This window comes from Pseudaeromonas sp. HNCC25DJ182 (genome assembly GCF_055413365.1).
Map to the genome: position 1 here is coordinate 1 of NZ_JBVAYG010000021.1, position 57,671 is coordinate 57,671.

Consider the following 57,671-nt stretch of genomic DNA (forward strand, 5'->3'; position numbering starts at 1 on the left):
TCCCCCCGTATTGTCGCTGACCCTGGATGCCAATATCACCGCCGATGACATCCTCAATGCTGCCGAGGCCAAGTTGCCAGTGGCGGTCACTGGGGTGGTCAGCGGTGAGTTCCGTGTGGGCGATGTGGTCACCCTGACGGTGAACGACAAGCCGTTTACTGGCTCCGTGGCCGCTGATGGAACCTTCAGCATCAACGTGCCGGGTGCCGACCTGGCTGCCGATAGTAATCGCACCATTGATGGCAGCGTGGCCAGCACCGATGCAGCCGGCAATAGCACCACCGCCACCGACAGCGAAGGCTATCAGGTTAATCATGCGCCGACCTCAACCGATGACACGATTTTTATCGATGAGGATCTGGGAAATACCACCGCTCGTTATACCTTGACACTCGCTGATTTCGGCTCTTTCCATGATCAGGATGGCGATAGTCTACAGGCGATTAGCATTAACTCTTTACCCGGCAATGGTACCTTTTATCTGAACGGTGTGGCGATTACATCAGCTATGGTATCGGCTGCTGGAGGTGTATCGGTGAGCGCGGCCGATATTAGTGCTGGTAAGTTGACATTTGACCCGACTAATAATACCGATGCGGATAGTTCATTTAATTTCCACGTTAGCGATGGTTCCAACTGGAGTACGCAATCTTATGTCACCGCGATCACTATCACGGCGGTCGCGGATACGCCGACACTTCTAGTTTCATCTTCGTCATCAACAACTGGGAATACGCTAGCCCCAGGTGCAAGCCAGTATGGAAATGGTTTGACGCTGAGTTATTACGACAATGTTTCTGGATTGGATAGGAGCAATGCAACCTCGACTGCTAAAGTTGAAGCTGTGCTTGAGGCAACAACTCCGACCTCTCAGAGAGTTTCCACAAATTTGGGAACCCAATTGAATGTGCCAGAAGATGATGCTTACAGTGCCCGAGGTCTGATCTATTTGGAGTCGGGTCATACCTACACCTTCACCGGGTATCATGACGACACACTGCGTCTCGAGATTGGCGGCACGGCTATTATCAATGTGGGCTATAACAGTTGGGGTAATTACGCCGCTAGCTATATCCCTCAAGTCAGTGGTTATTACTCTTTCGAGATGTTTGCCTATAACGGTGATAATGTTGGCGCTATTTCGGTGAAGGTAGCCGTAGATTCTGGTGTGGCAAAAGACCTCTCAACCAGCAATATTCCTATTTATACTGATATCGGTCAGGTCGATGCCATAGGTTTGCAGCATGGTTCATTGACCTCGGTTGGCGATGGTGGCTATTACGCTTCTACCTATAATCACGGTATGGTGGGTACGACCATTCATCTGGCCTCGATCACCGCAACGACACCGGATACCGATGGTTCTGAAACACTGGCTCTGGTGATTAAATCGCTGCCTGAGGGTAGCGTCTTGTCCGATGGTACCCATACATTTGTGGCCACGGCGACTAATACCCAAGTCGATATCTCGCGCTGGAACACGAGTCTGTTGACCTTCGACCCTCCCTTTGGTTTCACGGGAATTATCAATCTGGTGGTGAACGCAACCACGACCGAGTCCTCCAATTCTTCCCATGCGTCAACAGAAACGAATCTGACGATCACCGTTGATGCAGATTCTATCCAGACGCTGGATGCGTCTTACACTTCGGTTGCGACTACGGCGCTTGGCTTGAGTGGCGAATATTATGGCTACAACGATAGTAAAAATCCGGGTAATGGGTATCTGAAGCAAACTGCGGATGGTTCTGTGGGTAATCTGGATAACAATGCGGATGTAAACAACGTCATCAATAGCCGTACCGGGATTACCGTAGGCGCGGTCGACCCGGTGGCTGCTGTTGGTTCAACGATGGATGCCAAGTTTGTTGCGACTACCTTCAATTACGGCAATGTTTTGAGTGGCAATCTGGGATATATCTCCAGTACTCAAAGCGATTTCACTAGCGTGACCACGGGCAATCTACGGACTTTCCTGAACAACAATGGTAGTGGTCAGGATGGGACATCCCTAAAGTCTACCGTCAGCTATGGTAATACCACGGATGCGATTATCCGGATCCTTGGTTCCGTATACTTTAACGAGGGATCTTACCAGTTCAAGGTAACGGCCGACGATGGCTATACCGTCTATGTCGATGGTGTGTCTGTTGTGAGCTATGACGGCAACGTGGCTACAACGGCCACAACGGGCGCTAGTGTGGCCTTGAGTGAGGGGCTGCATCAGGTCGAGATTGTGTACTGGGATCAGGGTGTAGCTGCGAACTTCAGCATGTCCTACAAGGAGTCAGCCGATAGCGGTTGGTCTGGTTTCAACAGTACTAATTTGTTGATGCTGCAAGAAGGTTACACCCTGAGCGACTTGCAGGATGTGGTGCAAGCCAGCGATGGTAGCTGGATGATTCGGACCGGTGAATCGGTAATAGGAACCACAGGCCAGGATTTGATCACCGGCAGTGAGGGCAAGGACATCATCCATGGTGACACTGGCAATGACGTATTGAGTGGTGAAGACGGGGCCGACAAACTGTATGGCGATCTGGGTAATGACATCCTGGTTGGCGGCTCGGGAAATGACATTCTGACCGGCGGAGATGGCAAGGACACCTTTACCTGGCATAAGGGGGATCAGGGCACAATCCTGACACCTGCCGTCGATCATATTACGGACTTTAATAAATCCAGTGACGTGATTGATATCCGCGATCTGCTGGATCACGATGGCAGCAAGAGCAGCGATGTACTGGAAAATTATCTGTCGATCAGCAAGACCAGCAATGGTTCTGTCTCCATTGATATCCATGATCCAGATGCAAGCAGTGGCTCGGCGTCTAGCAGTTCTGTTTTGCAGAGCATAGTCCTGGATGGTGTGAGCTATTCGGATTTGACGGGTAGCAGCAGTAGTAGTGCCTCCGATGTACTGGACCATCTGCTTTCCAACCACTTGTTGAATATCGATAAATAAGGGTCAATGGAATCCAATATTGGAAGGAGAGGCTTGCCTCTCCTTTTTTATTGCTACTGATTTGTTAAATAATGCCGTATGCAGAGGAGTAGTGCTAAACTATTGTTCTGAAAATGGTTTTAGATAATTTTGTCATTTAGGTAGCAGTCGGCTATCGCTCGTCCCAGGATGGAGTCGCCATGGAGTTCACACAAGACAAGACAGATCAACTTCTGGAGTGTCTGGTCTTCCTATCCAAATATTATGCAGTTCCTACCAGTCGCGAGGCGCTGATCTCCGGGCTGCCTCTCACCGATGGTGCGCTGACGGCATTACTGTTCCCGCGTGCTGCCGAGCGAGCCGGATTTATTGCCAAGACCCAGGATCTGCAACTGGCTGATATTTCGCCATTATTGTTGCCCTGCATTTTGCTACAAAAGGATGGTGGCGCCTGTGTGCTGCTGGAGCTGGATCATCACAAAAGCGAAGCCTGCGTGGTGCTCCCCAGTCTGGGTGTCGCACAGCAAACCATGTCCCAGGAACAGCTGGCAGCCCTGACGACCGGCAAAACCATTCTGCTCAAGAAGCAGTTTCGTTATGACGCCCGTTCACCCAAGGTATTGGAAACCCGGGATGGACACTGGTTTTGGAGTACCTTGCTGGAATCGAGCGCTATCTATAGAGATGTACTGATCGCCTCGATCCTGATCAATTTGTTCGCGATTGCCAGCCCGTTGTTCACCATGAATGTCTACGACAAGATAGTGCCGAATTTGGCATTCGATTCACTCTGGGTTTTGGCGATCGGGGTTTCCATCGTTTTTGTCTTCGATTTTGCCATGCGCCAGCTGCGCAGCTATTTCATTGATGTCGCCGGTAAAAAGTCGGACGTTTTACTATCGGCCAAGATTTTTGCCAAGGTGATGGGCATCCGTATGGAAGCGCGTCCGGCATCGACCGGCGCCTTCGCCAAACATCTGCAGGAATTTGAGTCCATTCGCGAGTTCTTCACCTCGGCGACAGTGTCTGCGCTGATCGATTTGCCGTTTGCCTTCTTCTTTATGTTCATCATCTGGATCTTTGCCGGTCCCATGGTGATAGTGCCGCTGGTGTCGGTACTGATCCTGATTGCATACAGCTTCTATATTCAGGAGCCGCTACGCCGGAGTATCGAAGAGGGTTCCCGCCTCGCATCGCAGAAATACGCCAATCTGATCGAGGGGATTGCGGGTCTGGAAGCGGTCAAGATCTTCGGTGCCGAAAGCAACTTCCAGCATAAATGGGAACAAGCCGTTAGCCATATGTCAACCTGGGGCATAGAGACGCGCCGCATCACCAATCAGGTATCCACCATGGCCAGTTTTGCCCAGCAAATGGCCACCGTAGCGCTGATCGTGTTGGGGGTTTATCTGATCTCGGAAGGCACTATCACCATGGGCGGCATGATTGCCGCTGTGATGCTGTCGAGCCGCGCCATTGCGCCTCTGGTACAACTCTCGGTCCTTTCAACCCGTTACAATCAGGCTAAATCAGCCATGACCTTGATCAGCAAGATCATGGACAGTCCGAGCGAACAAGAGGAGGGGCGTCAGTACATCCAGCATTCGGTGCTGTCAGGTCAAATTGAATTCGAGGGGGTGAATTTCAATTATCCCGATTCGGATCAGGCGTCACTGCGCAATATCAACCTGGTCATTCGGCCCGGGGAAAAAGTGGCGATCATCGGTCGCGTCGGGGCCGGGAAAACCACCCTGGAGAAGTTGCTGCTCGGACTGTATAAGCCGCAAAGCGGTTCTATTCGTCTGGACGGTTATGACTTGGCGCAGATCCATCCTGCCGCATTGCGACGCAACATCGGCTGTGTGCCGCAAGATATCACGTTATTTTTCGGCTCCATTCGCGACAACATTATCGTTGGTCATCCCTTGGTGGATGATATGCGGGTGTTGCGTGCGGCACGCCGGGGGGGGGTCACCCAGTTCACCAACCGGGATCCAAATGGTCTTGAGCGACAAGTGGGTGAGGCTGGCCGCCTGCTCTCGGGTGGACAACGCCAAGCCATTGCTCTGGCCCGCGCTCTGCTGACTGATCCGCCGATCCTGCTGCTGGATGAGCCGACGTCCAACATGGATAACCGTTCGGAAAGTCTGGTGAAAGAGGAACTCTCCCGTTTGGATAAACAAACGACCCTGCTGTTGATCACCCACAGAACCAATATGCTGGATGTAGTGGATCGCTTGGTGGTGCTGGATCAGGGGGCTGTGGTTGCTGATGGACCTCGTGAGGATGTATTGAAAATGCTCAAAGAAGGTAGAGTCCGGGCGCGGGAGGGTGCGGAATGAGTGCTATGAAGCTGCCTGGGCCTGACCAACTGGATTTTGTCGATGATGGGACTGCGGCGGTGCTGCTCAATACCCCGACTCGGGCGCGCATCCTGCTGTGGAGTTGTTTTGTCTTTTTCGTGGTGGCCATCATCTGGGCTGCTTGGGCCGAGCTCGACGAGGTTGCATCCGGCCAGGGCAAGGTGATTCCATCCCGCCAGTTGCAGATCGTTCAGAACCTGGAAGGTGGCATCATCAAGGAGATCTTCGTCAAAGAAGGTCAGGTGGTGCAGCCGGGACAAGAATTGATGCGGATTGATGACACCCGTTTTCGCTCCGATTTTCGGGAGCGGGAACAGGAGTTGGTCAGTTTGAAAGGGGATGTCGCCCGTTTGCGCGCGGCTTTGGCCAGTGTGGTGGTCGCCAATGATCCCAAACTCGGTTGGCGTGAGCAAATCACCATCAAAGAGACGCCAATTGCCTTCCCCGAGGGGTACACCAAGGTGTTTCCGGAATATGCCAGGCGTCTGGAAAACGCCCAGAGTGAGGCGCTGAATAATCTGAACAATCAGTTATCGATCATGGGGCAGCAGATCGAACAGAAAGAGAACGAAATATTCGAAATCAATAACCGGATCCGAACCCTGGGACGCAGCGTGGACTTGGCCAGCCAGGAGTTGAACCTGAATCGCCCCTTGGCCAAAGAAGGCATAGTGCCGAAGGTCGAGCTGATCAAGCTGGAGCGGCAAGTGAATGATATGCGCGGCGAGCTGGAAAATGCGCGTCTGTTATTGCCCAAACAAAATGCCCTGCTGCGCGAGACGATCTTCAAGCGTAACGATGTCGCCTTGAAGTTCCGGGTTGATACGCAAACCGAACTGGAAGAGAAGCAGAACAAACTCTCCCAGCTCAGTGAAGGACAAGTCGGTCTGCAAGATCGGGTGGCCAGAACCAGTGTGTTATCACCGGTCAAAGGCACCATCAAGACCCTGAAGGTCAATACCGTGGGAGGCGTGGTGCAACCCGGTATGGATTTGGTGGAAGTGGTACCCATGGAAGATAACTTGTTGATTGAGGCCCGGGTCTTACCGAAGGATATTGCCTTTTTGCGGCCGGGATTACCCGCAATCGTCAAGGTTACCGCCTATGATTTTGCAATATACGGTGGGCTCAAAGGAACGTTAGAGCATATCAGTGCCGATACCATTCAAGACGAAAAGGGGAATGCCTTCTATCTTGTAAGAGTAAGGACGGAAAAAAGTTATCTGGGTGACATCAGTAAACCCATGCCTATTATCCCCGGCATGATGGCCACTGCGGACATCATTACAGGGAAAAAGAGCGTGCTCGAATACTTGTTGAAACCCATCATCAGGGCAAAACAATCTGCCTTGCGTGAACGATAAAACTGGAGAAAGCCAAGGAGAATCAGCCAATGAAAATCAAGCTACTTGTACTGGTGATAGCCAGTGCTATGGGGGGCGGACAGCTAGCTAATGCCCAGACCCTGGAGGAGTCGGTCTCGCAAGCCTTGCTGACCCATCCGCAAATCAAGGAGGCTTATGACTTGTATCAATCGCGCAAGTATCAGATTGATGAAGCCAAAGCCGGATATTATCCAAAACTGGATGCGAGTGCCGGAATTGGCCCCGAGCGCATCAAGGATGTGGGCAGCACGGAGCGGTCAGATCTGACTCGCAAAGACGCCAGCATCACCTTGTCACAGATGCTGTTTGATGGCTTTGATACCAGCAGCAATGTGGATCGTACCGATGCCGAAGCCAAGGCTCAGAAGTTGAGTCTGCACGCGACCGCCGAGAATACGGCTCTGCGGGTGGCGGAAGTATATCTGAATATGATGCGCCAGCAGGAAATCTTTGATTTATCGAAAGATAATCTTGCCACCCACGAACAGATCCTCTCGGATATCACTAAACGGACTACCTCCGGGGTTGGTTCTTCTGCTGATTTGAGTCAAATTCAGGGACGGGTTGCCCGAGCCTATTCGAATATGGCTGCGGCACAAAACAATCTGGATGATGCCCGAGCCGAGTACCTGCGGGTGGTAAACAGCGAACCGACCGATCTGGTTGAGCCGACGACTGACTCTGTGGTGATGCCAGCCAATCTGGACGAAGCCTTGAAGAAGGCGACCGCCAACAATCCGGTCCTGCTTTCTGCATTGGAAGATATCAATGCGGCCAATTTCCAACATGAAGGTGCTAAGGCAAACTTCTATCCGAAGGTCTCTGTCGAGGCTGGTCAAAGTTGGTATACCGATGCCAACGGCGACGAAGGCAGTAGCGATGAACTCAGTGCCATGTTGCGGGTACGTTATAACCTGTTCAACGGTGGTGCCGACGATGCCAGAAGCAAGTCCACCTCGGCACTCTATTCCCAGGCGAAGGACATTCATCAGAATGCCTACCGTCAGGTAGAAGAGGGAACCCGACTGGCTTGGCAGGCATTGGAGTCACTCAAGAGCCAGAAGACCTATCAGCAACAACATGTGGAATACAGCTATGAGTCCGTCAGGGCCTATAAGCAGCAATTCACCTTGGGACAAAGAACATTACTCGATGTGCTGAACACAGAAAATGAACTGTTTGAAGCGCGTCGTAGTTTGATCGGTACCCAATATGATGAACTGTTTGCGCAGTACCGTATTTTGAATGCCACAGGAACCTTGCTGGATTCTCTGAAAATTCAAAAACCGGCGGAGTGGAACTGATACAAAGGGCGGTTAAGGTGTGCAGATATGGCAGGTGTTTCACCTGCCGTCCTCTGCGGCCCGGGGGCTCGTTGACGGCGTCATTTCGTACCAAGGCTCGCCAGGAGTAGCGTCGAGAAGAATGATGAGTCCACGCATATGGGCAGCACCCGGTATCACACGCTTACTGACAATGGCTTGTCTATTGCCAGGGTTGCTGTTTGCCGTGCCACTGGCACAGGATGACCAATTAGCGGTTAAAACCGTGGCTGACTTTTACGGCTCCCGCGCTGGGAAGCGGATGCAGGGTTGGCGTGAATTGGTGATGAGAGGCAAACAGGAACGTTGGAACGAGCAAAAAAGTCTGGCGGAAGTGAATCGTTATTTTAACCAGCTGACCTTTTTGAATGATGTGGTGTTGTGGGGGCGAGACGACTACTGGGCGGCGCCAATGGAGTTTATTGGTGCGGGTGGTGGTGATTGTGAAGATTACAGTATCGCCAAGTATTTCAGCTTGATTGAGTTGGGTATCCCGGATGAAAAATTGCGGATGGTGTATGTCAAGGCATTAACCTATCAGCAATTTCATATGGTGGTTGCTTATTATCCGACTCCGGCTGCGGTTCCCTTGATCCTCGATAACATTAACGGGGTCATACAACCGGCCACCAAGCGAAAAGATTTAGTTCCGGTTTTTAGCTTCAATGGTTCTCACCTATGGCTAATGAAAGAACGCGGTCAAGGGCAATTGGCGGGTAGCTCTTCACGTTTGGCATTGTGGAATGACCTGCGTAGTCGTTTCAGTCGCGAGCAACTGAAGCGTCCAAAAATAAATCTGGATGATTGAGATATGACCTTATATAGACAACTGATGGCAACCATGCTGGTTCTGTTTGCTGTGCTTTTCGTGGCTGCCTATTGGGTGCAGTTTAATTCCACGCGGGATTATTTAGCCCAGCAGTTGGAGCTTTCCGTCACCAGTACGGCGAACTCGTTAGGGCTGGCTCTGACTCCTTATCTGGAAGCGGGTGATAAGGTGGGAGCTGAATCAGTCATCAATGCCGCGTTTGATGGTGGTTTTTACCGCAAATTCAGGTTGGAGTTACTGGCCAGTCAGAGTGTGATCCAGCGAGAAAATAGTGCCACAGTGGCGGGGGTACCGGAATGGTTTACCTCGCTGGGTTTATTTCGCAGTGTCAAATTCGATTCTATTTTGACCTCCGGTTGGTTACAGCTGGGTAAATTGCAAATTGAAGGTAACCCGGGGCAAGCCTATTACGAACTCTGGCAAGGCATGAGCCGGTTATTGGTCTCGTTTGTCATTACCTTTCTGGTTGTCATCGTCTTGCTCACTCGAGCGTTGCGCTATTTGCTGAAGCCACTGGATCAAATTTGTGATCAGGCGGTCGAGATTGAAAAACATCATTTTGGTCAGGCGATCCCGTTGCCTCGCACTCTGGAATTGCGGCAGGTTGTCCAGTCGATTAATACCCTGGCCAGTAAACTGGCGGTGCAGTTTAAAGAACAAGCCGAAGCCGCCTCGCAAATGCGCGAGCGGGCTTTTCGAGATGCAGTATCCGGATTGGGTAACCGGGCTTATTTCATGGGGCAGGTGAATGCCTGGATTGCGGAATCCGGGCGTGGTGGTGTCATGCTGGTCGCAGTCGATATGCTGGATGATATCTACCGCGACGAGGGTTTTGCCGCTCGTGACAGCATGGTCAAAGCCGTGGCGACCACCTTACAAGATGCGTTGCGGGACTTTGATGGCAGTGCTGTGGCGCGTATTTCTGCTACCGAATATGCGGTGTTGCTGCCGGGGCTGGAAATGCAGGAGCTGGTCGAAGTTGGTGAGTTGATCAATCGTTTCATTGCCGAGTTGGTGGTCAATCCGATGGAGCGTGAACAAGCGATTTCGGTGATTGGTATTGCTCCGCGCGAAGGGAATGATGATCTCTCCATGATGTTGACCAAGGCGGATAACGCCCTGCGCCATGCCCGCAGTGACCGCCGCAGCTCGGTGGTTATTGATAGTCGCGACAAGAGTGATGGCATGGGACGGATTGCCTGGCGTGATCTGCTGGCGGAAGCTCTGCACCATGGCCTGTTCCGCTTCAAGGTTCAGCCGGCCATTTTGCTGGCCAGTCAAAAACCTCACCATGCCGAGCTGTTTACCAGTATTCACCGCGATGGTGAGGATTATTTTGCCGGGCAGTTTATGCCAGCAGTCGAGCAGTTCAAACTGGGGGCTGATTTTGACCGTTATGTGTTGCAACAGGTGGGGAAACAGCTGGAGAAGAATCTGGATCTGAAGTTGGCCATCAACCTGACACTGACCTCGATCTCCTCTGCGCCCTTTGCCAGTTGGCTGGCCGACTACCTGCAGCAGCATCCATTGCTGGCGGGGCGTCTCTATTTCGAGTTGCCTGAGTCGGCGATCTTGCACTCCCGAAGCCAAGTCGAGAACTTGCTCGGCATTGTGCGTCAGCATGGATTCGGCTGGGGCGTCGACCAATATGGCCGCAACTTCCAGTCCCTGGATTATCTGGAAGTCCTGACGCCTGCCTACGTCAAAGTCGATCACGGTTATACCGGCATGGTACTGAAAGAGGAGGGTGATCAAGCCTTCTTGTCGGCGGTATGCCGCGCAGCCCATAACGCCGGCATTGTCACTATTGCCACCCGTGTTGAGAGTCAGGAGCAGGTGCAGGCGTTGTCCAAACTCTTTGTCGATGGTTACCAGGGCTTTATTTCACCGCCCTATCCGCTGTAAAAGCGGTGAGTCGAGACGTGGGGAGCCTTGGGCTCCCCTTTGTTTTGTGGCCTGGCTGGCGTTTTTGCCGATGAGTGCTGTCAGGGAGAGCACATCACCTACACTTGGATCAGTTTGGTCTGCGAGAGGCGATGACATGTCGAGAAGATTTCGCCGTTATTTCAGCTGGTTATTATGGCTTTTGCCCTGTTACAGCCTGGCTCAGGAAGTATCGCTGGCCTACGGCGATCAGGCTTTTCCTCCCTACCAGATGGGGCAAGGACGCTTGGCGGATATTGAACCTGGTCTGGCAATCGATGTCGTTTTACAGACGGCACACATGCTGGGTATCCAGGTCAAGTTGCAGCGAATGCCGGTGAAGCGACTGCTGCATGAGTTGGAGTTAGAGCATCTGGACGGTGCTATTGGCTATTCATTCACCGTGGATCGGGCCGAGTACCTGGCTTACCCTCCGATATCCCAGGAGGGCACCGCTCTTCCCGATCCCTCCTTCCGCCTGTATCGGGTGAGTTACTATTTATTTAGCCGTCCTGATTTTATCCCTCATGGTTTAGGCCATGGTTTAGATGGTTTGACACAATACCGGATCGGCGTGCTGAAAGAGTCCGCCATTGCCGGGATCCTGTTCCAACAAGGTATTCCTTATGAGGCGACCCGGACGGCGGAGCAAAATCTGGAAAAGTTAAAAATGGGACGCCTGGATTTGGTGGTTGGCCCCGGAGAGCCAACGGGACGCTTGCTCCGCAGCCTGGGCTGGCAAAACGAGATCCGCCGTTCCGGCGAGTCCTTGCTGGAACGTGATTATTTTTTGGTGTTTAGCAAAGCGTTTTGCCAGAACAACGCCTCGGTATGCGAGCAGTGGTGGCAATTGATTCGCCAACATCGCGACAGCATAGTGAAACAGCGCATCGACCTCTATCCGTAACTCAACGGCTCAATTCGATACGGTTGAGCTCCGGGTCCAGCAGACAACTCTCGTAATAGCCATCGCCTGTGGTGCGAGGTCCGCTCAGCAGCGTATAACCGTCGGTCACCAGACGCTGGGTCAAGGCATCGACCGCCTCGCAACTGCCCAGCGCAAAGCTGAGGTGTCCCAGACCGATAAATTGCCGCTGTGGCTCATTTTTCAGCTCGGTTACCTCTTGCCACTGCATTAACTCCAGTCGACATCCGCTGCCGAATTCGAGGAAATAGGAGCTAAAGCCCCTGGCATTGGTGTATTTGGTGTTCGCTTGACCGGCAAAGTAGCGCTGATAAAAATCACGCATCCGCTCCAGATCCTGACACCAAATCGCGACATGTTCGATGTACATCTTCTCTCCTTACTGAATTACCAGTGATGCTTATAAAACGGGGCGGGCATCTGTAGCGATTGCCACTGCATCAGCCGCTCCAGCTCTTGCAGTGCCCAGCGTGGCTGGCCCCAACCTTGCTGTTGTTGTAGTAGAAAGCGTTGAAAAAATCCGGCCAGTTGCGTCGCATTTGCTCGATACATGATGAACTCCTTGTTACTCGGGGATGAGCAGCCGATGGTGGGGTGTCGTGCTGCTCTTGCGTTTCGACATCAGCATGGCTTTAATTGGGGAATCTAAAAATTGCTGACTTTATTTAAATAGGGTTCCTCTTTTATGCCGTCCCCGCGTCTGGAGCAGCAGTACCTCAAATTGCGAGCGCACTTTGGTGATCAAGCCGCCGAGACCACCTTACAGGCGTTGGCCGAGTTGTTCGTGTGCACGCGGCGGCATGTGCGCAACCTGCTTGGACAGATGGAGACCGAGGGCTGGATCCAGTGGCACTCGAGTGCGGGACGCGGCCACCGCTCGACCCTGATTTGCCGTTATGGTGTGGAGCAGTTGCGGCAACATCAGGCGGAGAGCCTGCTGGCGCAGGGCTTGGTGGAGCAGGCGGTACGGTTATTGGGGGCAGAGCCGGAGCAGTTGACGCCGCTGTTGCTGCGACAGTTAGGCAACAAGCAACAGCAAGAACGCCAGGTGCTGCGGGTTCCCTATTACCGGCCGATGCCGAATCTGCATCCGGGCTTGCCCTTGCGGCGTTCCGAGGCCCATCTGGTGCGGCAGATCTTCAATGGCCTGACCCGGATAAATGAGGAAAATGGGGAAATCGAGGCCGACCTGGCTCACCACTGGCACTCGAATGACAGTCGGCACTGGCGGTTTTATTTGCGCCCGGCGGTGCGTTTTCATGATGGGCGGTTGTTGCAGGTGGCGGATGTCATCGCTTCCCTGACGCGATTGCAGCAACACCCGCTGTTTGCCCACCTGCAGACGATCCGCGCCCAGGGCGAACGGGTGGTCTGCGTCGAATTGAGTTGTGACGATCCCCGCTTGCCTTGGTTGCTGGCGGATGTGATGGCGATGATTTTGCCTGCCGATCAGCAGCTCCGGGCTGACTTTGCGTCGCGTCCGGTGGGTACAGGCCCCTATCGGGTACAGGAGAATAATCGCTTCCATCTCCATCTGGTGGCATTTGATGACTATTTTGGCTGGCGTGCACTGCTGGATGAAGTGGATATCTGGATGTTGCCCGCGTTGGCTGAGCAGCTGGAGCTTGGCGAACGCCAGGTCTGCGGTCTGGATGTTCACGGGGAATTGCCCAGTGGTGTCACGGCGCCGCAGCCGGATGCGGGCGCTCCTGCGGCGGAGATGGTCCTGGAGCAGGGGGGGTATTTCTTGCTGTGTGATAGCCGCTCGAGTTGTTGGCAAACGGCGCCAGCCCGGCGCTGGATCCAGGCTCAACTCAATCCCTATCCACTGATGAGTCGGGTGCCGTTAGCGATCCGTCGTTATTGGGCACCCGCTGCCAGTCTGTTACCCCAGTGGCTGCATGAGCAAACACCTGGCGAGTCGATGCCGCCCTGGCCGGCATCCGTTGCCACTTCCGAGCGGCGACTGCGGCTGGCTTACTATGAACAGCAACCTGAGTATCGGATGCTGGCCGAGGTGATGCAGCGCATGTTGGCCGCGCAGGGAGTGACGCTGGAGCTTGTGGAATTAGCTTACGCCGATTGGCAGCAAGGAGAGGTGGACGTGGATCTCTGGCTGGGCTCGGTGAACTTTGCCGCGCCCAGTCTCTGGAGTGTCGGGACTTGGCTATTGGGCAACCCGCTGCTGCGCCGCTCCATCAGTGGTGGCGACATAGCGTTATTACAGCACTGGCATCAGGCTTGGCGCTGCGAGCAACTCGATAGCGAACACTTGATGGCCGAGGTGATCGGGGCCGGTTGGTTGCAACCACTGTTTCACCACTGGTTGCGGTTGCAGGGACCGGCCCAGGCGCGAGGAATTCGGCTGAATAATCTGGGGTGGTTTGATTTCAAATCCGCCTGGTTGGCACCGGATGCCAACCAGGGGTAACGCATGCTGGAGAGAAGCTGGTTATTCCAGCAGGCTGCGCAGCATCCAGGCCGTTTTTTCGTGTAACTGGATACGTTGGGTCAGCAGGTCGGCGGTGGCTTCATCGTGGGCCTGCTCAACCAGGGGGTAAAGCGAGCGGGCCGTACGCACCACGGCCTCCTGCCCTTCGACCAGCTGGCTGATCATCTCGATGGCCTTGGGCACACCTTCACTCTCCTCAATCGAGCTCAATGCCATGAATTCCCGATAGGTACCCGGAGCCTGGACTCCCAGCGCCCGAATGCGCTCGGCAATGGCGTCGACGGCCAACGCTAACTCGTTGTACTGGGTCTCAAACATCAGGTGCAGGGTCTGGAACATGGGACCGGTAACGTTCCAGTGGAAGTAGTGAGTCTTCAGATAGAGGGTGTAGGTGTCGGCCAGCAGGGCGGATAGTCCTTGTGCAATCGCGTGCCGATCGTCTTCGCGGATCCCGATATTGATGGTTTGGATGCTCATGATGGTTTCCTCATCGTCTATGGCCAGAAGTGGTCGATGCGGTCACTGTAGCGGGATCCGGGACCGGAATAAAATCGCTAATACCACTTTAATTAATAGGTCTTAACGATTGATCATGGCATGAAATTCCCCTGCGATAGGCAGGGGAACTGGTGAGCCTGCTCTTCTGACGTTTGACCTTAATCTTCCGGCTGGTAAGGAAAGCGGTAATGGCCATAACGGATGATGAAGACACTGATGGCCAGCACCAGTGCGGTTCCTGCCACGCCGAACAGCCGCCAGGTATCCATCTCCTTCATGTCCAGGATCAGATAGCGGGCCAGGGCGACAATCGCGATATAGATGGGGATGCGGATCGGCAGTTTACCCATTTTCAGATACATGGCGACCATCGCCAGCACTTCCAGATAGATAAACAGCAGCAGCAAGTCCGCCAGGGTCACCGTCATCACCAGGGCCATGGTGTAGATCTGGTGGCTAATGGCGATTAGGGTCGCACAGGCAACGACAATGAGGCCGAGTAATTGTCCCCACTCCAGTATTTTGTGGGCCCACTTCTGCATCAGTTCCATGTTTCTATTTCCACCATCATGTTGATGACTTGTTAAATCTGGCGCTAGGGTATCCTGAAAATGTGATGCGCATCAAGAATTCCTGCGGTTAAGGTGACGATTCAGACGTCGTAGCTGCCGAAGCAACCGACGCAGTGTCGGGATCTCCTCTGCCTGAGCTGCGGGATGGGCATATCGGCCATGCAGATAGGCGGTGGTGATCCGCTCGAGTGTTCTGGCTGCCGGGTGGCCCTGTTGCAACAGGCGATCCCGGTAGGCGCTGGGCGTTTCTGCCGGTAGGCGCGGCGAACCACTGCGTGCCAGATACTGGCAGGCTTGTTGGTACAAACCCAGCAGTGGATCCGGCGGCGTTTTTCGCCGGTAGAGCCAACCCAGCGCGATGGCAATTGCCAGCGCCAGCAAGGTACCGCCCAACAGGATGAGCAGGCGGCCACCGACACCGGAAGAAAACCAGCGTTTGAACAGACCTTCTTGTGCCTGGGCATCGTAATTGAGGATCCAGATGGTCCAGTGGTAATCCAGGCTGGCGAGGGCCAGACGCAGGTTATTCAGCAGCGCTATATGCCGGTAACGACTCAGACTCAATGGATCCTCGGCCAGAAAGCCCTGATCTCGCATCAGGGCATCCAATCCTTGCTCGATCCGATCGGGTGCCACCATCAGGGTCGGATCGACCCGCTGCCAGCCTCCGGGTTGCCACACCTCGACCCAGGCATGGGCATCAAATTGATGGACGCTGACATAGTCATCTTCCGGGTGGTATTCGCCGCCCAGATAGCCGGTGACCAGCCGCGCCGGAATGCCGGCGGCCCGCAGTATGAATGCCAGGCTGCTGGCGTAGTGGGCGCAGAATCCGGCCCGGGTCGAAAACAGGAACTGATCGATGCTATCGCCGGAGAGTGGCGGCGGGTTCAGGGTGTAGAAAAAGGGTTGCTGGCGAAAGTACTGCAAGGCGGCCTGTAGCAGCGCCTGATCGTCGTCGGGAAATTGTCGCCGTAGCTCGATGGCCATGGCCCGCGCCTGCGGGTTGCCGCCCACGGGCAGCGCCAGATTCTGCTGGCGGCGTTGCGGGCCGAGTTTCGGCTCGCTCGGCTGCTGGGGAAAGTAACGCAGGGCAAACTGTTGCTTTTGGGTGAGCGGCGTCGGACTGATCAGGGTCTGGACCGGAGTCTCGAGCAGCGTCTGATCGGGGGAACTCGAGAGTGCCAGGGTGTAAACCCAACTCTGGTTGCTCGGCTCGGTATAGAGCCGATAGTCCCTGCTCGCTCCCTGCCAGTGCTGAGTGCTGGGTGTTGCTCGCCAAGGCTGGTAGCGGCGGCTTTGCTGGCGGCTCTGCCAGTCACGCAGGCCTGGGCTCATGCGCCAGCTATGGCCATCGAAGGACTCATGCACCAGAGTGCGCCAGTAGCGCTCGGTTGGTGGTGGACCGGAAAAACTGGCCCGGAACACCAACTTGCTGGAGCGCGTCAGCTCGGTGATGTTCTCCGGGTTCACCTCTTCTCCCAGCCCGGTGATGGCGCTTCGGGTCTGTGGCATCTGCCACAGGGGGCCAAGCCGCGGCAGGATCACAAACAGCACCAGCATCAGGGGAATGCTCTGGGCAACCAGCAAGGAGGCCTGGCGCAGCTGTTCGCGGCGGCCGGTTGGCAGATAGAGGGAGAGCAAGGCGGCGGTATTGAGCAATACGCTGGTGAGCAAATAGAGGGTCACCAGCCAGTGCTGGTGATAGACGAAACTCAAGCCCCCCAGGAAAAACAGCGCCAGGATGTGCAGCCCCAGATCCCGACGCTGGCGGAACTCCAGAAATTTCAGGGTGCAGCCCATGACCAGCAGGTTGAAGATCGAGCCGACCAGACCCAGCTGCGGCGAGAGAACGGCAATCAGCAGAGATCCCAGCACCGCGGCACCATTCAGTTGACGCTGACTGGGCATCCGGCTCCGACCCTGTTCGATGGCGTAGCGCCAGCCGATGGCGAGCAGGGCAATGCCATAAATCAGCGGACTGAGCTCGGAGTACAAAGGCAAGACGGCCAGGCCATAGCTGGCACTGATCCAGCCCAGAGTCGAGCGGTTGGTGCTGCGTGGTGTCGGTGGCGTCATGGGACTAGTGGTCATAGAGGGAGCCGCCATACAGTGCCAATGCCTCCAGTGCCGCCAGGCGTTGTCCGGCTCCGGAAGCCGGATCCAGACGCCAGGCTCCCAGATCCAGACCATAACGTTGCTGTTGTTGGCTCAGTTGCAGCACCGCATAGCTCAATCGGCTGAGTTGTTCTTCCAGATCCTGGCCCGGAGTGTGTGCCAGCCACAGCCAAGGGTGCTGCCAGGGTTCGGCGGCGAATTCCTTACTGAACAGACCCCGACCTTGAGCCTGCTGACGCCAGGCGATCTGGCTGAGTGATTCGCCGGGACGGTAGGGGCGCACCCCCACCAGCTCATCACTACCGGAGTGTTGACCGGGGTGCGGCAAGACGGCCGCGGAGTCGGTGGCAGACGCCTCGTCCGTTCCGGGCCCTGCGCTCAACGGCAGGGGACCTGCGATGGGGGCTGGGTAGATTAGCGCCTGCTGTTGCAGATCCAGCAAGGTCCAGCAGCGCAGCAACCCTAATGGATAGTGACTGGCAAGCCGCAGCCGACCGGGCTTGAACCAGCCACGACGCTGGGGGTTGAAGGTGACACCCAGCGAGCCTTGCTGTTGCAGCTCGGGCAATAACTCCTCGGCGCTTCCCTCGGCACTCAGTTGTATGGCATAGCGGCTACGCTCGTCGGCGGTGAGCTGCACGGCGAAGCGCAGTGACTGACCGACAAAATGCGGAGCTGTCGATAGGGCACTGATGGCGAGCCCAGCCAGATTGCGATAGCAATGCCAGATGCAGGTGACAAACAGGCTGAGCAGCAGCAGGGCCATGGCCAGGATCAGATTGTTCTGAAAGTTGGTGCCCAAGAGGTAGAGCATCAAGACCATCAGCAGATAGAGAGCCCCAAAGCGGCTGGGGAAGATAAACAGGGTACTGTGATGCAGTTGCACCCGCGGGGCCGGGGGCAGGCGGCGTTCGATCCAGCGACGCCACCGCGGTTGCCAGAGCCTGGCGAGTGCGGCCCGTATCATAGCACCGGATCCACCAGCGCCAGCAGTTTGTGGCTCAGGCTCTGCTGGCTGCCGGGGCGGCTGGGACCACTGCGTAGCCGGTGTTCGGCGACGGCGGGAAACACCGCCTGCAGATCTTCGGGTAACAGATAATCCCGATTGGCCAGGAAGGCCCAGGCCTTGGCGGCCGCCAACAGGGCGCGACTGGCGCGGGGGGACAAGGGATTGGGTACCAGCTCGTTGCGGCGACTCTCCTGGACCAACGCCAGCAGATAATCGAGAAATGCGGGGGCCGCGCTGACCTGACTGACGGCCTGTTGCAGGGCCAACAACTGCGTGCTATCCAGCAGCGGATCCAGGGCTTCTTGCTCTGGTAGCAGCAACATCTGCAACTCGGCTTCCTTGCTGGGATAGCCCAGCTCGATACGCATCAGGAAGCGATCCAGCTGGGATTCCGGCAGCGGGAAGGTCCCGGCCTGGTCCTGGGGATTTTGGGTGGCGATGACAAAAAAGGGCGCCGGCAGGGTGCGGGTGATGCCATCGGTCGAGATCTGGCGTTCGGCCATGGCTTCGAGCAGGGCGCTCTGAGTGCGCGGGCTGCCGCGATTGATCTCATCGGCCAGCAACACCTGGGTAAAAATCGGGCCGGGATGAAAAGTAAAGGCGGCATTGGCCTGATCATAGATCGACAGTCCCAACAAGTCGGCGGGCAACATGTCGGAGGTAAACTGCACGCGCTGATAATCTAGTCCCAGCAAGGTGGCGAGAGAGTGGGCCAGGGTGGTCTTGCCCATCCCCGGTAGATCCTCGATCAGCAGATGGCCGCGAGCCAACAGGCAGCACAAGGCTAAGCGCAGTTCATGGGGCTTGCCGAGGATGACGCGATTGAGCTGGGCGAGCAATTGATCAGTCAGCGGGTTCATTCCAATACTCCCTTCTATTTCTTCCATTATGCGTGAGCCTTGGGTTGCCGTCATATGAAGTAGTTGTTTCGTTTGGCTATTTCATGGCTGGATCGCGATCCGGGCACCGGGATCCTGCCTGATGTTGCAGGTCGACGATGGGCGTCATACTCTGAAGCTTGGCATGCCGGAGCGCCCCGGCTTATCGGGAGTGGGACATGGATGGTTTGATGCTGCTGTTTGGTGGACTGGTGTTGCTGGTGTTAGCGGGCGCGATCTGCGGCCTGATTGCGCTTAGTCGCCTGTCGGCACTGGAGCAGGATTTACGCAAACAGCGCCAGCAGTTGCAGGCTCTGGAACAAACGCTGGCGCGGGTGCAGGGGCGGCCAGGCGCCGCCCAATTGCATCGGGTGACTGAGTTGTCGGCCAGCGCAGGTGCTACGGCCATGTCAGCTGCGCCCGAGCCTGTTACCTCCTCTCCTGCGTCGTCTGTCACACCTCCGGCTACGGCTTTGGCAGCCGATATCGCGCCGCAACCCGCAGCCTTGCAGCCGACAATCGCAGATAGTGTCGCAGACGATGAACCTTCGACGGCTCATCCCCAGGCGGTTGCTGTTGCGTCAGTCGGTGCTGGCGAGCCGCCAGTTACCGCGACGTCGCCAAGCTCACCGGCACGACTGGAGCGGGATATCGCCTCGCGTTGGATGGTCTGGGTCGGTGGCGTGGCTCTGGCGCTGGGCGGGGTCTTCCTGGTCAAATTCGGTGTCGAACACAGCGTATTGGGGCCGAGCGGGCGGGTGATTGCCGGATTGGTGTTGGGATTGATTCTGGTGCTGAGCAGTGAGTGGTTACGGCAGCGGGAAACCCCGCTGGCGCTGCCGCGCCTAGGGCAACAAGCCGACTATGTGCCGGCGGCGCTTGCCGGTGGCGGCGTGATCGCCTGGTATGCCAGCCTGCTGACGGCGTTCGAACTCTATGATCTCATCTCCCCCGGTCTGGCCTTCGTGCTGCTGGCCGGGGTGTCGTTGCTGGCCATGGCGCTCTCCTTGCTGCAAGGGCCCCTGTTGGCGGTGCTCGGGTTGCTCGGTGGTTATCTGGTCCCTGCGCTGGTCTCGACCGGGCAGGGCAGCCTGACCGGGCTACTGAGCTATGTCGCGCTGGTGTCGCTGGCCGCCCTGGGCCTGCAGTTCCGGGTGCAGCGTCGCTGGCTGTGGTGGGGCACCTGTGTCGGGCACTTCCTCTGGTTCTTGCTGGCGCAGAGTCTGTATCGCGATGAAAGCAGCTTCATGTTTGGCTACCTGCTGCTCTCTTTGTACGCCTTTATCGCGCTGCCCGGTTTGGGATGGCGCCTGCAGAGCACGGCCCTGCGGCTGCCCTTGCAGTGGCGCAAATGCCAGACCGCCATCAAGGATGCCCACTGGATTGCCGTGATCGGGACTCTCTTGCTGGTCGGTCTGCATCTGTTTCTGGATTATCCGCTGGCCGGTTGGTTGGCGCTGCTGGGTGCTGGCGTGGGCGCCTATGGGCTGGCTCGGCGGATCGCAGCCCTGGATCTGCTGCCCTGGTTGGTCGGTTGCGGTGTGCTGGTCAGTGTCTGGGCCTACCATCTGCCTCTCGAGCAGTGGGGTCAGGTGGGCTGGGCGCAACTGGCGTGGCCTGAGTTATGGTCGCTGTGGCGTTGGGGCATGGGGCTGGCCTGTCTGCAGGCGGTATTGGCTCTGCAGTGGCTGACCGTGGCGCGCCGCGGTGGGCTCTGGGCCTCCTGGGTGGTGGTGCTGCCGCTGGCGATGCTGGCTCTGCTCTACTGGCGCTCACCGGTCGGAGCCGCTGATTTCTGGGCCGATCAGAGCCTGCTATGGCCGCTGCAGGGGCTGCTGCTGTTTGTCACCTTCAGCGCCCTGGCCGAGGTGCGGGGTCGTTGGTCCCATGGCGCTCGGGTCGCGCTGCTGGCCGGTGGTCAAGGTGCTCTGACTCTGGTGTTTATCATGCTGCTGGCCGATGCCAACCTGACACTGGCTCTGGCGCTGCAACTGGCAGGCTTGGCTCGTCTGGGGCAACGGGAAGGCGATCTCGTTCCCCATTGGTTGCTCAAGGGGCTGGCGATGGTGATTGTGGCCCGGCTCTCCCTCAACCCCTGGTTGCTGGATTACGCGCTGCAAGGGCGGCTGGGACTGCACTGGAGCCTGTATGGTTACGGCATCCCTGTGCTTTGCTTCTTTCTGGCGGCGCGCTGGCTACCCCAACGTCCTGGGGCGAGCACTAACGACTGGCTCGAGGCGGGCGGCGTGGAATTGCTGACCCTCTGGCTCACGCTGGAGGGCCGTTACTGGCTGAGCGGTGGCGATCCCTGGCATGGGGATTACACCTTGGCCGATGCCGCGCTCAATGCTGTGACCTGGGGGGGGCTGGCACTGGTCTATGGTTGGAAGGCGCGGCTCAACGGTGCTCTGGCCCGGGTGTATGCCATCGCTTCACCGCTGTTGCTGATTCTGATGATGGCCATGACGCTGCTGGGCTCCAGCCTATGGTTCAATCCGCTGTGGGTCACCACCTCGGTGGGGGAATGGCCGATCCTGAATCTGACCCTGCTGGCCTGGGGGATCCCGACTCTGCTGAGCGTATTGGCACTGGTGTTCCTGGCCCATCCGCACTGGTTGCGCCGGGTCAGTGCGGTGTTTGTATTTTTCAGCGGCATGCTCTATCTCACCCTGATGGTACGGCAGTGGTGGCAGGGGGCCGATATCTCAGGGTTTGCCGTCTCCAATGGTGAGCAGTACAGCTATTCGGCGGTGTGGCTGTTGACGGCGATTGTCCTGATGCTATTCGGTGGCTGGTTGGCCATCGCCCGGGTACGTCAGGCGGCACTGTTGATCTTGCTGGTGGCTGTATTGAAGATATTCCTCTGGGATATGGCCGATCTGGAAGGTCTCTATCGGGCGGCATCGTTTCTCGGGTTGGGGCTATGCCTGGTGGGCTTGGGCTGGTTTTATCAACACTTTGTGTTACCACTCGCCACCCCGCGTGACGAGGGCGAGGTGAGTCGACGAGAGTAACGTGAGTAAAGGCTATGCTAAACCTGAAGGACACAGCGGCTGTCGCTGAGCTGCTGTCCCGGCGGGCCGCGACGGGGCTCTTGTCGATGTCGGGTAATTTGCAGAAGTTAGTCAGGTCACAGGTGAGGAGCGCTGATGTCGCGATTGGTTCGTTGGCGTATCCGGCGACGCAAGGTGCGCCGGGCGGGGTTATTACATGGCTGGCTCAGCTTGCCCCATGGTGATGCGTTGCCTGTGGCTACGCCGGGCACCGCTGCAGATGCACCACCCACTGCACTTCCCGATCCCGCACCGCACGATCAACGGTCGTGATGATCCTGCTTCATCTGTGAGCGAGCTGCTGGTTTTTTGATCCACCTTCAACATCTCCATCTGGCTGCTATCTTGCGCCGTCAACAGGTAATACATTGATAGCGCTTAAAAAATGGCTAGCCAGCGCCCTGCAACTACGACAACAGATGACCCCCGCTTGGCCGGTGGTTGCGCTGGCGGCTCTCGACTGAATATCGGGCATGGGCCTGATTGCGAAAGAAGGAATCCACTGTGACCCGAGTACTGGTCTGGCTGTGCTGCCTGGGCGTGAGTGTTCCGCTGGCGGCGGCCGACGATGGTATCGCGGCATTTCGTCGCATGGCGGTGCAGGGCAATGTCGACGCCCAGTTTGCCGTGGCTGAGGCCTTCCAACGGGATAAATCCGCCGAGCAGGCAGCCTTTTGGCTACATATGGCGGCTGAGCAGCAGCATCGATTGGCCCAACGTGAGCTTGGGGCTGCCTATGCCAATGCTATCGGCGTGGTGAAAGACGAGGGGCAGGCCCTGTACTGGTATCGCAAGGCAGCGGAACAAGGGGATGTGGCGGCTCAGTCCGCACTGGCGGTGGCCTATGCCTACGGCCGCGGGGTGGCCATTGATTACAAACAGGCCATCTATTGGGCGCTGCAGGCCGGTGAGCAGGGTGATGTCACCGCCCAGATCCTGCTGGGGGCGGCCTACGCCACCGGCGAGACGGTGGCCAAGGATTATAAACAGGCAGTTGCCTGGTACCGGCGGGCGGCCGAGCAAGGCAAGGGCGTGGCGCAATTTCAGGTGGGCGTCGGTTACGCCAATGGCTTTGGCGTGCCCAAGGATTGGGTGCAGGCTTACGCGTGGTACGCGCTGGCGGTCCATAATGGTTACTCCGATGCCGAGTCCTGCCGGGTGCGGATGGGGGAAAAACTGACGCTCAGTGAGCGCACGGCGGCCGAGGCCCTGTTGAAGGAATGGCAGACGGCGTTCAAACCTCATTCTTCACCGACCCCACAGACCCATTAACTGCTTCACGTGGCCTGAGAGATCCTCAGGCCAAGCCAGAGCCAGAATCAGCGCCTGTCTCAGCAATCCTAGCCACCAACCTCAGTCCAATGGCGTTTCCTGCCAGCACACCACCCGATTGCGGCCATGAGCTTTGGCCTGATACAGCGCCTGATCCGCCAGACGCAATAACTCCTGATAGTGCGTGATGGCGTGGGTATCGCAGACGCCGAAACTGGCGGTCAAGCGCAAGCCGGTGGCGATGGCGGTGTAATCTGCCTCGGCAATCCGCTGACGCATGCGTTCGCAGCAGGCGTGAGCCTGGCGGGCATCAAGCCCCGGGAATATCAGGGTAAACTCTTCTCCGCCCCAACGAGCCAATAACCCCGAGCCGGGCATGGCGTGACGCAAGGTTCTGGCCACGGCACAGATCGCCTGATCGCCGATGACATGGGACCAACGGTCATTGATTTGCTTGAAATGATCGATATCGACAATGGCCATCGCCAAGGGTGTTTGTTGCTCTTTTGCCGTCTTGAAGGCGGTGAGCAGTTGTTCATCAAATGCCCGCCGGTTGGCCAGCCCGGTGAGTTGATCCTCCCGCGCCTGACGCTCAAACGCCGTGGCTTGCTCCTGCAAGGCGGTGGTTTTTTCCGTCACCAAGCGGGTTAGGCGCGCCTCATTGCGGCGCAATGTATGGAGTCGGAATTGCACCGCCAGCCACAGCACCAGACCACCGCCCAGCAGCATCAGCAGTTGAAACTCGATGCGCTGCCAGAAGAAGGGCTGGATGGTGAAGCGCAAGCTGGCTTGCTGGCCCTGCCACTTGCCATGGGGGTAGCTGGCCATGACCTGGAACTGATAGGAGCCCGGTGGCAAGTTGGTGTATTCCGCGCTGGCTTCATGGTTGCGCTCGATCCAGTGGGGATCGAAACCGGTCAACTGGGTGCGGTAAAGGATGCGGCTTGGGATCACATACCCCAAGCCGGCGTAGCGGATGCGGATCCGGCTGGTCCCAGCCGGTAATTCCAGGTTCGGGCGCAGGGCGAGGGAGCGGCCATCCACATCCATGGCTTCGATCACGATGGGCAGCAGCGTCTCACCGGCATCATTGATGCGTTCCGGGCGCACCCGCGCCACACCCCGAGCGGTGGCCATCCAGACACTGCCATCGCTGCGCAGCAGGGTAGCGGCCGGATTGGAGCCGCCGTTGGCTTGGGCACTGACCAGGCCATCGCTCTCGCCAAACACCTCAACATGCAACCGCTGGGCGCGGCCCTCGGTGATGGCGCGGGCGTCTTGCTGCTGGATGCGGAACATGCCGCGGTTCGAGGTCAGCCAGAAGGCCCCTTGCTGATCGGGAACCACCTGAAACAGTTTATCGACCGGTAAACCGGCGGCGCGGCCCACCACACTCAGGTGGCCATCGGCAAACCGGTAGTGCACTAGACCCCGATCGGTAGCCATCCACATGCCATTGGGCTCGCCGTAGAAGCCAAACACATATTCGGCGCCCTCCTGCTGGTGGATGGGGACGGCGGTAAAACGATCCTGTTCCAATATCGCCACCCCGACTCCGGTTCCGACCCAGATCCGCTGTCGGGCGTCTTGGTACAGTGAGATGACAAAATCAGCGGGCAGGCCGTCGGCCGCCGTGTAATGACGGATCTGGCCATCGGCGCTCAGTCGATCCAGACCGGCGGCGGTCCCCAGCCAGAGATTGCTGTGTTGATCGACCAGCAGGGCGCGGATCTCATTGCTGCTGAGCCCCGAGCGCTGATCCCGGACTGGCGTCAGGCGGTTGTGCTGCCAATGCAGCAAGCCATTGGTATAGGTTCCGACCCAGACACTACCGTCCGCTTCTTCGGCCAGACTCAGTACCGAGACGGGAGCATCGCCATCGGGCGAGGGGATGGGAGTCACCTGGCCGTTCTGCCAGCGGCTCAAGCCGGTGCTGGTCCCCACCCACACGCTGCCGTCGGAGTGGGCCAGCACGGCGCGCACATAGTCACCGCTGAGTCCCTGGCGGGAGGTCAGGGTGGTGAACGGCGCGGCGCGTAACCGAAACAGTCCGGCGTTGGTGCCAATCCAGATGTTCTGCTCCTGATCCTGCAGCAAGGAGAGCACCCGGTTCTTCAGTAGCCCGGTTTCGGTTTCTAGGCGCTCCAGCCCGGCTGGGCTCAGGCGATAGATGCCATGATTCATGGTGCCAATCCAGAGATCCTGCTGTTCGTCGAGCAACAGGCTGGTCACGGCGGCATCGGCTAGGGCGGGCTCCAGCGGTTTGAAGGTATCGCCCTCTTGCCGCCAGAGACCTTTCTCGGTGCCTAGCAATAAGGGGCCATTGGCTTGCTGCACCAGGGTAAAGATCCGCGGTGCTGGCAGCGCTCCGGGGAGGGGGACGTGGCGGGGTTTCTGCTGCTCGACCACATACAAGCCCCGATCGGTGGCGATCCACACCCGCCCTTGCGCATCCTCGGCGAAGCGATAGGCGCTCAACTGGGTCAGGATCGGCTGGCCGTCGTTGTACTGGCCGTCTCGACCCATCGAACGCATCACCACCCCCTTGCCCTCCATCGCCAGCCACAGGTTACCCAGACGATCCTTCCACACTGCATTGATCATGGTGGCGGCAGGCGCATAGGGCTGCCACCGATCGCCGGTGACGCTGACCAGGCTGCCACGCGCCCCGGCCAGCAATAGACTGCCATCCGCTTGCGCCTGTAATGATTGAATGCCGGAATCCAGCAACCCGGTCTGCGGGCTGCGTTCATAGAGTTTGAATTCCCGGCCGTTATAGCGTGCGACCCCTTCCCAGGTGCCAAACCACAGATAGCCCTCGGTGGTTTGCGCCATGGTATTGATGCTGTTGTGGGGCAAGCCATCCTTGGTGGTCCAACCTTCGACAAAATAGTCCGCCAAGGGTATCCGTGCGGCCCAGCTCAGGGACGAGAACAGGCTACAGGCGAGAAGCATCAGGCCACGGCTGATGCGGGAGAGGCGCTTGCGACATCCATATTCAGGTTTCATATCCATCCATCACTAATCCGTGATGCTGTGACCCGCCGCTGGCTGCTTGTGCGCGGCAGGGGGAACACCAGCATCAACTGCATATCCGGGGCTGCTGCCGAGGATCGGACAGGCTGATTGCCGTTGATTGTTGGTCAGAATACCTCTGGATCCGTTATTCTTTCATCACTGAATGCGCAAAATGATAATTGCTTTGCACATTCTGGATTTGCTGTTGGACATTCCCTAACCTGCTCACCACTATGCCATTAGCGGAGGCACTCTCGTGTTGCAGAACCAGTTAATAAACAGTGATGTGTCAATAAGAAGAAATGAAAAGCTCCGGCTGGAGATATAAGAATTATAAGGGGGCATGCATGGTACAGCGACGTTTGTTCCAGTTGTTTTTCAGTGTAATTATATTTGCCTCTGGCATGGCGCTGTCTATTTATACCTATCAAGGGGTAAGGAAAAGTGATGAGGCCAAAATGTTGGCTGAATTGCAGAAAGAGACGTATGAACAGAGTGTCAGAGCTAGTTTATTGTTTACTCGCGCACCACAAATCCTGAATTCATTTGCCGCTTTATTTGTTGTTTCTGATTTCGTTAGTCAACAGGAATTTAAAAACTTTGCATCCTATTTGATAAAGAATGAACAAGAGATTTCGGCTGTTATGTGGACGCCATATGTCTTGGCCGAGGAGCGTAAAAAATATGAAATGATACTAATGCACGAAATGGGACATGATCACGGATTTATTGATATTCAATATCCAGATCGTCATCAAATAGCATCGCCATTACGGAACTTTTATTTTCCCATTATGTATGTCGAACCCAGAGAGCAGGGAGCGAATTTATTGGGTATTGATCTGAATGGCCGCCCGCTTAATCATGCGCTGCGGATGGCGGCGATGAATAGCGGTTTGGTATTTACGACACCAGTGTTTTCTGAATTAACAGATCCGCATGGTGCTGCCATGATTGCCATCTATCATCCGGTCCATATTCCCCATCCCAAAAGCAGTAAGAAACCAGGAAAATTTTTGGGCTTTCTGCTGATGTTAATGACGCCTGAAGTATTAATGCGCTCCGAGTTTGGTGACGAGAGCCAGAGTCGATTTTTTATGCGCTTGATTGATAAAGATGATGGAGAGCGCCAGATTGCTATCAATCGGAAAGACAATCATAGTACGCCACCGCAACGAACGTTTCGTTATGATTTCCCAATGCCGGGACGACACTGGATTTTGGAATTATATAGCAGAGAGCCGATGCATTATGATAATACGGCCAGCTTTTTGCTGTTATGTCTGCTGACGTTGACTGGTGTTATCAGCTTGGCCTTTTATCGTGGGGTCAATAATTTCACGAATTTAAAAATCAGAAATACCAGTCTGGAATTACAACGTCGGGAATTAAAGTTACGGGCCAATTTTGACAGTTTGACCGGATTGCATAATCGCCGTTATTTCCAGGATAAGGTCGAAGCGCTACTGAACCAACCAGCGCGTGAATATGAGATTGCCCTCTGTCTGTTGGACTTGGATAATTTCAAACAGATCAACGATGTTTTCGGCCACAGTCAGGGGGATTTATTGCTGAAGTTAGTGGCGGATGCCTTGACCCGGGAAACCCGCCTGGGCGATCAAGTCGCCCGTCTGGGTGGCGATGAGTTTGCCCTGGCGTTATTAGTCACCCCTGGCGCCAGTGATATTGGCTCCATTCTGGATCGCCTTCTGGTTTTAATTTCGGCTATTGGTGGCGAGGTTTCTGAAAATACCGTAGCCATCAGTGCCAGCATCGGTATTAGTGTGTCGTCGGCCGACAACAACGATTATGAATTATTAACTCACCAGGCGGATGTCGCCATGTATGCCTCGAAGAAGCGCGGTAAAAATACCTATACGTTTTACACTCCCGAGTTGGCTGGATGAGATTGGCCAGCCAACGGCGTCAGCCATTGCTCTGGTGGCCGCGGGGATTGTTCTGGAAATGGCGTTTGTATTCGCGGCTGAACTGGGAGGGGCTGTTATAGCCCACCAGGGTGGCGGCTTCGGCAATGCCGCGGCCTTCACGCTGGATCAGCTCCCGTGCCCGGTTGAGGCGGATTTGCTTCATGTATTGCAGCGGTGAGACCCGCGTCACCTGACGAAAGGCGCGATGGAATGATGACACGCTCATATGGGCTTCGGTGGCGAGCCCTTCGACCGTCAGCGGGGCGGCATAGTCGCGATGAATGCGCCCCAACACCCGGGCGATGCGCGCGTAGTGGCTATCGTGGCGAGCCAGCTCCAGCAGCACATAGCCATTAGGGCCGGTCAGTACACGGTAGAGGATCTCCTGCAGGATGCCGGGTCCGAGAACGCTGGCTTCACTCTTGTTCGTCAGCGTGCCGAGCAGACGTTCACAGGCACTGAGCATGGAGGGTGACAGGCTGACACTGGAAAGGCCGCATTCGATGCTGCGGCACGGCTCCATCGGGGATTCTGGCGGAAACAGACGCTCGATCAATTGGTGTAGCGACTGGGCGTCGATGTCGATAGCTAGTCCGAGCATGGGCTCATCCGGACTACAATGGGCCTCGCATTCCAGCGGCAGCGGCACACCGACCACCAGATAGGAGTCGGGGCCATAGGCGACTTGCTGTTCCCCCAGATGGATGACCTTGTGGCCTTGCCCCATGATGAGCAGTCCGGACTGGTAGGTGAGGGGTTGCCGAGGGCTGCCCTGGGAGAAGCGGAAAAAGTGCACACCTGGTAGGCTGGTGGCCACGGAGCCTTCCAGCTGCTGCAGCCCCATCTGTTCGACATAGTCTTGCATGGCGCGGGCCAGGGTCATCGTTGCCTCTCCTCATCGGTGATTGGCTTAACTTGGTAGAAATAGGCAAGTATTTGCCATGAATGTCGCTTACCGGCGCTTAATCTAGCAACTATTATGATAGTCGTCATCCACGGCATGCCTCTGGCGCCGCCGTGTATTCCTATCGGCACTTCAGACTAGACAAGGGCATATGATGAATAACTTTACCTACTTCAATCCGACCCGCATTCATTTTGGCGAAGGGCAGATCGCCAAGCTGGCCGAAGAGCTCCCGGCCGACGCCAAGGTGCTCATCACCTATGGTGGCGGCAGTATCAAGAAGAACGGCGTGCTGGATCAGGTGCATGCTGCGCTGGCGGGCCGTAGTTTTCAGGAGTTTGGTGGCATCGAGGCCAACCCCCATTTCGAGACCCTGATGCAGGCGGTTGCCGTGGTCAAGGCCGAGTCCATTGACTATATCCTGGCGGTGGGCGGTGGTTCCGTCATCGACGGCAGCAAGTTCATTGCCGCAGCTGCGCGTTATGAAGGCGATGCCTGGGAAATCCTGCAAACCTATGGCAGCAAGATCAGCGATGCGGTACCGCTGGGAACTGTGCTGACACTGGCGGCTACCGGCTCCGAGATGAACAATGGCGCCGTGATCACCAAGGCGGAGACTCAGGACAAGTTGTTCTTCTTCTCGCCGTTCGTGCAACCGCGCTTCTCCATTCTGGATCCGGTGACCACCTATACGCTGCCGGCGCGCCAGATCGCCAACGGCGTGGTCGATGCCTTCGTACACACCCTGGAGCAGTACACCACCTATCCGGTCAAGGCCAAGGTGCAGGATCGTTTCGCCGAAGGTTTGCTGCGGACCCTGATCGAAGAGGGCCCGGTTGCGCTGGCCAATCCGCAGGATTATGACGTGCGCGCCAACCTGATGTGGACGGCGACCATGGCGCTCAACGGTACCCTGAGCACCGGCGTGCCGACCGACTGGGCCACACATATGATTGGTCACGAGATCACCGCACTGTGCGGCCTGGACCATGCCCAGACCCTGGCTATCGTGCAAACGGCGGTGTGGAAGCACAAGTTCGCCGCCAAGCAGGCCAAGCTGGCTCAATACGCCGAGCGGGTGTTTGACGTGCGTGAGGGCAGCGAAGAGCAAAAGGCTCGTGCCGCCATCGAGCAGACTGAAGCCTTCTTCACGGCCATGGGCAATCCGGTACGTCTGTCCGCCTACGGTGTGGGTGAGGAGGTGATCGACAAGGTGGCCGCCAAACTGACCGAGCATGGCCATGTCGCGCTGGGTGAGCACAGCGATATCACCCCGGACGACGTCAAGCAGATCCTCCGTCTGGCGCTGTAATACACCATCACTGGGCGGTGTAATCGCCAGAGCCAAGTAAGTGCCAGACCTAAGCAAGCGCCACCCTAGAGGTGGCGTTTTTTATGGCGCTGAGGCCGTTGTTGCTGTTGCCCAAGCTGAAATTGGGTGCCCCCATGTTTATCCTCTGCGGACACCCATTCGTGAAATGAGTTTAAAAAGCACAGCGTTAGTTTGCCTATACTCACCCATATCACTTACCTGAACGTATCGACCATGTCCTCATACCCAATGCCTCCTGATGAGGTGGAACGCCTGGATGTGCTACATGCCCTTAATCTTCTGGACACACCGGCAGAGCCCGTTTTTGACCGCATCACGCGCTTGGTTGCCAACATATTGAATGTGCCCATCGCCTTGGTTTCCTTGGTGGATGCGGATCGGCAGTGGTTCAAGTCGCGAGTGGGGCTGGAGGCGAGCGAAACGCCCCGTGAAGTTGCGTTTTGTGCCCATGCCATCACGCAGACCGCGCCTATGATAGTGGTAGATGCGACCCAGGATGTGCGCTTCGAGGATAATCCGCTGGTGACCGGAAATCCGAATATTCGCTTCTATGCGGGGGTGCCTTTGCGCAGTACGGGGGGCTTGGCGATAGGCACCTTGTGTGCCATCGATTCCAAACCCCGACAGTTAAGCGCGGATGAAACCAACATCCTCATTGACCTGGCGGCATTGGTGAGCAAGGAGGTGCAACTGCGTGAGGCCGTGATCCTCACTCGTCATCAGATATCCCATTCAGAGCAGGCCATTGAGGCGGTCGAGGCGCGCTTTCGAACCGTATTTGAGCGTGCAGGCGTAGGGATTGCCCTGGTGGCACCTGATGGTGGCTGGATCCGTGTCAATGAGGCGCTCTGCCAGATTGTCGGTTACAGCGAGGATGAACTGATCAAATTGACTTTTCAGGATATTACCCACCCGGATGATCTGAATACCGATTTGTCCCTGTTGCAGCAGTTGATTGATGACGAGATAGATCGTTATCAGTTGGAAAAGCGTTACATAACGAAAGAGGGCGGCACGGTCTGGATCCAGTTGATCGTCACCAAACAGATGAGCCAGCAGGGTGAGCTGGAATATTTCGTCTCAATTATCAAAGATATACAGGCCCGCAAGGAAGCCGAAGAGTCGTTAGCCGAGCTGCGCAAGGACTTGGAAGAGCGGGTCGAGACCAGAACTAAAGATTTACGCTTGGCCAATACCATGCTCGCTTCCTCGATGGAACAACAACTGCGCTCCGAGCAGGAGTTACGCAAGCGCGAAGCTGAGTTACAGATGGTGCTCGAGAACGCCAATGACGCTTATGTCTGTATCGACCAGGCCGGAGTGATCAGCGACTGGAATCGGCAAGCGGAACACACCTTTGGCTGGAGCAAGCAAGAAGCCATAGGTCGCAGACTCGATGAATTGATTATTCCCTCATCCGAGCGTGAAGCGCATCGCGCCGGGATGAAGCGTTACTTCGCGACGGGCGAGCACCAGGTGTTGAATCAACGGCTCGAGCTGACAGCGGTGCGACGCAATGACGAGACCCTGCCGGTAGAAGTTCGTATCTGCGCGTTAGCGATTGATGGGAAAACCATTTTCAGCGCCTTTTTACATGATATTACCGAGCGCAAAAAGGCCGAGGCCATCCGTGAGCATGAGGCGTTGCATGATGCGTTGACCGGTTTACCCAATCGCCGGGCGCTGTTTAATTTGTTACCGCTGGCCGTGGCTCGAGCCAAACGCAATCAGATCGGGTTGGCGTTGTTTTTTCTCGATCTGGATGGTTTCAAGCAGATCAATGACACTCAAGGACATGAGGCGGGTGATGCTGTGTTGCGTGTTGTTGCTGCACGCCTGCGAGAATGTATCCGACAAACCGATACCGCGGTGCGCCTGGGTGGCGATGAATTCACGGTCGTGTTGGAGAACCTGAAGCATGGCATCACGGACGCCTATCAAATGGCAGAAAAAATATTGGCCGTGATTCAACGACCGATACCTCTTGGGTCTGTGACCTCCACCATCAGCGCCAGTATCGGTATCGTGCTGCATGATCCCAACGATACAAACACCGCCGATCAACTGGTCAACCGGGCCGATGCGGCTATGTACGAAGCTAAACGAGCAGGAAAATCCCGGATCTGTATGCAGTGATGGTGGCACGCGATTGTGAATCTACATCCTACTTGTCAGGCTCCCAGAGCACCGGTGCCGCCAGCCTGAACTGGCTGCCCTTCTGAATTAGACGCCATTTGAGCTAATTACCTATTTTCATGACGGTTCTGTCTGGCACTTGCCTTGTCAACTGTAATAGAATCCAGAAAATCCTCATAAAACATGATGATATGAGCACTATCACACTCCGGCAAGCACTGGGTGTTAGGGCTATCTGAGTGGCTGAATGGCCAGGATTACAGCATCTTGGCTTACCCTGCGGGGATGGATGAATATGCCCCTTGAGAACTAAATGAAAAGATCAACACGAGGATAAAAATGGATTTCTCTCCCCTGTTCGATCCCCTATTCCAGATGTTTTGGTGGTTTTTACCGCTGATGTTACTGATTACCCTGCTCAAAACGCCTTGGTGCAAGGGGCTGCTGGGTGAGTATGTGGTCAATCTGGCGATCCGCCTGAAGCTGGATAAACAGCATTACCACTTGATAAAGAATGTCACTCTGCCTACCGAAGATGGCTCGACCCAGATCGATCATGTGATCGTTTCGGTCTACGGGCTCTTTGTGGTCGAAACCAAGAATATGAAGGGGTGGATCTTTGGCGGCCAGAACCAGAAAATCTGGACTCAGAAGATCTACCGTTGCAGCAACAAGTTCCAGAATCCGCTACATCAGAACTACAAGCACACCCGTACTCTGCAATCTTTGCTGGGGCTTAGCGACGAGCAGATCTTCTCGGTCATCGCCTTTGTCGGGGATGCCGTATTCAAGACTCCCATGCCGGAGAATGTCACCCGCGGCAATGGTTTTATCCGCTATATCAAGGCCCAAACCACGCCGGTACTGAGTCATGAGCAGGTGCAGGAGATCATCGCCAGCATAGAGGGCGGGCGTCTGGAGCGCAGTTTTAAAACCAACCGTGAACATGTGGCCCATGTTAAAAGCATCATTGCCGAAAAAGTGGCGACCCCATCCTGTCCAAAATGCGGCAGCAGCATGGTCTCCCGTGTGGTGAAAAAAGGGGAGAAGGCGGGCAATACCTTCTGGGGCTGCTCCCGCTACCCCGCCTGTCGCGGCTTGGTGGCAGAGGATTAAGCACCGCGTTTCGTGGGTAGCCGTTCGGGCACTGATTTGAGTAGGGGACGTTATGGTATCGGGAGTGAGTTGGTCGCAGCAGGAGATTGCTGCCACTGTGGCGGATTATATGCTGATGTTGCAGCAGGAGTTGGCCGGGCAACGCTTCAACAAGACGGCTCATCGACGTGCTCTGCTGGAAAAACTCAACGGGCGTAGCCCGGCGGCGGTTGAGAAGAAGCATCAGAATATTAGTGCCGTGCTCAGGGCCAGCGGGCGGGTCTGGATTAATGGCTACAAGCCCTTGTCCAATGTCCAGGCAGCGCTGGGTGAAGAGGTGGAGCAATGGCTGCTGCATCATCCTGAGTTTGACGAGTTGCTGACGGCGGCTGTCGATCAACCTGCGATAGTCCCGACGCACTTTGATTTCAGTGATTTTCTGGTGGCTCGCCCGGAACCAGCTACAAACAGCGTGCGTGAACCCACAATCGCCTATCGACTGCAACGGCCCCAGCTGCAGCGCGACTATGCGGCTCGTGAGGCGTCCAATCGTAAATTGGGTGAAGCCGGTGAGTTGCTGGTGTTGGGCTATGAACGGCAACGATTGATCATGGCGGGATGCCATCACTTGGCCGATCGAGTCGAGCATGTGGCTAAAACCAAGGGCGATGGTTTGGGTTATGACATCCACTCTTATGAGCCTAACGGCCGGGATCGGCTGATCGAGGTCAAGACGACCGCCTTTGCCAAAGAAACTCCCTTCTATGCCTCGCGCAATGAGATCGAATTTTCTCACGATCATGCAGAGCTATTTGTGCTGAGTCGTGTCTACGGTTTCCGTCAGGCTGCCCATGCCTTCGAGCTACCGGGGTCGATCAAACGCAACTGTCAGCTGGATGCAGTGACCTATATCTGCAGCGTGTTATAGGCAAACCTGATGATGCTTGAGGACACTCAGGCTCTTCCTCACGCCTGATGGCTTTATATTCGCCCTTTTAACCGAGCGAAGGTCCGCATATTTTCATCGGCTGTGAGATCGGCATACTCAGGGTTGTTGGCCCGTAGCAGGTAGCTGCCATCGTCGGTTTTGATGATACGGCGCAGCAGGTATTGGCTATCTCCGGCTTCGTCTTCTCTTTGGATCGCCACTATCTGGTTGCGCAGGGAACCGGCGTGGTCCGGGTCTATCCACTCCAGCAGCAGTAAATCGCCATCCAGGATCGGGTCTTTACCGCCATTCATCGAGTTGCCGCTGGCATTGGCCAGGAAGACGCACTCGGGATCGAGCGCGCTGTGCTGCTCGTCCAGTGTCATCCATTGCACATCATCCGCCGCGCCGTTTTTAAAGTGACCACAGGCGATTTTCAGATTGGGGTAGTAACGCAGGCGGATCAGGTTCTGCGGGGCCGAGGTGCCTGCTTCTGTCTGTGCTGCAACAAGGGGAGGCGTGGCAACAGGGCGGGGCTGTGTGAGTTGTTTTTGCTGGCGGTATTGGGCCAGTCGCAGATCGATCAGCTCCTGCATCATCTGATGGAGTATCTCAAGCTGCTGCTCCGGCAGGGTGAAAGCGGGGCAGAAGTGCTCGTCCCGGATTTCAAACCAGTAGCTTGCCTTGGAGTCGGCATTGCCGGTCGTGCTGAATTTGATGGGATTATCCCGCCAGTAGCGGAACCAGCCATCCGAGTCGGCGGCCAGCGCCCGCTCTTTGGGACCCAGATCCCGGGCTGCTATCTCCGGGTGTCGCTCTATGACCTGTCGTGAGTGGCGCGCCAACTCCCGCAGTGTCGGCGGTTGGCGCAGGCCGTCCAGATCCAGCAGGGCCTGCAGCAGTATGATTTTGAAGCTTTTGGTCGTGACGGTCGTTTCAATGCCGGTCAGCAGGAAGTCGCGCAGGTTTGCCAGCACGGAGAGGGCCTCGTCGCTCAGATCGCCCTCCTGCTCGATCAAGCCAAACCAGCTGCCATGCTGTTTGCGCAGTTTTACAAAATCAAAACCGGCCCAAAATGCCTGCGCTGCCGTTGGACGATAGCCCAGCTCCTCTTTGAGTGAGCGGTAATCGTCCCGAACATGAAGCCGCTGCCCGCGTTGCAGTTTGCTCAGCAGGGGCAGGAGCTTGGGGTCGAGATTGATATGGCATCCATCCGGCAGCGCAACATCCGGTAGCGCAATGGGGCGATCCTGCGGACTGCGCTTACCCCCTGTGGCGGCCAACAAGCTTTGCAGCAGGTAGGGTTTATGCAGGCAGGCCTTGTGATTACCCACCAGATCGATGACCACCAGATGCTTTTTATCTGGATGCAGGCGCAGGCCTCGGCCCAATTGCTGTAAGAAGACGATGCGTGATTCGGTCGGGCGCAGCATCAGAACTGTGTCTATGGCCGGAAGATCCGTCCCTTCGTTGAAGAGGTCTACCGAGAAGATCACCTGCAGCTCGCCGCGTTCGAGTTCGTCTAACGCTTCATTGCGGCGCTTGGCTGAACCGGCGTAGACGGCGGCGGCTGAAATCCCCGCCTTCTGGAAGAGCTGGGCCATAAAGTCGGCATGGCGGGTAGATATACAGAAGGCCAGCGTCCGGGTTTGGCGCAAGGTTAACCAGTGGGTCAGGGCATGTTGCCCCCGCTTGTGGCTGGCAAAGGCGGTTTCCAGTGCCTGTGGATCAAACTTGCCATTACGCCAGGGGATCTCGTCGTAGTTGATGAACTCATCGAGGATGCCGTGATAGATCAGCGGCACCAGTTGCCGTGCCAGGATCGCATCGCGCAGCCCCTTTTCGTAGATCAGATTGTCATCGCACAGCGTCAGAATGTCGGCCTGATCGGTGCGCTCAGGCGTGGCGGTCAGGCCGAGCAGAAAACGGGGCGCGAAGTAGTCGAGTATGCGGCGATAGGTGGGGGAGGAGGCGTGATGAAACTCATCCACCACTATGTAGTCGAAATGGTCCGGGCTGAACTGGCGCAGGTGGCTGTCGCGACCCAGGGTTTGTACCGAGGCAAAGAGCCAGTCGGCCTGATCCTGGCGGCTACCGTTATAGAGGCCGGTATGGGCATCCGGTCTCATGCGAATAAAGGTGCGTTGCGCCTGCAGTATGATTTCATCGCGATGGGCGACGAACAGCAAGCGGCGGGCGTCCATCTGTCTGGCATCGAAGGCGGCAAGCCAGGTTTTGCCCAGCCCCGTCGCCATCACGACCAGCCCACGCACGAAGCCTTGCTGGCGGCTTTGGGCTAACGCCGCCAGGGCTTCAACTTGCACCTCGTTGGGTAAGGGCGTTTCCCTGAGCTGTTCGGCATTACTGAGATTATCGCCGGTCAGCACACGCAAGCCGGTTAGCGGGCTTATCCGGTAACGCTGCAGGTAGCTGTCTATCCAGGGATGGCTCAATGCCACGACGCGGGGATCATCCAGCAGGCGCTCAAATTCCCGACGAACCTGCAGCAGAGTGATGGCCGCAGGGCTATCGGGCCGATCATTGACCTGATGGCACCAGTTCCACTCCAGCGATTCGGTCAGGGCGGCCCGCGAGATATTGCTGGAGCCGACAAATGCACAGCCGTGCAGCTGATCCGCTGTTGCCGTGTGGATAAAGAGGTAGGACTTCATATGAAAGCCAGGATTGCTGGCGCTCTCATAGATCCGCACATCTGCGCCGCGTTCGGCAAACTGCATCAGCTCACGCAAGGCGACGGGCTCGGTCACATCCAGATAATCAGAGGTGATGATGCGGATGATGGCACCACGTTGCTGGGCATCTTCCAGCGCCGGGATGAGGAGCCTTAACCCGCTCTGGCGAATGAAGGAGACGGTGATATCTATCTGGCTGGCCTGATTGATGGCGGTAATCAAAGGGGCAAGCAGGGGCGTGGTGAAGGAGCGATCCTGGGTTGAGCCACCGCAAAAAAGAGAGAGCTGGCTCATCGGGACTCCTTTTGCAGCACTACATTGAGCCAACGTTCACTCTCGCGTCCGGGACGCAGATCGCCGGTCTGCCAGATGTCGTAGATGCGCAGCGGTACTGCTTGCAGCGGCAAAGAGTGCAGCAGTGCATCGAGCCCGGCTTCGTCCAGATTGGTAAAGGTGCGGCCATCACGGCTGACCTGACCACTGCCGTATTTGAACGAACAGTAGAAGATCCCCCGCGCTGTTAACTGGGCCGTTAGGTGCGCCATAACAGCCGGTAGTTCGGCAAGCGGCACATGCAGCAGTGAGGCGCAGGCCCAGATGGCATCCATCGGTTTGCTGGCCTGGAACTCATCGAAACGGCAAACCGTCACCGCCTGTTGCAACAGGCTCTGGGCGAGTTGAGCCAGCTCCTGGCTGGCATCCATAGCCGTGACGCAAAACCCCTGATCGAGAAAATAGCGACTGTCACGTCCCGAGCCACAACCGGCATCGAGAATATGGGCATGCGGCGGCAGAAGGGGGAGAAAGCGTTGATAGAGCGGAGCCATATCCACAGTTACTGTGCCGTCGAAAAAGTTACGGGCGTTCTGGTTGTAGTAATCGATGGACATCAAGGCTTTCCACAGTGACAGCAATGACAGGTACTTTACCAAAAAAGCGGGGTGAGTCCGAGACGCGAAAAGCTTGTTGGCCCAACGCGATCACATTCCATCCGTCATCCGGGATTTTGAGTGCCGAAGGGACGGCTTGCACAAATCGGCTCAGTCCCTCATCACTCTGCTACAGGGCGCGGCTCATTCAATCAACACAATAAAGGGCTCAAATCGGAGCAGAACTTGGCATATCTGAACCAATGTGCTGGTTCAACGCTAGGGCAGTTGAGCATTTTGGCTTAAGAAATAAACGTTATGGTGATGGGATACTCTTTATTGAAGAACCACATAGGCCTTTTCAATCTCTGTATGAAAGGCGGTGGGGAGGTGAGACCAGAGATGAATATCGACCAGCATGGGCAGGCTACTCTCTTGAACGGCATCTTTAAGGGCGCCCCAACCTTCGACATCCTTCGTCAAATCGGTTGGCTGGCGAAGCACCAGATCCAGATCGCTACCTTCATGGGCCGAGCCGGTGATCCGGCTGCCATAAGCCCAGACTTCGGCATGGGGGACATGACGTTGCAGCAGGGCCTGTAATTCGGCTAGTTGGGTGGCTGATATTTGTAGCTCAGAGAGCTCAACTTGCGGCATCAAACACCTCTTGTAACTTGGTTGCCAGCGCCCGGACATCCTGCAAATAGCCGGGTAGCAATTTCAGCGTGTCGTTAGCAAAACCCTCGCCGTAGTCATGGGCGGTGCTGTTACGGTTGGCACGATACGCTAGCCAACGAGTGACCGCAGCCTCATCGAAAATGGAATGCTTACCGGCATGACGCAGAATATCGTTGAACACCAGTGCATCAACACTGCGTGGTGCGCCGCCGTACGCTTTGAGCGCCTTGCGCAGCAGCTTGCCAGATGTTTCCAGCGACAGTTCAAAACTCTTGATGGCGGCATTTCGATAAAGATCGAACATGATCTCATCAGTGGGATCTGTGTTCTTCAGTGCCAGCAAAGCCTGTTCTAATGTGGCTGCCGTGCGCATCAGATGTTCGACATTCAACGCCATAATGTTCGTCCTATATTTTTTGATAGGGCAGTATATCAAAGAGCTTGGGTTGAGTTGATTCTGTAAGCCAATTGTTTGGCTGTGGAAGAAAGTGAAGCACCTAAATGGAAATGTGCGTGGTGGCCTTAGAGGTATAAGCCGGATGGGTTAGCGCATAGTGTGACACCTCAGTGTGACACCTCAGTGTGACACTTTCCCGCCGAGCCAAAGAAAAAGGCCCTGATTTCTCAGGGCCTTAAGTATTGGTGGAGCTGGCGGGATTTGAACCCGCGTCCGAAAAACCTACATCCTCAGTACTACATGCTTAGTCGAGTCTTTACATTCGCCATCCAGCTGCGGACCGACACGCCACCGAATAACTAGCCTGATTGGTTTTAACGCTTCCGCCCCAGGCAGGACTTCCACGCGATCCTATGAAAGATGACCTTCCAATCCCCTAGGACATAGGCAAGCTAGGGTAGAAGGGCTTCGAGCAGGGTATTAAGCTGCTAAAGCGTAGGTTTCGTCGTTTGCGACTATTTTTTGCGGTTTATTAACGAGGCCTACCGCACCTCGGCATGCACCTTGGGTTTCGAGTGTCCCGTCGAATCCAGAATCAGCCCCAATGTGTTGACGCCATCTTACCGTAAAGAGTTGATAACTCCAAGGCTTAGCGGCCTTTGTTCTTCATCATCCGTTCTTTATCTCGTTGCCACTCTCTTTCTTTGAGGTCATCGCGCTTGTCGTGCTCTTTTTTACCCTTGGCCAGACCGATCTCGATCTTGACCCAGGCATTCTTCCAATACAGCGCCAACGGGATCAGGGTGTAACCCTGGCGTTCGACCAGACCGATCAGCCGTTCGATCTGGCTCTTCTGCAGCAATAGTTTACGGGTGCGGGTGGGATCGCAGATCACGTGGGTAGAGGCCAGGCTCAGGGGCGTAAAGTTGGCGCCAAACAGGTAGACCTGACCATCACGAATGATGACGTAGCCATCGCCGATGTTGGCCTTGCCGGCGCGCAGTGATTTGACTTCCCAGCCTTGCAATTCGAGGCCAGCCTCATACTTATCTTCAATGAAGTATTCGTGACGAGCCTTTTTATTCAGCGCTATGGTCGAGGACCCGGCGTTTTTACTTTTGTTTTTGCTCATGGGGCTAAACCTTTCCTCTACATCAGGTCGGGCATTATACGTGGCGACGGGGCGCTGTAAAACCATGCGATCAATTGGAGCCGTGATATGGTGCGATTTTTGCGTCGAATGCTAGAATCGCCGGCGAGTGAACGAGGAGAGTGTATGGCCCGAATCAACCGCAGTGCGTTGGTGATGTATAGCGCTGAACAGATGTATCAGTTGGTAAATGATGTTCATGCTTACCCGCAATTTTTGCCTGGTTGCGTCGCCAGCGAAGTCCTGGAATCCCAAGCGGACTCCATAGTGGCCCGAGTGGAGGTCGCCAAAGCCGGGATCCATAAATCCTTTACCACTCGGAATCTGCTGCTAGCAGGTCGTTCGATCCAGATGGATTTGGTCGATGGTCCCTTCCGACGCTTGAGCGGCGTCTGGAGTTTTACACCTCTGGATGAACAGGCCAGTAAAGTAGAGCTGGCACTGGAGTTTGAATTCAGTTCCCGTCTGGTCGAGTTGGCATTCGGGCGTATTTTCAACGAGTTGGTTGGCTCTATGGTGCATGCGTTTACGCAGCGGGCGAAGGAGGTTCATGGTGGCTGAGTTGGTGAATATCGAAGTGGTCTATGCCTTGCCGGAAAAACAGGTGTTGCTGGCGCTTAAGGTCGCTTCTGGCTCCAGCATCGAGCAGGCACTGCAGCAAAGTGGCGTGCTGCGGCGGTTTCCCGAGCTGGATTTGGCAACGATGAAAGTCGGAATTTACAGCCGTATTGTTCCGCTGACGACCGCTTTGGCTGGGGGAGAACGCATCGAAATTTATCGCCCGTTGACCGCCGATCCACGGGAGATGCGCCGCAAGCGGGCCGAAAAGGCAAAAGACGAAGGCCGTGCCGATAAGGTCACCGGCGGGATTGTAAATCCGCAGCGCAAGCATTGATGCAGCACTCGGGTTGCTGACAGTGGTAAACGGGGGGGGGACGCTGTGGTTCATATCGCCAATATCCGGATCGAGGTACGGATATTGGCGCTGAAAGAGGTAAATCTTCGGACGCTATAACGGCAGGTTGAAGCTGGCTGGCGGCGGGAAATCACCACTGACGCTGGACAGTTTGTCGTTCATAAAACGGATGGTGAGATTCTTCTGCTTGGGTTCATTCCAGCCTTCACGCAGATAGTACACATAGTGCCAGGTGCTGCTGTCGAAGGCATCTTCAACCATGGGGCTGCCCAGCACAAACTCGACCTGAGCCCGGCTCATGCCAGCACGCAATTGTTCGATCTGCTTTTGCTCCACGAAGTTACCTTGCGGTACATCGATTCGGTAGACACAGCCGGTGCTCAGCAGCATAGCGGCGGTCAGTGTTGCAATAACCAGTTTGTTGTTCCGCATCAGCAAATTCTTCATTCAATTCAATAAGCAGGCCAGATGATAGCGGGGAACGCCAGCGAAGTAAAAGTGCGTCTGAAGAGCTGACGCATATTTACTTCACCGGCTAGTTGCTGCTCCGGCGGCGTTATGGCGCTGCAACCAGCAGTTCTCGGGCATTGGCGAGGGTATTGTTGGTGATCTGATCACCGCCCAGCAGGCGCGCCAGTTCATCAAGACGCCCTTGATGGGATAGGGCATGCATCCGGGTTTCCGTGGATGCGCCATCGCTTTGCTTGCTGACAAACAGGTGCTGGTGGCCATGGCCCGCAACTTGCGGTAAATGGGTGACCACCAGGACCTGGGTCGAGGCACCCAGCTCGCGCAACAATTTGCCGACAATCGCCGCGGTTGGTCCGCTGATGCCGACATCCACTTCGTCAAAAATAAGGCTTGGAGTGGCGACGCGCTCGGCGGTGATCACCTGGATCGCCAGACTGATCCGGGATAACTCGCCGCCCGAGGCGACTTTGGCTAACGGCTGCAGAGGCTGACCCGGATTGGTGGAAACCAGGAAATCGACATGATCCATCCCCAGTGGGGAAGGGGTCGCAGCTGTCGGGTTACTGACCAGGATCTGCAACTGACCATCGGGCATGGAAAGGGAGCGGATGCGCTGACTGATGAGCTCTGCTAGCTCGGCGGCGTAGCGCTGGCGGCTGGCGCTCAGCCGACTGGCGGCATCCTGATAGTCGTTTCTAGCTTGTTGTTGCTCTGCAGCTAGAGCATCGAGCCGCGCATCATCATGACTGATGCTATCCAACTCGGCGCGGAGTTCACTGTGGGTGGCGGCCAACGACTGAGGTTTGACATGGTGCTTGCGTGCCAGCTCCAGGGCTCGGGTGAGGCGTGACTCCAGGGTGGCGAAGCGCTCAGGATCCAGCTCCATGCGATCGAGATAGTGGCGCAGTTCCTGCTGGCTCTCCTGGACCTGGATGAGGGCATCATTGAGCATGGTCATCACAGGTTGCAGCTTTTCATCCAGGCTGCAGAGCTCCTCCAGACGGGATACGGCACTCTTGAGCAGGCTGGCGGCGGTCACGTCTTCGTTATCGTAGAGTAGATCGAGACATGCTTGGCAGTCACTGATGATCTCGCCACTGTTGGCCAGACGGGTATGTTCCGCCTCAATGGCTTCATATTCATCGGCCTGTAAGGCAAATTCGTCCAGCTCCTCTACCTGATATTCCAGCAATTGGCGACGGGATTCCCGCTGGCTTTTATCTTGCTGCAGGCGGTTGAGTTCATGCTGGAGCTGGCGCCAGTTCTGATAATGCTGGCGGGTGGCGTGCAGGAGATCGTGATGGCCGGCATAGCCATCCAGGATGGTCAGCTGGTGCTCGGGTTTGAGCAGCAACTGGTGGGCATGCTGGCCGTGGATGTTGATCAGCAACTGTCCGAGGGCTTTGAGTTGGGTCAAGGGGACTGGTGTGCCGTTGATATAAGCCCGGGAGCGGCCTTCGGCGGTGATCACCCGGCGCAAGAGACACTCTTCTTCGTCTTGCAGCTCCTGCTCATGCAGCCAGCTTCGGGCGAGCGGATTGTTGCCCAGATTAAAACGTGCCGTCAGTTCGGTCCGTTCGGCGCCTGGACGGATCATGCTGATTTCCGCGCGCTCTCCCAGACAGAGCCCCAAGGCATCGATGGCGATGGACTTACCGGCTCCGGTTTCGCCGGTGATGCAGGTCATGCCGCCTTGAAGCTCCAGCTCGAGAAATTTAACGATGGCAAAATTCTGAATTGTTAATTGAGTCAGCATGACAGCACCTGTTCAAATCACTGTATTGATAAACAGTATATACTGGTTATCAATACAGTAAACAGGGATGAATGGACGCGATGCGTTTTTTTTGAGCGCAGTCGAGTGTCAGCCGTCAGAACAGCTTGCTGCCCCAGCCGAGCTTGTTGCGTAACACATTGAAGTAGCTGTGACCCAGCGGATGTATGAGCTGCAGGGTATGCTGGCATTTGCGGATGATGATTTCGTCACCCGGATGGACATCTAGCGAGATGTGGCCGTCACAGCTGACTTGCAACTGATCATCGATATTGTCGGGCGAGACCACCAGTTTCACTTCGCTGTCCGCGTCAATGACAATCGGACGACAGCTCAGGGTATGGGGGAACATGGGGACCAGGGCGATGGCATTGAGCTGGGGAGTCAGGATCGGGCCGCCGGCCGAGAGCGCATAGGCGGTAGAGCCGGTGGGCGTAGCGACTATGATGCCATCGGCGCGTTGGCTGTACATGAAGACGTCGTCGATATGTACAGCAAAGTCAATCATATGGGCAATCTTACCCGGATGCAGCACCGCTTCGTTGAGGGCCGTGCTGCTTGCCTTCAGCTCACCATAGCGGTAGACGCTGGCGTTGAGCAAAAAGCGGGATTCGGTCTGGTAGTGACCATCCAGTACAGCGCGTAACGGTGCCTCGAAGTCCTGCGGGGAGAGATCGGTTAAAAAGCCCAGATTGCCCCGGTTCACACCTAGAACAGGAACGTTATAGCGCGCCAGAACCCGTGCCGCACCAAGCATATTACCGTCGCCACCGACGACGATGGCCAAATCAGCCACCTTGCCCAGATGCTGCAGCTCGAGGGCCTGCGCAACCGGTACGGATAACTGCTCGGCAACCCGGCTCTCTACCAGAACATTACGGCCACACGCGGTGAGAAAGTCGTATAGGCAACGAAGCGTCTGATTGGTAGCGATGTGATTGGGTTTGCCGATCAGGGCTATGGTGTCGAACTGTGCTGGCATGTGGGATCCTGCGTAGCGAGCGGATGTTGAAGTATATCCTGATTCATTCAAGCGTCTAATCAGACTCGTTTTTTCAGTTTCCGTCCACTCTTGTCTGGTGCAAGACGGCATCAAACCTTGAAAGGCAGCGCTTAGTCCCCATAATAGGCTGCAAGTGTAAGAAACTGATGTGTTGGAGACGTGATGAGTAACCAGGAACAAGCGATGGAACAAAGTGCAGAGCAAAATACCGAGGCGCTGCTCGATGCAGAGCTAGCCGATGCAGGCACCGGATCCACAGCTAGCGACGAGCTGACAGCCCTGTTGGAGAAGCTGGCGCAAGCCGAAGCCGCTGCGCAGGAAGAAAAAGACCGCGCGTTACGCATTGCTGCTGAGATGGAAAATCTGCGCCGTCGTTCGGCGCTGGATGTTGAGAAGGCACACAAGTTCGCGCTCGAGAAGTTCTCCGGTGAGTTGTTGCCGGTCATCGATAGCCTGGAGCGCGCACTGGAGTTATCGGATCGGGAAAATGAGGCGCTGAAGCCGACCTTGGAAGGTGTTGATCTGACCCTGCGCTCCATGCTGAGCACTGTGGCCAAATTTGGTGTCGAGGCGATCAATCCGCTGGGTGAGCCATTTGATCCCAATCGCCATCAGGCGATCAGCATGGTCGAGAATGGACAGGTGGCGCCCAACTCGGTGATCGCCGTGATGCAAAAGGGTTATGAACTCAATGGCCGTATCATTCGTCCAGCGATGGTGATGGTCGCCCGTGCGCCCAGCGTGGATGTACAGGCCTGATCAGGGTCTAGTGTTTGAAGAACCCACCGTCTGGTGGGTTTTTTTATCGCCGGGCTCTTGAAGGCGGGAATGGGTACCCCCATATCTAGGACAACGGCAAAGTCCGGGACGAAAAAAATGAGCTGCGGCGATTGAAATTCCGCACTCATATCCCCACTTAGCAACACAAGAGACAAGTTGAACGCATTTTTGCAGATTTACGGAGATTAGAAATGGGTAGAATCATTGGTATTGACCTGGGTACGACCAACTCTTGCGTGGCCATTCTGGATGGTGACCATGCTCGTGTCATCGAAAACGCCGAAGGCGATCGTACGACTCCGTCCATCATTGCGTATGCGGATGACGGCGAAATTCTGGTTGGTCAACCAGCTAAGCGTCAGGCGGTCACCAACCCCAAGAACACTCTGTTTGCGATCAAGCGTCTGATCGGCCGTCGCTTTGAAGATGAAGAAGTACAGCGCGATCTGAAGATCATGCCGTATGGCATCACCCGTGCTGACAATGGCGATGCCTGGGTTGAAGTCAAAGGCAAGCGCATGGCGCCGCCGCAAATTTCAGCCGAAGTGCTGAAGAAGATGAAGAAGACTGCCGAGGACTTCCTGGGCGAGGCGGTGACTGAAGCGGTCATTACCGTACCGGCCTATTTCACCGATGCTCAGCGTCAAGCGACTAAGGATGCCGGCCGTATCGCGGGTCTGGAAGTCAAGCGCATCATCAACGAACCGACTGCCGCTGCATTCGCCTATGGCGTCAACAAGATCAAGGGCGAACGTAAGGTTGCTGTCTATGACTTGGGTGGTGGTACCTTCGATATCTCCATCATCGAAATTGATGAAATGGACGGCGAAACGACCTTCGAAGTACTGGCGACCAATGGTAATACCCATCTGGGTGGTGAAGACTTCGACAACCGTCTGATCAACTATCTGGTGGACGAGTTCAAGCGTGAGCAGGGCATGGATCTGCGTAACGACATGCTGGCACTGCAACGCCTGAAAGAAGCGGCAGAAAAGGCCAAGATTGAACTCTCTTCTGCCCAACAGACCGACGTCAACCTGCCGTACATCACGGCCGATCAGACTGGTCCTAAGCACATGAACATCAAGGTGACTCGTTCCAAGTTGGAATCGCTGGTTGAAGACATGGTCAAGGCGTCACTGGATCCTGTACGCACCGCACTCAAGGATTCCGGCCTGTCGGTATCCGAGATCGATGACGTGATCCTGGTCGGTGGTCAGACTCGTATGCCGATGGTGCAGAAGGCAGTGACCGACTTCTTCGGCAAAGAGCCACGTAAAGACGTGAACCCGGATGAAGCGGTTGCTATGGGTGCCGCGATCCAGGGTGGCGTACTGGCTGGTGAAAAGCATGACGTGTTGCTGCTGGATGTGACCCCGCTGTCGCTGGGTATCGAAACCATGGGCAGCGTCATGACCGCTCTGATTGAGAAAAACACCACGATTCCGACCAAGAAGTCACAGGTGTTCTCGACGGCTGATGACAACCAGTCTGCGGTGACCATTCACGTTCTGCAGGGTGAGCGTAAGCGCGCCAGCGACAACAAGTCTCTGGGCCAGTTCAATCTGGAAGGTATTCGTCCAGCACCACGCGGTTTGCCGCAGATCGAAGTCACCTTCGACATCGATGCCGACGGTATCTTGCATGTGTCCGCCAAAGACAAGGACACCGGTAAGGAACAGAAGATCACCATTCAGGCTTCTTCCGGTCTGACTGATGCTGAAATCGAGCGCATGGTTCGTGAAGCAGAAGCCAACGCCGCCGAAGATAAGAAGTTTGAAGAGATGGTGCATGCTCGCAACCAGGCCGATGCTCTGATCCACGCCACGCGCAAGCAAATCACCGAAGCCGGTGACGCGTTGCCGAGCGACGAAAAGCAGAAGATTGAAGATGCCATCAAGGCACTGGAAGATGCAGCCAAGGGCGATGACAAGTCAGTCATCGAAACCAAGCAGCAAGAGTTGATGACCGCAACCCAGAAGTTGATGGAGATTGCCCAGCAGCAAGCTCAGCAACAAGCCCATGCTCAGGGCGGTGATGCCGGTCAGCAGCAGTCCAAGCCACAAGATGATGTCGTTGATGCTGAATTTGAAGAAGTTAAAGACGACAAAAAGTAATAGTTGCCGGGTTGTTCGGTAGTTGAAACGGGCGTTGGGCAACCAACGCCCGTCTGTGTATCCATCAGCACGGACTTGAGAGAACATGTCAAAACGCGACTTTTATGAAGTACTGGGTGTGGAGCGTAATGCCGAAGATCGCGAGATCAAGAAGGCATATAAGCGCTTGGCGATGAAGTTCCACCCCGATCGCAACCGCGAAGATCCGCAGGCGGAAGAGAAATTTAAAGAGGTCAAGGAGGCTTACGAGATCCTGACCGATCCGCAAAAACGTGCGGCCTATGATAAATATGGCCATGCCGGTGTTGACCCCAGCATGGGCGCCGGTGGCGGTGGTTTCGGCGCAGGGAATGCCGATTTCGGCGATATCTTCGGTGATGTGTTTGGCGATATTTTTGGTGGTGGTCGTCGCCAACAGCGTGCGACCCGGGGTGCCGATCTGCGCTACAACATGGAGCTGACTCTGGAAGAGGCGGTCCGCGGCGTCAACAAGGAGATCAAGGTTCCGACCTTGGTTGGCTGCGACGAGTGCCATGGCTCCGGTGCCAAAGCTGGTTCTCAGCCGCAAACCTGTCCGACCTGTCATGGCAGTGGTCAAGTGCAGATGCGGCAGGGATTCTTTGCTGTGAGCCAGGCCTGTCCCCATTGCCGAGGCAAGGGCAAGATCATCAAGGATCCATGCCGCAAGTGCCATGGTGAAGGTCGCTACCAGAAGACTAAGACCCTCAATGTGAAAATCCCGGCGGGTGTGGATACCGGCGATCGGATCCGTCTGGCTGGCGAGGGTGAAGCGGGTGAGTCTGGGGCTCCGGCCGGAGATTTGTATGTACAGGTTCATGTCAAGGAACACCCGATTTTCGTGCGTGACGGCAATAATCTGTATTGCGAAGTGCCGATTAGTTTCACCTCGGCCGCACTGGGTGGCGAAGTCGAAGTGCCGACTCTCGAAGGTCGCGTCATGCTGAAGATCCCGGCCGAGACACAAACCGGATGTATGTTCCGCATGCGGGGCAAAGGCGTCCGCTCGCTGCGCTCCGGCGCCGAGGGTGACCTGCTGTGCAAGGCGGTGGTAGAAACTCCTGTTAATTTGAGCGACGAGCAAAAAGATCTGCTCAAGCAGTTGGAAGACTCCTTTAACGGGGCCGAAACCAAGCTGCACAAGCCGAAGGCTCAGGGCTTCTTTGATGGCGTGAAGCGTTTTTTTGACGACCTGACCAGCTAGTCGGTGCAGGCACAGGGGATGATCTCCTGGCGCATTCATATTAGAATGCGCAACAAGGGTTAATGAATGTCTGTCCGGACTGGTGTCGGGCAGACATTTGTTTTTTCGGATCAAGCCATTGAGAAATAGGGTTAGCGTATGAATCAAACCCCAATGACGGTTCGTGGCGCAGAAAAGCTGCGTGAAGAATTGGAATATCTAAAGAGCGATCTGCGTCCGAAGATTATTGAAGCGATTGCCGAGGCGCGAGCGCACGGCGATTTGAAAGAGAATGCGGAATATCACGCAGCCCGTGAACAGCAGGGTTTCTGTGAAGGCCGGATCCAGGATATCGAAGGCAAGCTGTCCAAGGCTCACATCATTGATGTGACCAAGTTGCCGCAGACGGGGCGCGTGGTATTTGGCGCCACTGTCACTGTGTTGAAAAGTGATACCGAAGAAGAGATCACCTATCGGATCGTCGGAGACGATGAAGCCGACATCAAAGTGGGTATGATCTCGGTCAATTCGCCGATTGCTCGTGGGCTGATTGGCAAGGAAGTCGATGATGTGGCGTTGATCAAGACGCCAGCCGGGGATGTCGAGTACGAGATCCTGGAAGTGCAATATCTCTAACTACAGATCCAAAAAGTAAAAGGGGGCCTAGGCCCCCTTTTAAAACAAGTGGTCGTGCTTATTTACGTGGCAGGTTGAATTTGCTTTCTTCTGCCTGGCGGAACAGCGACAGCATGTTCCCCATCATTTGCACTTCTACGGCGCGGGTTTCGCGCAGTATGGCCTGAGCAATCAGTTGTTTGGTTTCGCGATCTTCTCCTGCTACCTTCACCTTGATCAACTCATGGTGAGCCAGGGCAGCATCGATTTCGGCCAACACACCTTCAGTCAGACCATGCTGGCCCAGCATTACCACCGGCTTGAGGCTGTGAGCCATACCCTTGAGGTATTGCTTCTGTTTGGTCGTCAGATTCATGGCTATTTCTTCATTGGTCGGGTTGAAAGGGGCGTATTCTACCCCCATATCCAGTCTAATACTAATAGCCTTTAGGCTTAGAGTTGTAATTCATCATGAGTAAAAAGAAGCGTACACCCAGCTCCACGCGCTGGCTAAAAGAACATTTCGATGACAAATATGTGCAGAAGGCGCAAAAGCTTGGTTTGCGCTCGCGAGCCGTATTCAAGATCGATGAGATCCAGTTGAAGGATAAGTTGATCAAACCGGGAATGACGGTTGTCGATCTCGGTGCGGCACCAGGCGGCTGGTCGCAGTTCTGTGTTGAACAGGTCGGCGATAAGGGGCGGGTGATTGCTTGTGACATTCTGCCGATGGATCCGATTGCCGGGGTCGATTTTTTGCAAGGTGACTTCCGCGAGGAGTCGGTATTGGCCGCTCTGCTGGAAAGGGTCGGGGATGCCAAGGTCGACGTCGTCTTGTCTGATATGGCTCCCAATATGTCGGGGACCCCGGCAGTAGACCAGCCCCGATCCATCTATCTGGTCGAGTTGGCGCTGGATATGTGTCGTCAAGTTCTGGCCCCGAATGGTAGCTTTGTGGTTAAGGTTTTTCAGGGCGTGGGTTCTGAAGAGTACCTGAAGGCAGTACGTGAATTATTCAAGGTCGTGAAGGTTCGTAAACCTGATTCATCCCGGGCCCGATCACGAGAAGTCTACATTGTGGCTACAGGTTTTAAACTGTAGTAACCTGACCCTAACTCTCCTGGCCATCAAATTGCGAGGTTAATGATTTGAGTGATATGGCGAAAAATCTGATCCTTTGGCTGGTCATCGCCGTGGTGCTGATGTCCCTGTTCCAAAGCTTCAGCCCTGGCGACAGCTCGGGTCGACAACTGGATTACACCACGTTTGTACGTGAAGTCTCCCAAGAGCAGATCCGGGAAGTCCGCATCGATGGCAAGGTCATCAATGGAATCAAGCGCAACGGAGACAAGTTCCTGACTGTCATTCCGATGCCGGACAATAATCTCATCAACGACCTTCTGAAGTACAACGTCAAGGTTCTGGGCGAAAAACCGGAAGAACCTAGCCTGTTGGGTTCTATCTTCATTTCCTGGTTCCCGATGCTGTTGCTGATCGGGGTTTGGGTCTTCTTCATGCGCCAGATGCAGGGTGGTGGCGGTAAGGGGGCCATGTCTTTTGGCAAGAGTCGTGCTCGCCTGATGGGTGAGGACCAGATCAAGACAACATTCGCGGATGTTGCCGGTTGTGATGAAGCCAAAGAAGAGGTCAAAGAGTTAGTTGATTACCTCAAGGATCCGTCCCGCTTCCAGAAGCTGGGTGGCAAAATTCCTAAGGGTATTCTGATGGTCGGTCAGCCAGGTACCGGTAAGACCTTGCTGGCCAAGGCGATTGCTGGCGAAGCCAAGGTGCCGTTCTTCTCGATTTCAGGCTCTGATTTTGTGGAAATGTTCGTCGGTGTCGGTGCCTCACGGGTTCGTGACATGTTCGAGCAAGCCAAGAAATCGGCACCTTGCATCATCTTTATCGACGAAATCGATGCCGTGGGACGGCAACGGGGGGCAGGTCTGGGGGGCGGGCATGATGAGCGCGAACAGACCCTGAACCAGATGCTGGTCGAGATGGATGGTTTTGAAGGCCATGAAGCTGTCATCGTTATCGCAGCGACGAACCGGCCTGATGTTCTGGATCCGGCGTTGCTGCGTCCAGGCCGTTTCGACCGTCAGGTTGTAGTCGGTTTACCCGATGTTCGTGGTCGGGAGCAGATCCTCAAGGTGCATATGCGCAAGGTTCCCTTGGGCGATGATGTGGATGCATCTGTGATTGCTCGTGGTACCCCGGGTTTCTCCGGTGCGGATTTGGCTAACCTGGTGAACGAAGCTGCGTTGTTTGCTGCTCGAGGCAACAAGCGACTGGTTGGCATGACCGAGTTTGAACGCGCTAAAGACAAGATCATGATGGGCGCCGAGCGCAAATCCATGGTCATGAATGAAAGCGAAAAAGAGATGACTGCCTATCATGAGGCCGGTCATGCCATCGTGGGCCGTATGGTTCCGGATCATGATCCTGTGTATAAGGTCTCGATTATTCCGCGTGGCCGAGCGTTGGGGGTCACCATGTATCTGCCAGAGCAGGATCGCTGGAGTCATTCCAAACAGTATCTGGAGTCCATGATTTCCAGTCTCTATGGTGGCCGGATTGCAGAAGAGATCATCTATGGTCGCGAGAAAATGACCACAGGTGCCTCGAATGATATCGAACGGGCGACGGATATCGCGCGCAAGATGGTGACTCAGTGGGGCATGTCCGAAGAAATGGGACCCATGCTCTATGCCGAAGAAGATGGCGAAGTGTTCCTTGGGCGCTCCATGGCCAAGGCTAAACATATGTCGGATGACACGGCGCGGGCCATCGATGCCGAGATCAAGCATGTCATCAATCGCAACTATGATCGGGCCAAGCATATCCTGATGGATAATCTGGATATCCTGCATGCCATGAAAGATGCCTTGATGAAGTACGAGACCATTGATGCCAAACAGATCGATGATCTGATGATGCGTCGCGAAGTGCGTCTGCCTGCTGGCTACGACAAGGATCAGAAGCCGCCTGTGGATGACAGTGCGACTCCTGATGCCGCGGTCGTGGATGAGGTCGTTTCAGCTGAATCTGCTTTGTCCGATGAGGCAAAGAAGGATGAGCATCCTCAGAGCTGACATCTTGTTGATACTCTGACCCCGAGCCTGGCTCGGGGTTTTTCTTTGGAGAATTTTCATGTTGTTGCGTAGTAAGGGGCGAGAGCTCGATTTGTCCCGACCCCAGGTGATGGGGATCCTGAACGTTACTCCAGACTCCTTTTCGGATGGAGCCAGTTACCTGCAACTCGATAGGGCACTACGCCGCGCACAATCCATGGTTGAGGAGGGGGCTACCCTCATCGACATCGGTGGTGAGTCAACTCGGCCCGGTGCCGATGAAGTCGGGCTGGATGAGGAGTTGTCTCGTGTGGTGCCGGTAGTCGAGCGGCTAGCAGTCGAGCTGGATGTCTGGATCTCAGTGGATACTTACAAGCCCGAAGTGATGCGTGAAACCACGGCTGCCGGTGCTCATTTGATCAATGACATTCGGGCACTGGCTGAGCCGGGAGCCTTGGCGATTGCCGCTCAGGCGCAAGTGCCTGTATGCCTGATGCATATGCAAGGCGCACCACGAACCATGCAAGTGTCACCTCACTATGACGAGCTGATCGGTGATATTCAGACATTCTTCGAAGAACGGATTGCCGCCTGTCTGGCAGCCGGGGTAGCCCGCGACTCGCTGATCCTGGATCCCGGATTCGGATTTGGCAAAACGCTGGAGCAGAATTATGAATTGCTGGGGCGAATGAATGAGTTTGCCGGATTCGGTTTGCCACTGCTGGCCGGTATGTCACGCAAATCGATGATTGGTAACCTACTGCAGCGTCCGGTCGATGAGCGACTGGCGGGCAGTCTGGCGGCCGCACTCTTTGCATTTACACAAGGTGCGCATATTATCCGCGTGCATGATGTCAAAGAAACGGTAGATGCCTTGCGGGTATTCTCCTACGCGACGCAGTTCAGCAACAAGAGAACATGAAGTTATGAGTAGAAAGTATTTTGGTACCGACGGCATTCGAGGTTTGGTCGGCGAGTTTCCTATTACCCCCGATTTTGTCATGAAGCTGGGTTGGGCGGCCGGTAAGGTGTTGGCCAAGCAAGGCACCCGTAAGGTGTTGATCGGCAAAGATACTCGGATCTCGGGATACATGCTGGAATCTGCTCTGGAGGCTGGGCTCTCGGCTGCCGGAATCAAGGCGGTACTCTTGGGCCCGATGCCGACTCCCGCTGTGGCTTATCTGACCCGGGCATTTCGTGCTGAAGCGGGTGTGGTGATCAGTGCCTCCCATAATCCGTATTACGACAACGGCATCAAGTTTTTCTCCCAGGATGGCACCAAGTTACCCGATGAGGTGGAGCTCGAAATCGAAGCCGAACTGGATCAACCCATGAGCTGTGTCGAATCGGCCAAACTGGGTAAAGCCAGCCGGATTGATGATGCCCCCGGGCGTTACATCGAATACTGCAAGAGCTCCTTTCCTGGAGAGCTGAGTCTGGATGGTCTGAAGATTGTGCTGGATTGCGCCCATGGCGCCACCTACCACATAGCTCCTTCGGTATTTCGCGAGCTGGGCGCCGATGTTGTCGTCATCGGTTGCTCTCCAGACGGTTTGAATATCAATGCCGGGGTCGGCTCTACCGAGCCAGAGGCCTTGGTGGCCCGGGTGCTGTCCGAACAGGCGGATCTGGGGATTGCCTTTGATGGTGACGGCGATCGGGTGATGATGGTGGATCAAACCGGTTACCTCATCGATGGTGATGAAATCATCTATATGATTGCTCGTGATCAACGGGCTCAAGGAAAGCTCACGGGGGGCGTCGTCGGGACCCTGATGTCCAATCTGGGCTTGGAATTGGCACTGCAAGAGCTGGATGTTCCCTTCTGTCGTGCCAAGGTGGGCGATCGCTATGTGATGGAGATGCTCAAAGAGAGGGGATGGCGCTTGGGCGGTGAAAATTCCGGCCATGTCATCCACCTGGATCACGCGACGACTGGTGACGGTATTGTTGCGGCGTTGCAGGTGTTGCAGGCAATGATGCATCAAGGTTGTGACTTGCAAACCCTGCGTTCGGGAATGCGCAAGTTTCCGCAGGTGCTGGTGAATGTTCGCTTTACTGCCAGCCAGGATCCGACTCAGGATGCCGACGTGTTGGCCGAAGTCGCTGCGGCCGAGGCGGAGCTGGCCGGCCGTGGCCGTGTGCTGTTGCGTAAATCCGGCACTGAACCCCTGATCCGGGTGATGGTGGAAGGGGAGGATGCGGTGCTGGTTAATGGCCTGGCGCAGCGGATTGCGGATCGTGTCAAGCTGGTTCCTTAACGCGGGAAATAATCTAGGTATCTGTTTTGCCGACAAAATGCGCAAACGAACCTGAATTGGAAAAAACTGCTTGTCAGTGATGATCGAGCTGGATAGTATTAGCCCCGCTCCCGAACAGGAGGTCGTTGTTTACGGCTTTTATGTCCTGGCGGGGCTGATGCATCGAAGTACTGCTTCGTGCAATCCAGGTTTTTAGAGTGGTGATCCTCGTCATTGCTCGCGGTCAAGACAAGCGCTTGGTCGGTGCCTTGCTGGCACAGCCCGACATCTAGATGTCGATATACATCTGCAAGTCAGCTTAAGGTGTGATTATGTACGAAATTTTATTGGTGGTTTATCTGTTGGTCGCTCTGGCTGTTATCGGCTTGGTGTTGGTCCAGCAAGGTAAGGGTGCAAGCATGGGAGCCTCTTTCGGCGCCGGAGCATCCAACACCGTGTTTGGTTCATCTGGTTCTGGTAACTTTATGACCCGCGCTACCGGCATCCTGGCAACTGTGTTTTTTGTGCTGAGCCTGGTGTTGGGTGCTATGAGTCACAATCGTACCAAGCCAGCTGAAAACTGGACCGATTTATCCACTCCTGCTGCTGTTGAACAGGTGAAGGAAAAGGTTGCAGAAACGCCGGCCAAGAAAGACGCTGACGTACCAAACTAAAGAAGATTTAATGCCCAGCTGGTGGAATTGGTAGACACGCTATCTTGAGGGGGTAGTGCTTTCGGGCGTGCGGGTTCAAGTCCCGCGCTGGGCACCAATGTTTAGAAGTGAGTCGCGTTGCTTGAAGCCTGATTCGCAAGCGACTATAATCTCGCACGATTTCGGACGCGGGGTGGAGCAGCCTGGTAGCTCGTCGGGCTCATAACCCGAAGGTCGTCGGTTCAAATCCGGCCCCCGCAACCAATTTCAGTCACGTCCTTACTGAATCATCAAGGACGGTCGCCGCGAGACGACAATCAGGGTCCTGTTGTGAAGCCCCGATTTGAATAATCGGGGCTTTTTGTTATTTGCGATTTGCGCCGGGGTCTTGGCGTGGATCATTGTCTTGGGCTTCATGCCCTTTTTTCATTTTTGGAGGGTCGCATTGGCTACGTTGGAACAACGGCTAATCCAGATGTTGGAGAGTCCTGTCGAGTCACTTGGCTTCGAACTCTGGGGTATTGAATTTGTCCGTGCTGGCAAGCATTCGACCCTGCGTGTATTTATTGACCATGAAAATGGCATCACCGTCGAGAACTGTGCCGAGGTTAGTCACCAGGTCAGCAGTATTCTGGACGTTGAAGATCCCATCACGACGGAATATAACCTGGAGGTTTCTTCTCCCGGGATGGATCGTCTTCTGTTTAAGCCCAGTCAGTACGAAAAATATTTAGGCGAACAGGTTAGCCTGACGCTACGCATGGCGGTGAATAATCGCCGTAAATACAAGGGTGTTATCACACGTATCGAGGGCGAAATGCTTGTCCTGGTTGTGGATGGTAATGAAGAAACGGTTGCCTTTGCCAATATTCAGCAGGCAAATCTGGTTCCGAACTTTGATTAACGAGGCTGTCGGAGATGAATAAAGAGATTTTGGCAGTTGTAGAAGCGGTTTCTAACGAAAAAGCCGTGCCCCGTGAGAAGATCTTCCAGGCTTTGGAAACGGCACTGGCAACTGCAACGAAGAAAAAATATGAAGGCGATATCGAGGTTCGAGTCAGCATCGATCGCAAGACCGGTGACTACGTAACCTATCGCCGTTGGCAGGTAGTTGATGCCCAAGGCCAACTGGAAAATCCGTTCCGCGAGATTACCTTCGATGCCGCGCGTGTCGAAGAGCCGGAAATCCAGTTGGGTGAGTACATCGAAGACGAGATCGATTCTGTCACTTTCGACCGTATTACCACCCAGACTGCCAAGCAAGTCATTGTGCAAAAGGTCCGTGAAGCTGAACGTGCGCAAGTGGTCGAACAGTTCAAGGATCAGGAAGGCACCATCATCACCGCCGTGGTGAAGAAGCAGAATCGTGACAACGTGATTCTGGATCTGGGCAACAACGCCGAGGGTGTCTTGTATCGTGAAGATATGCTGCCCCGCGAATCCTTCCGTCCGGGGGATCGAGTGCGTGGTTTGCTGGCGGCGGTACGTCCGGAAGCTCGTGGTTCCCAGCTGTTCATCAGCCGCGCCCATCCAGACTTCCTCATCGAGCTGTTCCGCATCGAAGTACCTGAAATTGGTGAAGAAGTCATCGATGTCAAGGGCGCTGCCCGTGACCCGGGTTCCCGAGCCAAGATTGCGGTCAAAACCAATGATCGCCGGATTGATCCGATTGGTGCTTGCGTGGGGATGCGTGGCGCTCGTGTTCAGGCGATATCCAGTGAATTGGGTGGCGAGCGCATCGATATCGTGCTGTGGGATGATAATCCTGCCCAGTACGTGATCAATGCCATGGCGCCAGCCGATGTGGCATCCATCATCGTGGATGAAGATAACCACACCATGGATATTGCCGTCATCTCCAGCAACCTGGCGCAAGCCATTGGTCGCAATGGTCAAAACGTCCGCCTGGCTTCCCAACTCACCGGTTGGGAACTGAACGTCATGACCGTGGAAGATATGCAAGCCAAGCATCAAGCGGAAAAGGATCGCATCCTGAACCTGTTTACCCAGGCGCTGGACATTGATGATGAGTTTGCTGAAGTGCTGATCGACGAAGGTTTCTCGACCATCGAAGAAATTGCTTATGTACCTCTGAATGAGCTGCTCTCCATCGATGGTTTCGATGAAGACACAGTCGAAGAGCTACGGGGCCGTG

Annotated in this window: 47 protein-coding genes, 2 tRNA genes and 1 other RNA gene (1 of these 50 running past the window's edge); 31 read left to right on the top strand and 19 right to left on the bottom strand. The window is 55.6% G+C overall.

The annotated features are described in order from the left end of the window. The 7 genes from ACZYUB_RS14995 to ACZYUB_RS15025 form a co-directional block, all read left to right on the top strand. Positions 1 to 2,965 (top strand): Ig-like domain-containing protein (locus ACZYUB_RS14995; protein ID WP_463949063.1); only part of this gene is annotated, 2,965 nt, incomplete at its 5' end. A gap of 179 nt (positions 2,966 to 3,144) precedes the next feature. After that, the gene (locus tag ACZYUB_RS15000) at positions 3,145 to 5,286 is read left to right on the top strand and encodes a type I secretion system permease/ATPase (protein WP_463949064.1); all 2,142 of its coding nucleotides are present in this window, start codon (positions 3,145 to 3,147) and stop codon (positions 5,284 to 5,286) included. Continuing rightward, a complete protein-coding gene (locus tag ACZYUB_RS15005) occupies positions 5,283 to 6,671 on the top strand; it encodes an HlyD family type I secretion periplasmic adaptor subunit (protein WP_463949065.1) in 1,389 nt (462 codons plus the stop codon). The genes ACZYUB_RS15000 and ACZYUB_RS15005 overlap by 4 nt, the downstream gene beginning before the upstream one ends. Before the next feature lie 29 nt (positions 6,672 to 6,700). Beyond that, on the top strand, positions 6,701 to 7,996 hold the full coding sequence (locus tag ACZYUB_RS15010) for a TolC family outer membrane protein (protein ID WP_463949066.1): 1,296 nt from the start codon (positions 6,701 to 6,703) through the stop codon (positions 7,994 to 7,996). Positions 7,997 to 8,168: 172 nt separating this feature from the next. Next, positions 8,169 to 8,822 carry a transglutaminase-like cysteine peptidase gene (locus ACZYUB_RS15015; protein WP_463949116.1) on the top strand — a complete coding sequence of 218 codons (654 nt, stop codon included), beginning with the start codon at positions 8,169 to 8,171 and terminating at the stop codon, positions 8,820 to 8,822. 3 nt (positions 8,823 to 8,825) lie between these two features. After that, the gene (locus ACZYUB_RS15020; protein WP_463949067.1) at positions 8,826 to 10,748 is read left to right on the top strand and encodes an EAL domain-containing protein; all 1,923 of its coding nucleotides are present in this window, start codon (positions 8,826 to 8,828) and stop codon (positions 10,746 to 10,748) included. Between the two features lie 136 nt (positions 10,749 to 10,884). Then, a complete protein-coding gene (locus tag ACZYUB_RS15025; RefSeq protein ID WP_463949068.1) occupies positions 10,885 to 11,673 on the top strand; it encodes a type 2 periplasmic-binding domain-containing protein in 789 nt (262 codons plus the stop codon). A 1-nt stretch (position 11,674) separates the two neighbouring features. Here ACZYUB_RS15025 and ACZYUB_RS15030 read toward each other — a convergent pair whose 3' ends face one another. After that, on the bottom strand, positions 11,675 to 12,061 hold the full coding sequence (locus ACZYUB_RS15030; protein WP_463949069.1) for a VOC family protein: 387 nt from the start codon (positions 12,059 to 12,061) through the stop codon (positions 11,675 to 11,677). Positions 12,062 to 12,078: 17 nt separating this feature from the next. Further along, complete coding sequence (locus tag ACZYUB_RS15035; protein ID WP_463949070.1) at positions 12,079 to 12,243, bottom strand: hypothetical protein; 165 nt, start codon at positions 12,241 to 12,243, stop codon at positions 12,079 to 12,081. Positions 12,244 to 12,376: 133 nt separating this feature from the next. On the opposite strand from ACZYUB_RS15035, the gene sgrR reads away from it, so the two are divergent. Beyond that, on the top strand, positions 12,377 to 14,122 hold the full coding sequence (gene sgrR, locus ACZYUB_RS15040; RefSeq protein ID WP_463949071.1) for an HTH-type transcriptional regulator SgrR: 1,746 nt from the start codon (positions 12,377 to 12,379) through the stop codon (positions 14,120 to 14,122). Positions 14,123 to 14,143: 21 nt separating this feature from the next. Here sgrR and ACZYUB_RS15045 read toward each other — a convergent pair whose 3' ends face one another. The 5 genes from ACZYUB_RS15045 to ACZYUB_RS15065 form a co-directional block, all read right to left on the bottom strand. After that, complete coding sequence (locus tag ACZYUB_RS15045) at positions 14,144 to 14,620, bottom strand: Dps family protein (RefSeq protein ID WP_463949072.1); 477 nt, start codon at positions 14,618 to 14,620, stop codon at positions 14,144 to 14,146. Between the two features lie 179 nt (positions 14,621 to 14,799). Beyond that, a complete protein-coding gene (locus ACZYUB_RS15050) occupies positions 14,800 to 15,192 on the bottom strand; it encodes a phosphate-starvation-inducible protein PsiE (protein WP_463949073.1) in 393 nt (130 codons plus the stop codon). A gap of 72 nt (positions 15,193 to 15,264) precedes the next feature. After that, positions 15,265 to 17,307 (bottom strand): transglutaminase TgpA family protein, encoded by a 2,043-nt coding sequence (locus tag ACZYUB_RS15055; protein WP_463949074.1) that lies wholly within the window; start codon positions 17,305 to 17,307, stop codon positions 15,265 to 15,267. Then, positions 17,297 to 18,298, bottom strand: a complete 1,002-nt coding sequence (locus ACZYUB_RS15060) for a DUF58 domain-containing protein (protein WP_463949075.1) — start codon at positions 18,296 to 18,298, stop codon at positions 17,297 to 17,299. Before ACZYUB_RS15060 ends, ACZYUB_RS15055 begins: the two co-directional genes overlap by 11 nt. Further along, complete coding sequence (locus ACZYUB_RS15065; RefSeq protein WP_463949076.1) at positions 18,295 to 19,200, bottom strand: AAA family ATPase; 906 nt, start codon at positions 19,198 to 19,200, stop codon at positions 18,295 to 18,297. Before ACZYUB_RS15065 ends, ACZYUB_RS15060 begins: the two co-directional genes overlap by 4 nt. Positions 19,201 to 19,397: 197 nt before the next feature. Here ACZYUB_RS15065 and ACZYUB_RS15070 point away from each other — a divergent pair, with 197 nt between their 5' ends. The 3 genes from ACZYUB_RS15070 to ACZYUB_RS15080 all read left to right on the top strand — a co-directional run bounded on the left by ACZYUB_RS15070 (position 19,398) and on the right by ACZYUB_RS15080 (position 23,543). After that, entirely contained in the window at positions 19,398 to 22,232 is a 2,835-nt protein-coding gene (locus ACZYUB_RS15070) for a DUF2339 domain-containing protein (protein ID WP_463949077.1), read from the top strand. Between the two features lie 135 nt (positions 22,233 to 22,367). Beyond that, the gene (locus ACZYUB_RS15075; RefSeq protein WP_463949078.1) at positions 22,368 to 22,544 is read left to right on the top strand and encodes a hypothetical protein; all 177 of its coding nucleotides are present in this window, start codon (positions 22,368 to 22,370) and stop codon (positions 22,542 to 22,544) included. Positions 22,545 to 22,775: 231 nt separating this feature from the next. Beyond that, positions 22,776 to 23,543: a tetratricopeptide repeat protein gene (locus ACZYUB_RS15080; RefSeq protein WP_463949079.1), complete on the top strand. Its 768-nt coding sequence runs from the start codon at positions 22,776 to 22,778 to the stop codon at positions 23,541 to 23,543. An 81-nt stretch (positions 23,544 to 23,624) separates the two neighbouring features. Here ACZYUB_RS15080 and ACZYUB_RS15085 read toward each other — a convergent pair whose 3' ends face one another. After that, the gene (locus tag ACZYUB_RS15085) at positions 23,625 to 26,552 is read right to left on the bottom strand and encodes a two-component regulator propeller domain-containing protein (protein ID WP_463949080.1); all 2,928 of its coding nucleotides are present in this window, start codon (positions 26,550 to 26,552) and stop codon (positions 23,625 to 23,627) included. A 356-nt stretch (positions 26,553 to 26,908) separates the two neighbouring features. Between ACZYUB_RS15085 and ACZYUB_RS15090 the strand changes: the two genes are divergently transcribed. Next, on the top strand, positions 26,909 to 28,468 hold the full coding sequence (locus ACZYUB_RS15090) for a diguanylate cyclase domain-containing protein (RefSeq protein WP_463949081.1): 1,560 nt from the start codon (positions 26,909 to 26,911) through the stop codon (positions 28,466 to 28,468). Between the two features lie 19 nt (positions 28,469 to 28,487). Here the strand turns inward: ACZYUB_RS15090 and ACZYUB_RS15095 are convergent, their stop codons facing one another. Then, a complete protein-coding gene (locus tag ACZYUB_RS15095) occupies positions 28,488 to 29,372 on the bottom strand; it encodes an AraC family transcriptional regulator (protein ID WP_463949082.1) in 885 nt (294 codons plus the stop codon). A 175-nt stretch (positions 29,373 to 29,547) separates the two neighbouring features. Here ACZYUB_RS15095 and ACZYUB_RS15100 point away from each other — a divergent pair, with 175 nt between their 5' ends. The 4 genes from ACZYUB_RS15100 (at position 29,548) to ACZYUB_RS15115 (ending at position 34,885) form a co-directional block, all read left to right on the top strand. Beyond that, entirely contained in the window at positions 29,548 to 30,705 is a 1,158-nt protein-coding gene (locus ACZYUB_RS15100; RefSeq protein ID WP_463949083.1) for an iron-containing alcohol dehydrogenase, read from the top strand. A gap of 234 nt (positions 30,706 to 30,939) precedes the next feature. After that, positions 30,940 to 32,862 (top strand): PAS domain S-box protein, encoded by a 1,923-nt coding sequence (locus ACZYUB_RS15105; RefSeq protein ID WP_463949084.1) that lies wholly within the window; start codon positions 30,940 to 30,942, stop codon positions 32,860 to 32,862. Positions 32,863 to 33,201: 339 nt separating this feature from the next. Beyond that, a complete protein-coding gene (locus ACZYUB_RS15110) occupies positions 33,202 to 33,978 on the top strand; it encodes a nuclease-related domain-containing protein (RefSeq protein WP_463949085.1) in 777 nt (258 codons plus the stop codon). Between the two features lie 64 nt (positions 33,979 to 34,042). After that, positions 34,043 to 34,885, top strand: coding sequence for a protein NO VEIN domain-containing protein (locus ACZYUB_RS15115; RefSeq protein WP_463949086.1), 843 nt, complete (start codon positions 34,043 to 34,045; stop codon positions 34,883 to 34,885). A 53-nt stretch (positions 34,886 to 34,938) separates the two neighbouring features. On the opposite strand, the gene ACZYUB_RS15120 is transcribed toward ACZYUB_RS15115, so the two are convergent. The 6 genes from ACZYUB_RS15120 to smpB all read right to left on the bottom strand — a co-directional run bounded on the left by ACZYUB_RS15120 (position 34,939) and on the right by smpB (position 40,654). Next, entirely contained in the window at positions 34,939 to 37,872 is a 2,934-nt protein-coding gene (locus ACZYUB_RS15120; RefSeq protein ID WP_463949087.1) for a DEAD/DEAH box helicase family protein, read from the bottom strand. Next, a complete protein-coding gene (locus ACZYUB_RS15125) occupies positions 37,869 to 38,468 on the bottom strand; it encodes a class I SAM-dependent methyltransferase (RefSeq protein WP_463949088.1) in 600 nt (199 codons plus the stop codon). Before ACZYUB_RS15125 ends, ACZYUB_RS15120 begins: the two co-directional genes overlap by 4 nt. A gap of 315 nt (positions 38,469 to 38,783) precedes the next feature. Further along, positions 38,784 to 39,104: a nucleotidyltransferase family protein gene (locus ACZYUB_RS15130; RefSeq protein ID WP_463949089.1), complete on the bottom strand. Its 321-nt coding sequence runs from the start codon at positions 39,102 to 39,104 to the stop codon at positions 38,784 to 38,786. Continuing rightward, positions 39,091 to 39,522: a nucleotidyltransferase substrate binding protein gene (locus tag ACZYUB_RS15135; RefSeq protein ID WP_463949090.1), complete on the bottom strand. Its 432-nt coding sequence runs from the start codon at positions 39,520 to 39,522 to the stop codon at positions 39,091 to 39,093. Before ACZYUB_RS15135 ends, ACZYUB_RS15130 begins: the two co-directional genes overlap by 14 nt. Positions 39,523 to 39,765: 243 nt before the next feature. Beyond that, positions 39,766 to 40,125: a transfer-messenger RNA gene (gene ssrA, locus ACZYUB_RS15140) on the bottom strand. Positions 40,126 to 40,171: 46 nt separating this feature from the next. After that, entirely contained in the window at positions 40,172 to 40,654 is a 483-nt protein-coding gene (smpB, locus tag ACZYUB_RS15145; protein ID WP_463949091.1) for an SsrA-binding protein SmpB, read from the bottom strand. Positions 40,655 to 40,798: 144 nt separating this feature from the next. Here smpB and ACZYUB_RS15150 point away from each other — a divergent pair, with 144 nt between their 5' ends. Together ACZYUB_RS15150 and ACZYUB_RS15155 are read left to right on the top strand one after the other, a co-directional pair. Beyond that, the gene (locus ACZYUB_RS15150) at positions 40,799 to 41,233 is read left to right on the top strand and encodes an SRPBCC family protein (protein ID WP_463949092.1); all 435 of its coding nucleotides are present in this window, start codon (positions 40,799 to 40,801) and stop codon (positions 41,231 to 41,233) included. After that, on the top strand, positions 41,226 to 41,567 hold the full coding sequence (locus ACZYUB_RS15155; protein ID WP_463949117.1) for an RnfH family protein: 342 nt from the start codon (positions 41,226 to 41,228) through the stop codon (positions 41,565 to 41,567). The genes ACZYUB_RS15150 and ACZYUB_RS15155 overlap by 8 nt, the downstream gene beginning before the upstream one ends. Before the next feature lie 114 nt (positions 41,568 to 41,681). Here ACZYUB_RS15155 and ACZYUB_RS15160 read toward each other — a convergent pair whose 3' ends face one another. The 3 genes from ACZYUB_RS15160 to nadK form a co-directional block, all read right to left on the bottom strand. Then, positions 41,682 to 42,020, bottom strand: coding sequence for an outer membrane protein assembly factor BamE (locus ACZYUB_RS15160; RefSeq protein ID WP_463949093.1), 339 nt, complete (start codon positions 42,018 to 42,020; stop codon positions 41,682 to 41,684). Positions 42,021 to 42,144: 124 nt separating this feature from the next. Next, the gene (gene recN, locus ACZYUB_RS15165) at positions 42,145 to 43,815 is read right to left on the bottom strand and encodes a DNA repair protein RecN (protein ID WP_463949094.1); all 1,671 of its coding nucleotides are present in this window, start codon (positions 43,813 to 43,815) and stop codon (positions 42,145 to 42,147) included. A 115-nt stretch (positions 43,816 to 43,930) separates the two neighbouring features. Then, the gene (gene nadK / locus ACZYUB_RS15170) at positions 43,931 to 44,815 is read right to left on the bottom strand and encodes an NAD(+) kinase (RefSeq protein WP_463949095.1); all 885 of its coding nucleotides are present in this window, start codon (positions 44,813 to 44,815) and stop codon (positions 43,931 to 43,933) included. A gap of 183 nt (positions 44,816 to 44,998) precedes the next feature. On the opposite strand from nadK, the gene grpE reads away from it, so the two are divergent. The 4 genes from grpE to greA all read left to right on the top strand — a co-directional run bounded on the left by grpE (position 44,999) and on the right by greA (position 49,570). After that, the gene (gene grpE, locus ACZYUB_RS15175; RefSeq protein WP_460882553.1) at positions 44,999 to 45,595 is read left to right on the top strand and encodes a nucleotide exchange factor GrpE; all 597 of its coding nucleotides are present in this window, start codon (positions 44,999 to 45,001) and stop codon (positions 45,593 to 45,595) included. Positions 45,596 to 45,807: 212 nt separating this feature from the next. After that, positions 45,808 to 47,733 (top strand): molecular chaperone DnaK, encoded by a 1,926-nt coding sequence (gene dnaK, locus ACZYUB_RS15180; RefSeq protein WP_463949096.1) that lies wholly within the window; start codon positions 45,808 to 45,810, stop codon positions 47,731 to 47,733. Positions 47,734 to 47,818: 85 nt separating this feature from the next. Next, positions 47,819 to 48,955 (top strand): molecular chaperone DnaJ, encoded by a 1,137-nt coding sequence (dnaJ, locus tag ACZYUB_RS15185; protein WP_463949097.1) that lies wholly within the window; start codon positions 47,819 to 47,821, stop codon positions 48,953 to 48,955. A 138-nt stretch (positions 48,956 to 49,093) separates the two neighbouring features. Next, the gene (greA, locus tag ACZYUB_RS15190; RefSeq protein ID WP_463949098.1) at positions 49,094 to 49,570 is read left to right on the top strand and encodes a transcription elongation factor GreA; all 477 of its coding nucleotides are present in this window, start codon (positions 49,094 to 49,096) and stop codon (positions 49,568 to 49,570) included. 58 nt (positions 49,571 to 49,628) lie between these two features. Here greA and yhbY read toward each other — a convergent pair whose 3' ends face one another. Next, positions 49,629 to 49,925 carry a ribosome assembly RNA-binding protein YhbY gene (gene yhbY / locus ACZYUB_RS15195; RefSeq protein WP_460882557.1) on the bottom strand — a complete coding sequence of 99 codons (297 nt, stop codon included), beginning with the start codon at positions 49,923 to 49,925 and terminating at the stop codon, positions 49,629 to 49,631. A 95-nt stretch (positions 49,926 to 50,020) separates the two neighbouring features. Between yhbY and rlmE the strand changes: the two genes are divergently transcribed. From rlmE to nusA, 9 genes are all read left to right on the top strand, one after another. Further along, the gene (gene rlmE, locus ACZYUB_RS15200; protein ID WP_463949099.1) at positions 50,021 to 50,650 is read left to right on the top strand and encodes a 23S rRNA (uridine(2552)-2'-O)-methyltransferase RlmE; all 630 of its coding nucleotides are present in this window, start codon (positions 50,021 to 50,023) and stop codon (positions 50,648 to 50,650) included. Between the two features lie 47 nt (positions 50,651 to 50,697). After that, complete coding sequence (gene ftsH, locus ACZYUB_RS15205) at positions 50,698 to 52,644, top strand: ATP-dependent zinc metalloprotease FtsH (protein WP_463949100.1); 1,947 nt, start codon at positions 50,698 to 50,700, stop codon at positions 52,642 to 52,644. A 58-nt stretch (positions 52,645 to 52,702) separates the two neighbouring features. Then, positions 52,703 to 53,545 (top strand): dihydropteroate synthase, encoded by an 843-nt coding sequence (gene folP / locus ACZYUB_RS15210; protein WP_463949101.1) that lies wholly within the window; start codon positions 52,703 to 52,705, stop codon positions 53,543 to 53,545. A gap of 4 nt (positions 53,546 to 53,549) precedes the next feature. Continuing rightward, on the top strand, positions 53,550 to 54,884 hold the full coding sequence (gene glmM, locus ACZYUB_RS15215; RefSeq protein ID WP_463949102.1) for a phosphoglucosamine mutase: 1,335 nt from the start codon (positions 53,550 to 53,552) through the stop codon (positions 54,882 to 54,884). Positions 54,885 to 55,195: 311 nt separating this feature from the next. Beyond that, a complete protein-coding gene (secG, locus tag ACZYUB_RS15220; RefSeq protein ID WP_463949103.1) occupies positions 55,196 to 55,537 on the top strand; it encodes a preprotein translocase subunit SecG in 342 nt (113 codons plus the stop codon). A 12-nt stretch (positions 55,538 to 55,549) separates the two neighbouring features. Then, a tRNA-Leu gene (locus tag ACZYUB_RS15225) sits at positions 55,550 to 55,634 on the top strand. Between the two features lie 69 nt (positions 55,635 to 55,703). Next, positions 55,704 to 55,780, top strand: a tRNA-Met gene (locus tag ACZYUB_RS15230). A gap of 181 nt (positions 55,781 to 55,961) precedes the next feature. Then, positions 55,962 to 56,420: a ribosome maturation factor RimP gene (gene rimP / locus ACZYUB_RS15235; RefSeq protein ID WP_460882563.1), complete on the top strand. Its 459-nt coding sequence runs from the start codon at positions 55,962 to 55,964 to the stop codon at positions 56,418 to 56,420. A 14-nt stretch (positions 56,421 to 56,434) separates the two neighbouring features. Beyond that, positions 56,435 to 57,671, top strand: the 5' portion of a protein-coding gene (gene nusA / locus ACZYUB_RS15240) for a transcription termination factor NusA (protein WP_463949104.1). 263 nt of this gene lie beyond the right edge of the window; 1,237 of the gene's 1,500 nt are visible here — the first part of the coding sequence; its start codon is at positions 56,435 to 56,437; its stop codon lies beyond the right edge, outside the window.

Coding starts and splice junctions, on each gene's coding strand:
- ACZYUB_RS15000 (WP_463949064.1), top strand. CDS start 3,145: ATGGAGTTCACACAAGACAAGACAGATCAACTTCTGGAGTGTCTGGTC.
- ACZYUB_RS15005 (WP_463949065.1), top strand. CDS start 5,283: ATGAGTGCTATGAAGCTGCCTGGGCCTGACCAACTGGATTTTGTCGAT.
- ACZYUB_RS15010 (WP_463949066.1), top strand. CDS start 6,701: ATGAAAATCAAGCTACTTGTACTGGTGATAGCCAGTGCTATGGGGGGC.
- ACZYUB_RS15015 (WP_463949116.1), top strand. CDS start 8,169: ATGGCTTGTCTATTGCCAGGGTTGCTGTTTGCCGTGCCACTGGCACAG.
- ACZYUB_RS15020 (WP_463949067.1), top strand. CDS start 8,826: ATGACCTTATATAGACAACTGATGGCAACCATGCTGGTTCTGTTTGCT.
- ACZYUB_RS15025 (WP_463949068.1), top strand. CDS start 10,885: ATGTCGAGAAGATTTCGCCGTTATTTCAGCTGGTTATTATGGCTTTTG.
- ACZYUB_RS15030 (WP_463949069.1), bottom strand. CDS start 12,061: ATGTACATCGAACATGTCGCGATTTGGTGTCAGGATCTGGAGCGGATG.
- ACZYUB_RS15035 (WP_463949070.1), bottom strand. CDS start 12,243: ATGTATCGAGCAAATGCGACGCAACTGGCCGGATTTTTTCAACGCTTT.
- sgrR (WP_463949071.1), top strand. CDS start 12,377: ATGCCGTCCCCGCGTCTGGAGCAGCAGTACCTCAAATTGCGAGCGCAC.
- ACZYUB_RS15045 (WP_463949072.1), bottom strand. CDS start 14,620: ATGAGCATCCAAACCATCAATATCGGGATCCGCGAAGACGATCGGCAC.
- ACZYUB_RS15050 (WP_463949073.1), bottom strand. CDS start 15,192: ATGGAACTGATGCAGAAGTGGGCCCACAAAATACTGGAGTGGGGACAA.
- ACZYUB_RS15055 (WP_463949074.1), bottom strand. CDS start 17,307: ATGACCACTAGTCCCATGACGCCACCGACACCACGCAGCACCAACCGC.
- ACZYUB_RS15060 (WP_463949075.1), bottom strand. CDS start 18,298: ATGATACGGGCCGCACTCGCCAGGCTCTGGCAACCGCGGTGGCGTCGC.
- ACZYUB_RS15065 (WP_463949076.1), bottom strand. CDS start 19,200: ATGAACCCGCTGACTGATCAATTGCTCGCCCAGCTCAATCGCGTCATC.
- ACZYUB_RS15070 (WP_463949077.1), top strand. CDS start 19,398: ATGGATGGTTTGATGCTGCTGTTTGGTGGACTGGTGTTGCTGGTGTTA.
- ACZYUB_RS15075 (WP_463949078.1), top strand. CDS start 22,368: ATGTCGCGATTGGTTCGTTGGCGTATCCGGCGACGCAAGGTGCGCCGG.
- ACZYUB_RS15085 (WP_463949080.1), bottom strand. CDS start 26,552: ATGAAACCTGAATATGGATGTCGCAAGCGCCTCTCCCGCATCAGCCGT.
- ACZYUB_RS15090 (WP_463949081.1), top strand. CDS start 26,909: ATGGTACAGCGACGTTTGTTCCAGTTGTTTTTCAGTGTAATTATATTT.
- ACZYUB_RS15095 (WP_463949082.1), bottom strand. CDS start 29,372: ATGACCCTGGCCCGCGCCATGCAAGACTATGTCGAACAGATGGGGCTG.
- ACZYUB_RS15100 (WP_463949083.1), top strand. CDS start 29,548: ATGAATAACTTTACCTACTTCAATCCGACCCGCATTCATTTTGGCGAA.
- ACZYUB_RS15105 (WP_463949084.1), top strand. CDS start 30,940: ATGTCCTCATACCCAATGCCTCCTGATGAGGTGGAACGCCTGGATGTG.
- ACZYUB_RS15110 (WP_463949085.1), top strand. CDS start 33,202: ATGGATTTCTCTCCCCTGTTCGATCCCCTATTCCAGATGTTTTGGTGG.
- ACZYUB_RS15120 (WP_463949087.1), bottom strand. CDS start 37,872: ATGAGCCAGCTCTCTCTTTTTTGCGGTGGCTCAACCCAGGATCGCTCC.
- ACZYUB_RS15125 (WP_463949088.1), bottom strand. CDS start 38,468: ATGTCCATCGATTACTACAACCAGAACGCCCGTAACTTTTTCGACGGC.
- ACZYUB_RS15130 (WP_463949089.1), bottom strand. CDS start 39,104: ATGCCGCAAGTTGAGCTCTCTGAGCTACAAATATCAGCCACCCAACTA.
- ACZYUB_RS15135 (WP_463949090.1), bottom strand. CDS start 39,522: ATGGCGTTGAATGTCGAACATCTGATGCGCACGGCAGCCACATTAGAA.
- smpB (WP_463949091.1), bottom strand. CDS start 40,654: ATGAGCAAAAACAAAAGTAAAAACGCCGGGTCCTCGACCATAGCGCTG.
- ACZYUB_RS15150 (WP_463949092.1), top strand. CDS start 40,799: ATGGCCCGAATCAACCGCAGTGCGTTGGTGATGTATAGCGCTGAACAG.
- ACZYUB_RS15160 (WP_463949093.1), bottom strand. CDS start 42,020: ATGCGGAACAACAAACTGGTTATTGCAACACTGACCGCCGCTATGCTG.
- recN (WP_463949094.1), bottom strand. CDS start 43,815: ATGCTGACTCAATTAACAATTCAGAATTTTGCCATCGTTAAATTTCTC.
- nadK (WP_463949095.1), bottom strand. CDS start 44,815: ATGCCAGCACAGTTCGACACCATAGCCCTGATCGGCAAACCCAATCAC.
- grpE (WP_460882553.1), top strand. CDS start 44,999: ATGAGTAACCAGGAACAAGCGATGGAACAAAGTGCAGAGCAAAATACC.
- dnaK (WP_463949096.1), top strand. CDS start 45,808: ATGGGTAGAATCATTGGTATTGACCTGGGTACGACCAACTCTTGCGTG.
- dnaJ (WP_463949097.1), top strand. CDS start 47,819: ATGTCAAAACGCGACTTTTATGAAGTACTGGGTGTGGAGCGTAATGCC.
- greA (WP_463949098.1), top strand. CDS start 49,094: ATGAATCAAACCCCAATGACGGTTCGTGGCGCAGAAAAGCTGCGTGAA.
- yhbY (WP_460882557.1), bottom strand. CDS start 49,925: ATGAATCTGACGACCAAACAGAAGCAATACCTCAAGGGTATGGCTCAC.
- rlmE (WP_463949099.1), top strand. CDS start 50,021: ATGAGTAAAAAGAAGCGTACACCCAGCTCCACGCGCTGGCTAAAAGAA.
- folP (WP_463949101.1), top strand. CDS start 52,703: ATGTTGTTGCGTAGTAAGGGGCGAGAGCTCGATTTGTCCCGACCCCAG.
- glmM (WP_463949102.1), top strand. CDS start 53,550: ATGAGTAGAAAGTATTTTGGTACCGACGGCATTCGAGGTTTGGTCGGC.
- secG (WP_463949103.1), top strand. CDS start 55,196: ATGTACGAAATTTTATTGGTGGTTTATCTGTTGGTCGCTCTGGCTGTT.